The sequence below is a fragment of the Amaricoccus tamworthensis genome (assembly GCF_049800875.1).
Classification (GTDB): Bacteria; Pseudomonadota; Alphaproteobacteria; order Rhodobacterales; family Rhodobacteraceae; genus Amaricoccus; species Amaricoccus tamworthensis.
In genome coordinates this window covers 226,875-283,505 of record NZ_JBNAFV010000004.1, presented here as the reverse complement: position 1 = coordinate 283,505, position 56,631 = coordinate 226,875, and the positions used below count along the sequence as shown (strand labels likewise).

The 56,631-nt window shown below is 62.8% G+C and carries 52 protein-coding genes (2 of these 52 running past the window's edge); 14 read left to right on the top strand and 38 right to left on the bottom strand.

Annotated elements, in window-relative coordinates; translation table 11 throughout:
• Nucleotides 1–897, bottom strand: partial view of a LysR family transcriptional regulator gene (locus ACP15P_RS10305; protein WP_424928367.1) — the 5' portion only. It extends 63 nt beyond the left edge of the window; only the first 897 of its 960 coding nucleotides appear in the window; its start codon is at nucleotides 895–897; its stop codon lies off the left edge, out of view.
• A gap of 143 nt (nucleotides 898–1,040) precedes the next feature.
• Between ACP15P_RS10305 and ACP15P_RS10300 the strand changes: the two genes are divergently transcribed.
• The 8 genes from ACP15P_RS10300 to ACP15P_RS10265 all read left to right on the top strand — a co-directional run bounded on the left by ACP15P_RS10300 (nucleotide 1,041) and on the right by ACP15P_RS10265 (nucleotide 7,838).
• Complete coding sequence (locus ACP15P_RS10300; RefSeq protein ID WP_424928366.1) at nucleotides 1,041–1,814, top strand: transporter substrate-binding domain-containing protein; 774 nt, start codon at nucleotides 1,041–1,043, stop codon at nucleotides 1,812–1,814.
• A gap of 116 nt (nucleotides 1,815–1,930) precedes the next feature.
• Nucleotides 1,931–2,578, top strand: a complete 648-nt coding sequence (locus ACP15P_RS10295) for an amino acid ABC transporter permease (protein ID WP_424928365.1) — start codon at nucleotides 1,931–1,933, stop codon at nucleotides 2,576–2,578.
• Between the two features lie 18 nt (nucleotides 2,579–2,596).
• Nucleotides 2,597–3,253, top strand: a complete 657-nt coding sequence (locus tag ACP15P_RS10290; protein ID WP_424928364.1) for an amino acid ABC transporter permease — start codon at nucleotides 2,597–2,599, stop codon at nucleotides 3,251–3,253.
• Nucleotides 3,254–3,271: 18 nt separating this feature from the next.
• Nucleotides 3,272–4,042: an amino acid ABC transporter ATP-binding protein gene (locus tag ACP15P_RS10285; RefSeq protein ID WP_424928363.1), complete on the top strand. Its 771-nt coding sequence runs from the start codon at nucleotides 3,272–3,274 to the stop codon at nucleotides 4,040–4,042.
• A complete protein-coding gene (locus ACP15P_RS10280; RefSeq protein WP_424928362.1) occupies nucleotides 4,039–5,406 on the top strand; it encodes an aminotransferase family protein in 1,368 nt (455 codons plus the stop codon). Before ACP15P_RS10285 ends, ACP15P_RS10280 begins: the two co-directional genes overlap by 4 nt.
• Nucleotides 5,407–5,415: 9 nt before the next feature.
• Nucleotides 5,416–6,342 carry a 3,5-dioxohexanoate:acetyl-CoA acetone transferase gene (kce, locus tag ACP15P_RS10275; RefSeq protein ID WP_424928361.1) on the top strand — a complete coding sequence of 309 codons (927 nt, stop codon included), beginning with the start codon at nucleotides 5,416–5,418 and terminating at the stop codon, nucleotides 6,340–6,342.
• A gap of 9 nt (nucleotides 6,343–6,351) precedes the next feature.
• A complete protein-coding gene (locus tag ACP15P_RS10270) occupies nucleotides 6,352–6,831 on the top strand; it encodes a GNAT family N-acetyltransferase (protein ID WP_424928360.1) in 480 nt (159 codons plus the stop codon).
• Nucleotides 6,828–7,838 (top strand): histone deacetylase family protein, encoded by a 1,011-nt coding sequence (locus tag ACP15P_RS10265; protein WP_424928359.1) that lies wholly within the window; start codon nucleotides 6,828–6,830, stop codon nucleotides 7,836–7,838. The genes ACP15P_RS10270 and ACP15P_RS10265 overlap by 4 nt, the downstream gene beginning before the upstream one ends.
• 54 nt (nucleotides 7,839–7,892) lie before the next feature.
• Here ACP15P_RS10265 and ACP15P_RS10260 read toward each other — a convergent pair whose 3' ends face one another.
• From ACP15P_RS10260 to ACP15P_RS10215, 10 genes are all read right to left on the bottom strand, one after another.
• Nucleotides 7,893–8,921 carry an extracellular solute-binding protein gene (locus tag ACP15P_RS10260; protein ID WP_424928358.1) on the bottom strand — a complete coding sequence of 343 codons (1,029 nt, stop codon included), beginning with the start codon at nucleotides 8,919–8,921 and terminating at the stop codon, nucleotides 7,893–7,895.
• Nucleotides 8,918–9,748, bottom strand: coding sequence for an ABC transporter permease (locus ACP15P_RS10255; protein ID WP_424928357.1), 831 nt, complete (start codon nucleotides 9,746–9,748; stop codon nucleotides 8,918–8,920). The genes ACP15P_RS10260 and ACP15P_RS10255 overlap by 4 nt, the downstream gene beginning before the upstream one ends.
• Nucleotides 9,748–10,668: an ABC transporter permease gene (locus tag ACP15P_RS10250; RefSeq protein ID WP_424928356.1), complete on the bottom strand. Its 921-nt coding sequence runs from the start codon at nucleotides 10,666–10,668 to the stop codon at nucleotides 9,748–9,750. Before ACP15P_RS10250 ends, ACP15P_RS10255 begins: the two co-directional genes overlap by 1 nt.
• Nucleotides 10,668–11,798 (bottom strand): ABC transporter ATP-binding protein, encoded by a 1,131-nt coding sequence (locus ACP15P_RS10245; RefSeq protein ID WP_424928355.1) that lies wholly within the window; start codon nucleotides 11,796–11,798, stop codon nucleotides 10,668–10,670. Before ACP15P_RS10245 ends, ACP15P_RS10250 begins: the two co-directional genes overlap by 1 nt.
• A gap of 158 nt (nucleotides 11,799–11,956) precedes the next feature.
• A complete protein-coding gene (argE, locus tag ACP15P_RS10240) occupies nucleotides 11,957–13,090 on the bottom strand; it encodes an acetylornithine deacetylase (RefSeq protein ID WP_424928354.1) in 1,134 nt (377 codons plus the stop codon).
• A 10-nt stretch (nucleotides 13,091–13,100) separates the two neighbouring features.
• Nucleotides 13,101–14,438 (bottom strand): pyridoxal phosphate-dependent decarboxylase family protein, encoded by a 1,338-nt coding sequence (locus ACP15P_RS10235; protein WP_424928353.1) that lies wholly within the window; start codon nucleotides 14,436–14,438, stop codon nucleotides 13,101–13,103.
• Complete coding sequence (locus ACP15P_RS10230; protein ID WP_424928352.1) at nucleotides 14,435–16,513, bottom strand: oxidoreductase; 2,079 nt, start codon at nucleotides 16,511–16,513, stop codon at nucleotides 14,435–14,437. The genes ACP15P_RS10235 and ACP15P_RS10230 overlap by 4 nt, the downstream gene beginning before the upstream one ends.
• A gap of 94 nt (nucleotides 16,514–16,607) precedes the next feature.
• Nucleotides 16,608–17,543, bottom strand: a complete 936-nt coding sequence (locus ACP15P_RS10225) for a LysR substrate-binding domain-containing protein (protein WP_424928351.1) — start codon at nucleotides 17,541–17,543, stop codon at nucleotides 16,608–16,610.
• A 95-nt stretch (nucleotides 17,544–17,638) separates the two neighbouring features.
• Complete coding sequence (locus ACP15P_RS10220; RefSeq protein ID WP_424928350.1) at nucleotides 17,639–18,313, bottom strand: DUF1028 domain-containing protein; 675 nt, start codon at nucleotides 18,311–18,313, stop codon at nucleotides 17,639–17,641.
• Nucleotides 18,310–18,741 (bottom strand): RidA family protein, encoded by a 432-nt coding sequence (locus tag ACP15P_RS10215; RefSeq protein WP_424928349.1) that lies wholly within the window; start codon nucleotides 18,739–18,741, stop codon nucleotides 18,310–18,312. The genes ACP15P_RS10220 and ACP15P_RS10215 overlap by 4 nt, the downstream gene beginning before the upstream one ends.
• A gap of 210 nt (nucleotides 18,742–18,951) precedes the next feature.
• On the opposite strand from ACP15P_RS10215, the gene ACP15P_RS10210 reads away from it, so the two are divergent.
• A complete protein-coding gene (locus tag ACP15P_RS10210; protein WP_424928348.1) occupies nucleotides 18,952–20,214 on the top strand; it encodes a flavin-containing monooxygenase in 1,263 nt (420 codons plus the stop codon).
• 132 nt (nucleotides 20,215–20,346) lie between these two features.
• Nucleotides 20,347–21,033, top strand: a complete 687-nt coding sequence (locus ACP15P_RS10205; protein ID WP_424928347.1) for a Crp/Fnr family transcriptional regulator — start codon at nucleotides 20,347–20,349, stop codon at nucleotides 21,031–21,033.
• Nucleotides 21,034–21,042: 9 nt separating this feature from the next.
• On the opposite strand, the gene ACP15P_RS10200 is transcribed toward ACP15P_RS10205, so the two are convergent.
• The 12 genes from ACP15P_RS10200 to ACP15P_RS10145 form a co-directional block, all read right to left on the bottom strand.
• Nucleotides 21,043–21,315, bottom strand: coding sequence for a hypothetical protein (locus ACP15P_RS10200; protein ID WP_424928346.1), 273 nt, complete (start codon nucleotides 21,313–21,315; stop codon nucleotides 21,043–21,045).
• Nucleotides 21,316–21,374: 59 nt separating this feature from the next.
• The gene (locus ACP15P_RS10195; RefSeq protein WP_424928345.1) at nucleotides 21,375–22,076 is read right to left on the bottom strand and encodes a NapC/NirT family cytochrome c; all 702 of its coding nucleotides are present in this window, start codon (nucleotides 22,074–22,076) and stop codon (nucleotides 21,375–21,377) included.
• A 23-nt stretch (nucleotides 22,077–22,099) separates the two neighbouring features.
• Complete coding sequence (locus ACP15P_RS10190) at nucleotides 22,100–22,543, bottom strand: nitrate reductase cytochrome c-type subunit (protein ID WP_424928344.1); 444 nt, start codon at nucleotides 22,541–22,543, stop codon at nucleotides 22,100–22,102.
• Between the two features lies 1 nt (nucleotide 22,544).
• Nucleotides 22,545–23,471, bottom strand: coding sequence for a quinol dehydrogenase ferredoxin subunit NapH (napH, locus tag ACP15P_RS10185; RefSeq protein WP_424928343.1), 927 nt, complete (start codon nucleotides 23,469–23,471; stop codon nucleotides 22,545–22,547).
• Nucleotides 23,468–24,286, bottom strand: a complete 819-nt coding sequence (gene napG, locus ACP15P_RS10180; protein ID WP_424928342.1) for a ferredoxin-type protein NapG — start codon at nucleotides 24,284–24,286, stop codon at nucleotides 23,468–23,470. The genes napH and napG overlap by 4 nt, the downstream gene beginning before the upstream one ends.
• Nucleotides 24,287–24,345: 59 nt before the next feature.
• On the bottom strand, nucleotides 24,346–26,841 hold the full coding sequence (napA, locus tag ACP15P_RS10175; RefSeq protein ID WP_424928341.1) for a nitrate reductase catalytic subunit NapA: 2,496 nt from the start codon (nucleotides 26,839–26,841) through the stop codon (nucleotides 24,346–24,348).
• 3 nt (nucleotides 26,842–26,844) lie between these two features.
• Nucleotides 26,845–27,117: a chaperone NapD gene (locus tag ACP15P_RS10170; protein WP_424928340.1), complete on the bottom strand. Its 273-nt coding sequence runs from the start codon at nucleotides 27,115–27,117 to the stop codon at nucleotides 26,845–26,847.
• Nucleotides 27,114–27,617, bottom strand: a complete 504-nt coding sequence (napF, locus tag ACP15P_RS10165) for a ferredoxin-type protein NapF (RefSeq protein ID WP_424928339.1) — start codon at nucleotides 27,615–27,617, stop codon at nucleotides 27,114–27,116. The genes ACP15P_RS10170 and napF overlap by 4 nt, the downstream gene beginning before the upstream one ends.
• A gap of 493 nt (nucleotides 27,618–28,110) precedes the next feature.
• Entirely contained in the window at nucleotides 28,111–28,827 is a 717-nt protein-coding gene (locus ACP15P_RS10160; protein ID WP_424928338.1) for an ATP-binding cassette domain-containing protein, read from the bottom strand.
• Nucleotides 28,827–30,002, bottom strand: coding sequence for an FtsX-like permease family protein (locus ACP15P_RS10155; RefSeq protein WP_424928337.1), 1,176 nt, complete (start codon nucleotides 30,000–30,002; stop codon nucleotides 28,827–28,829). Before ACP15P_RS10155 ends, ACP15P_RS10160 begins: the two co-directional genes overlap by 1 nt.
• Nucleotides 29,999–31,222: an efflux RND transporter periplasmic adaptor subunit gene (locus tag ACP15P_RS10150; protein WP_424928336.1), complete on the bottom strand. Its 1,224-nt coding sequence runs from the start codon at nucleotides 31,220–31,222 to the stop codon at nucleotides 29,999–30,001. The genes ACP15P_RS10155 and ACP15P_RS10150 overlap by 4 nt, the downstream gene beginning before the upstream one ends.
• 340 nt (nucleotides 31,223–31,562) lie before the next feature.
• Entirely contained in the window at nucleotides 31,563–32,882 is a 1,320-nt protein-coding gene (locus ACP15P_RS10145) for an MFS transporter (RefSeq protein WP_424928335.1), read from the bottom strand.
• 151 nt (nucleotides 32,883–33,033) lie between these two features.
• Here ACP15P_RS10145 and chrA point away from each other — a divergent pair, with 151 nt between their 5' ends.
• Complete coding sequence (gene chrA / locus ACP15P_RS10140; protein WP_424928334.1) at nucleotides 33,034–34,251, top strand: chromate efflux transporter; 1,218 nt, start codon at nucleotides 33,034–33,036, stop codon at nucleotides 34,249–34,251.
• Nucleotides 34,252–34,254: 3 nt separating this feature from the next.
• Here the strand turns inward: chrA and ACP15P_RS10135 are convergent, their stop codons facing one another.
• The 5 genes from ACP15P_RS10135 to iolD (ACP15P_RS10115) all read right to left on the bottom strand — a co-directional run bounded on the left by ACP15P_RS10135 (nucleotide 34,255) and on the right by iolD (ACP15P_RS10115) (nucleotide 41,501).
• On the bottom strand, nucleotides 34,255–36,804 hold the full coding sequence (locus tag ACP15P_RS10135) for a bifunctional diguanylate cyclase/phosphodiesterase (protein ID WP_424928333.1): 2,550 nt from the start codon (nucleotides 36,802–36,804) through the stop codon (nucleotides 34,255–34,257).
• Nucleotides 36,805–36,954: 150 nt separating this feature from the next.
• Nucleotides 36,955–37,785 carry a class II fructose-bisphosphate aldolase gene (locus tag ACP15P_RS10130; protein ID WP_424928332.1) on the bottom strand — a complete coding sequence of 277 codons (831 nt, stop codon included), beginning with the start codon at nucleotides 37,783–37,785 and terminating at the stop codon, nucleotides 36,955–36,957.
• On the bottom strand, nucleotides 37,782–38,639 hold the full coding sequence (locus ACP15P_RS10125; RefSeq protein WP_424928331.1) for a 5-deoxy-glucuronate isomerase: 858 nt from the start codon (nucleotides 38,637–38,639) through the stop codon (nucleotides 37,782–37,784). The genes ACP15P_RS10130 and ACP15P_RS10125 overlap by 4 nt, the downstream gene beginning before the upstream one ends.
• 13 nt (nucleotides 38,640–38,652) lie before the next feature.
• The gene (iolC, locus tag ACP15P_RS10120) at nucleotides 38,653–39,633 is read right to left on the bottom strand and encodes a 5-dehydro-2-deoxygluconokinase (protein ID WP_424928330.1); all 981 of its coding nucleotides are present in this window, start codon (nucleotides 39,631–39,633) and stop codon (nucleotides 38,653–38,655) included.
• Complete coding sequence (gene iolD / locus ACP15P_RS10115) at nucleotides 39,633–41,501, bottom strand: 3D-(3,5/4)-trihydroxycyclohexane-1,2-dione acylhydrolase (decyclizing) (protein WP_424928329.1); 1,869 nt, start codon at nucleotides 41,499–41,501, stop codon at nucleotides 39,633–39,635. The genes iolC and iolD (ACP15P_RS10115) overlap by 1 nt, the downstream gene beginning before the upstream one ends.
• A 124-nt stretch (nucleotides 41,502–41,625) precedes the next feature.
• Between iolD (ACP15P_RS10115) and ACP15P_RS10110 the strand changes: the two genes are divergently transcribed.
• The 3 genes from ACP15P_RS10110 to ACP15P_RS10100 are packed head-to-tail and all read left to right on the top strand — an operon-like array spanning nucleotide 41,626 to nucleotide 44,786.
• Nucleotides 41,626–42,729, top strand: a complete 1,104-nt coding sequence (locus ACP15P_RS10110) for a Gfo/Idh/MocA family protein (RefSeq protein WP_424928328.1) — start codon at nucleotides 41,626–41,628, stop codon at nucleotides 42,727–42,729.
• Nucleotides 42,730–42,747: 18 nt separating this feature from the next.
• Nucleotides 42,748–43,641, top strand: coding sequence for a sugar phosphate isomerase/epimerase family protein (locus ACP15P_RS10105; protein ID WP_424928327.1), 894 nt, complete (start codon nucleotides 42,748–42,750; stop codon nucleotides 43,639–43,641).
• An 11-nt stretch (nucleotides 43,642–43,652) separates the two neighbouring features.
• A complete protein-coding gene (locus tag ACP15P_RS10100; RefSeq protein WP_424928326.1) occupies nucleotides 43,653–44,786 on the top strand; it encodes a Gfo/Idh/MocA family protein in 1,134 nt (377 codons plus the stop codon).
• A 62-nt stretch (nucleotides 44,787–44,848) separates the two neighbouring features.
• Here ACP15P_RS10100 and ACP15P_RS10095 read toward each other — a convergent pair whose 3' ends face one another.
• From ACP15P_RS10095 to iolG, 10 genes are all read right to left on the bottom strand, one after another.
• Nucleotides 44,849–45,844, bottom strand: coding sequence for a LacI family DNA-binding transcriptional regulator (locus ACP15P_RS10095; RefSeq protein WP_424928325.1), 996 nt, complete (start codon nucleotides 45,842–45,844; stop codon nucleotides 44,849–44,851).
• Between the two features lie 160 nt (nucleotides 45,845–46,004).
• The gene (locus tag ACP15P_RS10090) at nucleotides 46,005–46,784 is read right to left on the bottom strand and encodes a TIM barrel protein (protein WP_424928324.1); all 780 of its coding nucleotides are present in this window, start codon (nucleotides 46,782–46,784) and stop codon (nucleotides 46,005–46,007) included.
• 22 nt (nucleotides 46,785–46,806) lie between these two features.
• Nucleotides 46,807–47,601, bottom strand: a complete 795-nt coding sequence (iolB, locus tag ACP15P_RS10085; RefSeq protein WP_424928323.1) for a 5-deoxy-glucuronate isomerase — start codon at nucleotides 47,599–47,601, stop codon at nucleotides 46,807–46,809.
• Nucleotides 47,594–48,517, bottom strand: coding sequence for a myo-inosose-2 dehydratase (gene iolE / locus ACP15P_RS10080; protein ID WP_424928322.1), 924 nt, complete (start codon nucleotides 48,515–48,517; stop codon nucleotides 47,594–47,596). The genes iolB and iolE overlap by 8 nt, the downstream gene beginning before the upstream one ends.
• An 8-nt stretch (nucleotides 48,518–48,525) precedes the next feature.
• A complete protein-coding gene (iolD, locus tag ACP15P_RS10075) occupies nucleotides 48,526–50,352 on the bottom strand; it encodes a 3D-(3,5/4)-trihydroxycyclohexane-1,2-dione acylhydrolase (decyclizing) (protein WP_424928321.1) in 1,827 nt (608 codons plus the stop codon).
• Nucleotides 50,349–52,274: a bifunctional 5-dehydro-2-deoxygluconokinase/5-dehydro-2-deoxyphosphogluconate aldolase gene (locus ACP15P_RS10070; RefSeq protein WP_424928320.1), complete on the bottom strand. Its 1,926-nt coding sequence runs from the start codon at nucleotides 52,272–52,274 to the stop codon at nucleotides 50,349–50,351. The genes iolD (ACP15P_RS10075) and ACP15P_RS10070 overlap by 4 nt, the downstream gene beginning before the upstream one ends.
• 304 nt (nucleotides 52,275–52,578) lie before the next feature.
• Nucleotides 52,579–53,397 (bottom strand): ATP-binding cassette domain-containing protein, encoded by an 819-nt coding sequence (locus tag ACP15P_RS10065; protein WP_424928319.1) that lies wholly within the window; start codon nucleotides 53,395–53,397, stop codon nucleotides 52,579–52,581.
• Nucleotide 53,398: 1 nt separating this feature from the next.
• Entirely contained in the window at nucleotides 53,399–54,505 is a 1,107-nt protein-coding gene (locus ACP15P_RS10060; RefSeq protein ID WP_424928318.1) for an ABC transporter permease, read from the bottom strand.
• Between the two features lie 90 nt (nucleotides 54,506–54,595).
• Entirely contained in the window at nucleotides 54,596–55,522 is a 927-nt protein-coding gene (locus ACP15P_RS10055) for a sugar ABC transporter substrate-binding protein (RefSeq protein WP_424928317.1), read from the bottom strand.
• Between the two features lie 175 nt (nucleotides 55,523–55,697).
• A protein-coding gene (gene iolG / locus ACP15P_RS10050) for an inositol 2-dehydrogenase (protein WP_424928316.1) crosses the window boundary here: on the bottom strand, nucleotides 55,698–56,631 show its 3' portion. The gene runs 59 nt beyond the window's last position; the window shows 934 of its 993 coding nt (coding positions 60–993); the start codon falls outside the window, past its right edge; it ends in the stop codon at nucleotides 55,698–55,700.

Genomic DNA, 56,631 nt, shown 5'->3' with positions numbered 1-56,631 from the left:
GAAGGCGGCTTCGGCTTCGGTCAGGCGGCGGGCGGGGTTGCTGATCAGGTAGATGCTGATGCAGGGAAGGTCGGAATACGGGGGAAGCTGGCGGATGCGGCCGGCGGTGACGTCCTGTTGGGCGACGTGGACCGGAAGGGCGCCGATGCCGATGCCGGCGATGATCATGCGGCGGATTTCGTTCAGGCTGGACGACACGCCGCGCCATTGCGGGGAGAGTTTGAGCCGGTGGCGCAGACGGGAGACCTGCTCAAGCGGGCCGCTGGGTGTTTCGGTCTGGAAGGCCACGAAGGGCTCGCCTTCGAGGTCGGCGGGCGAGACGGTAGCGGCGTTGAACAGCGGGTGGCGCGGGCCGCAGTAGAGGCCAAAGAACTCGCGGTAGAGTTCAACCCGGTTGAGGCTGCCGGGCAGGGTGGAGAGCAGACAGATGCCGAAGCTGGCGCGGTTGCGGGCGATCATGCTCTCGACCTCATCGCTCTCCTGCACGTCAAACGAGTAGGTGACGCCGGGATGGGCCGATGCAAAGCCGTGCAGCATGTCGTCGAAATGGGTGGAACTGACGGAACTGGTGACCACGAAGGACAGGTGGCCGCGCAGTTCCGCGACCTCCTCGCTGAGAACCGTGGGCAGCTGCGAGACGGTGCTGAATATTTCGGTGCATTCCGAGTAGAGACGCTGGCCGGCGCGGGTGACGACGAACTCGTTGGGTTTGCGGATGATGAGCCGTTTGCCCACCGCCGTTTCAAGACGCTTCAGGGCGGCGGAGACTGACGGCTGTTTGAGGCCAAGGACACCGGCGGCTTTGGAGATGCCGCGCTGTTCCACCACGACGATGAAGGTGCGCAGGAGGTTCCAGTCGAGGTTCCAGGGGAAACGGCCGGTATCGGGTGGCTGCATAGACCAGATCTATGATGATGATTTTGATTATTTATTTGCACGATGATTCGGCAAATGCAAGGCTTCCGCTGCAGAGCGGAATCAATCCGCCAACCTTCCCGGGCGTTCGGCCCGCGGACAGATGATCCAACATGGAGACCGAAATGACGTCACGCCGCACCATCCTGAAATCCACCGTTCTTGCCGCCGCCTTTGCCACGGTCGGCTTTGCTGCCGCTGCTGAGGAGCTTAAAACGCTTAAGGAAAACGGCGTGATCCGCATCGCGATGTCGGGGGCCTATCCGCCGTTTAACTTCGTCAATGACCAGAACGAGGTCGTGGGTTTCGACCCGGCCATCGGCACCGAGATCGCCAAACGGATGGGCCTTGAGGCCGAAATCGTGACCACAGCCTGGGACGGGATCATCGGAGGGCTGCTGGCCAACAAATATGATGCGATTGTTGGTTCCATGACCATCACCGAGGAACGTGACGAGGTCGTGGATTTCGTCGGGCCCTACTACTCTGACAAGCGCGCCATTTTCACCCAGCCGGGATCCGGGATCGCCAGCCTTGAGGATCTGGACGGAGTGAAGGTCGGCCTGACGCTGGGCGAAACCCACGAGGCCTGGGCGCGTGAGAAGGGCTACGACATCAACACCTACAAGGGCCTGCCCGAGCTACTGCTGGAGCTGGAGAACGGACGCGTCGACGCGATCGTGAACGACTCCATCGCCGCGATCCTTGCCATGGGCGAGAAGGGTCAGGAGTTCGAGATGTTCGCTGATCCCACCACCGAGCCCTTTGGCGCGGGTATCGCGATCCGTGAGGGCAATCCGGAACTTGCCGCCGCAATGCAGGAGGCACTCGATTCCATGATGGAAGACGGCACCTACCTGGCCATTGCGGAAGAATGGGTCGGCGCGGACATCCGCTGAGCCGGATGAACTGAGGTCACTGCGTCCTTTCGGGCGCGGTGCCACCGGGATGCTGCGCCAATTTCATGCGCCGCTTCCACCACACCTTTCCGCGCCGCTGATCCAAAGGGGGTCTGATGGACACCGACCTGATGCTCCGGGTCTACCCGTTCTTTCTGGAGGCGGCCCTTGTTACCATCCAGCTTTCGGTTCTGACCGCGCTTCTGGGGCTTGCCATGGGTGCACTCGGGGCGGCGGCGCGGCTGTCGCGGTTCAGGGTGCTGCGTTTCATAGGCGCGGCCTATGTCAGCGTTTTTCGCGGGACCCCGGCGCTGATCCAGCTCTTCATCCTCTACTTCGGCGGGCCGCAGGTCGGGATCCAGCTCGAAGCCTTTGAGGCCGGCGTCATCGGGCTGGGCGTAAATGTCGGCGCCTACATGACGGAGACGATCCGCGGGGCGATCATTTCCATCGACAAGGGCCAGCGTGAGGCGGCCCGGACGCTCGGCCTGAGCCAGTTCCAGGGGTTCTACAAGGTGACCCTGCCACAGGCGGCGCGGCTGATGGTGCGGCCACTCGGTGTCAATCTCAACATGCTGATCAAGTCCACCGCACTCGTCGCGGCGATTTCGGTTGTGGAGCTTACCTATACGGCGCAGCGCTATATCGGCTCGACCTACAAGCCCTTTGAAATGTTCCTGCTCGCGGGCATCCTTTACATCATCATCATCTACGCGACGGGACGGGCGGTGGCCTGGCTTGACCGGCGTGTGCAGATCACCTGACCGCGAAGGATGTAACCCATGGGCCTCGATTTCACGGTCATTCCGAAATATCTCGACATCGTTCTGCTAGGCGGTCTGTGGACCATCGGCATCACGGTCGCGGCCGCTCTCTTGAGCTTTTTTGGCGGTATCTTATTTGCGGTAGTGGCGCTCTATGCTCCGGCCGTGATCCGCTGGCCGTTCAAAGTGGTCGAGTTTGTGTTTATGGGTACTCCGCTGCTGCTGCAGCTTTTCCTGATTTATTTTGGACTGGTGCAGATCGGCGTCGATCTGCCCGCCTTCGTGGCCGGTGTGATCGGTTTGGGGTTGCACTTCGCGGTGTACAATTCCGAGCTGATCCAGACCGCGATCCTTTCGGTGGACAAGGGCCAGATGGAGGCCGCCCGGACCGTGGGTCTCAGTCGCGGCCAGGCGCTGCGCAAGGTCGTGGTGCCCCAGGCGGTGCGCGCCGTTATTCCGCCCATTGGCAACAACATGATCGCGCTTCTCAAGGACAGCGCGCTGGTTTCGGTGATTGGTGTGAGCGAGCTGACCCTGTCGGCGCAGCGGGCCATCGGCGCGACCTACCGGCCGTTTGAGTTCTACCTGCTGGCTGCGGCCTTTTACTACGTCATCAACCTTTGCATGGAGTGGGTGCAGCGCCGGATCGAGCGTCGCATCTCGCTTTCACGCTGACAGTCCGCGAGGCATTCCATGAGCGATAATCCCGAATTCGTCCAGATCCGCCACGCCCAGAAGTCTTTCGGCAAACTTGAGGTGCTCAAGGACATCAGCCTCAACGTCGCGCGTGGACAGATTGTCGCGATCATCGGGCCATCCGGGTCCGGCAAATCGACGTTGCTGCGCGCGATCAACGATCTCGATCCACTGACAGGCGGCGAGGTCTGGCTCGACGGGACGCAGGTCAACAAGTCGCTGCCGCACCGCCAGTACGAGAAGCACATCAACGCCATGCGCCAGGACATCGGGATGGTGTTTCAGCACTTCAATCTTTTCCCGCATTTGACCGCGCGGGAGAACGTGACGATGGCGCCGAAATTCCTGAAGGGTCTGTCGGACAGGGAGGCCGATGCGGTGGCGGAGGAACAGCTTGATAAGGTCGGCATGCTGGAGCGGATCGACTATTACCCCTCGCAGCTTTCCGGCGGGCAGAAACAGCGCGTCGCCATCGCGCGGGCGCTGGCAATGAAACCGAAGCTCATGCTCTTTGACGAGGCGACCTCGGCGCTCGATCCCGAACTGGTCGATGAGGTCAATCAGGTCATGAAAAAGCTCGCCGAGGAGCACATGACGATGATCATCGTCACCCACGAGATGGACTTTGCGGCGGCCGTCTGTGACCGGGTGCTTTTCATGGATCAGGGCGTTGTGGTGGAGGAAGGGCCACCAGGGGTGATCTTCAGAAACCCTGAAAAGGAACGGACCCGTGCCTTTCTCCGCAAACATCTGGAGAACGCGCCGTGAACGAGGAAAAAGGCGGTCAGGACGGCGGCCATCTGTTTTACCAGACCCGCAACCCGCGGCCGTTTCTCGACCGTGGCGAGGGGATCTATCTCTTCGATGAGAGCGGCAAGCGCTATATCGACGCCTGTTCCGGCGCGATGGTCTCCAATATCGGCCATTCCAATCCTCGTGTGCTGGCAAAGATGAAGGCGCAGATGGACAGGGCGACCTTCGGCTACCGCCTGCATTTCCGCACCCATCCTTCCGAGGATCTGGCAGCCAAAACCGTGTCGCTCTGCCCGCCGGGTCTCGACCGGGTTTTCTTTGTTTCCGGCGGTTCGGAGGCGGTGGAAAGCGCGGTTAAACTTGCGCGGCAATACGCGATCACGCAGGGCGACGCGCAGCGGTACAAGGTCATCTCGCGCTTCCCGTCCTTTCACGGCTGCACCTTTGGCGCGCTCGACCTGACGGGATACGACCCGCTGCGGGAGCCGTTCGCGCCAATGATGGAGGGCATGCCCAAGATCGACGCGCCGATGACCTATCTCGACCGCGACGATCTGAGCGAGGAGGAGCGCGGTCTGAAATACGCCGAACTTTTGCGTACGCGGATCGAGGCGGAGGGTCGGGAGACCGTGCTGGCCTTTATGATGGAGCCCATCGGTGGAGCCTCGACCGGCGCACTGGTCGCGCCGGACAGTTACTACGGACGCGTCCGCGAGATTTGCGATGAATATGGCGTCCTGCTTATCTTCGACGAGGTTATGTCAGGGGCGGGCCGTACCGGCAGGTTTCTCGCCTCGGAGCATTTCGGCGTCGTGCCGGATATCACCGTGCTCTCAAAGGGATTTGGCGCGGGCTATGCGCCGTTGGGCGCTGTCGTGGCTCCCGCTCGACTGGTGGAGCCGGTGCTCGATGCGGGCGGCTTCCTGCACGGGTTCACCTATGCCGGCAATCCGATGGCCTGTGCGGCGGGGCTTGCGGTGCTTGAGGAGATTGAGGAACAGGATCTGATCGGGAACGCCGCCCGGATGGGGGACCTGCTCAAGGCGGAACTGACCGGTTTGATGGAGCGGTATTCCTTCATCGGCGACGTGCGTGGCAAGGGGCTGCTTCTCGCGTTTGAGCTGGTCGCGGACCGGACCACGATGACGCCTCTGCCGCGTGATCTAAACGCTTACAACCGCTTGGTTGAAATCGCTTATGACCTTGGCCTGATCCTCTATTCCCGGCGCACGAGGGGCGGTCTTGAGGGCGATCATTTCCTTGTCTGCCCACCGCTCATTGTGACGGGGGAACAGATAGGGGAAATCATGGCCCTGCTCGACCAGGCGTTCACCCGATTTGAGGCCGAGCTGTCCGTTGAGATGCGGGAGACCGCCTGAGGCACTGTCATGTCCAAGATCCTGATCACCTGCGCCATCACCGGCTCCATCCACACACCCTCAATGTCGCCTTACCTGCCCATTACGGCTGATGAGATCGCCACGCAGTCCATCGACGCGGCGAAGGCCGGTGCGGCGATCCTGCACCTCCATGCCCGCGACCCTCGGACCGGACGACCCTCGGCGGCGGTCGAGCATTTCATGGGCTTCCTGCCGCGTATCAGGGCCGCGACCGATGCGGTCCTCAATCTTTCCACCGGTGGCAGCGCGGTCATGTCCCTCGATGACCGTCTTGCTGCCGCCCGTGCCGTCGCGCCGGAAATGTGCTCGCTGAACATGGGTACGATGAACTTCGCGCTCTATCCGGCGGTTGCGCGCATTACGGAATGGAAACACGACTGGGAGAAGCCGTTTCTCGAAAACTCCGATGATCTCGTGTTCAAGAACACGCCCCGCGACATCGCGACCATTCTGAACGACCTGGGCCAGGAACGCGGTGCGCGGTTTGAGTTTGAATGCTACGACATGAGCCACCTTACCATGCTGCGTCATTTCGCGGATCGGGGCGTGGTTGAACCGCCGTTCTTCATCCAGTTTGTGTTTGGCGTTCTCGGCGGCATGGGGCCGGACCCGGAAAACCTGACCCACATGGTACACCTCGCGGACAGGCTGTTTGGTTCGGATTACGCGTTTTCCGTGTTGGCGGCCGGGCGGCACCAGATCCCCATGGCCAGCATGGCCGCCGCGATGGGTGGGCATGTGCGCGTGGGGTTGGAGGACAACCTGATGCTATCCAAGGGTGTTCTGGCGAGACGCAACGCGGATCAGGTCGTAAAAATTCGCCGCATCGTTGAGGAGATGGGCCGGACACCGGCCACCCCGGACGAGGCCCGCGCGTTGCTGGGACTCAAGGGCGCGGCGGCGACCGCGATCTGAGCCATGGCGATGGATTTCGACATCAAACTGGCCGAAGAACCGGATCTGGTGGCGCTGGATACCGGCCTGCGGGCGCTCTCGGAGGATCTTGGTGACAACCATCGAGCCGACCGTACCGCACTGGAACATGCGCTTTTTGGCCCTGTGCCATCGGCCTGGGCCTGCGTCGCGACCGAGGGAGAGGCCGTGCTGGGCCTGACGCTGTTCTCGCCGCTTTTCTCGACCGGGCGAGGATCGGCGGGGCTTTTCGTCTCGGATCTCTGGGTCGCGCCGGAAGCCCGTGGCGAGGGTCTTGGTCCGGCGCTTCTGCGGGCCGCATCCGACCATGCCGTGCGTCTCTGGGGTGCGGGGTTCCTGCGCCTTATCGTGCACGATCACAATGCCCGCGCCCGTGCGTTCTATGACCGGGTCGGTTTTGAAACCATACCAGGAGAAACCGCGCTGGTCCTGCCTGGACCGGCCTTTGAGACCTTGCGGAGACAGACATGAAAGCCATTCTCGACACGCGCCAGCAGCGCCACGACCCGCAGAATTTCATGGCCAATGGCGTCGTGAGCCGCAGCCCGGAACAGCCCGCACGCATCGGCGTGCTTAAAGCCGGCGCGGAAGCCGCGGGGTATGCCTTTGAAGCCCCAAAGGACGCCGGAATGGGGCCCATTGCAGCCATACACACCGCGGAATATCTCACCTTCCTTTGCACGATCCACGCCCGCTGGTCCCGTATTGAAGGCGCGGCGCCGGAGGTGATCCCCAACATTCATCCCGCCAGTCGTAGCGACAGCTACCCCAAATCGGCCATAGGCCAGGCCGGGTGGCACCAGGCCGATACGGCCTGTCCGATCTCTGAACATACATGGGAGAGCGCCTACTGGTCGGCGCAGACGGCCATTACCGGTGCGGACCTTCTGGTCGGGGGCGAGAATAATACCTACGCGCTCTGTCGTCCGCCGGGGCACCATGCGTTTGCCGACCTCGCCGGAGGGTTTTGTTTTCTGAACAACTCCGCGATCGCTGCCGAACGGCTGCGCAATAAGGGGTTCAGGCCAGCAATTCTGGACGTGGACGTGCATCACGGCAACGGCACGCAGGGGATTTTCTATCAGAGGGCGGACGTGCTCACCGTCTCCATCCATGCCCATCCGGCGCGGTTTTACCCGTTCTTCTGGGGCCATGCCCATGAGCGTGGCGAGGGCGCGGGACTCGGCGCGAACCTCAATCTGCCGCTCGCCCGCGGCACCGGTGATGATGAATGGCTTGAAACGCTTGAGGTGGCGCTTGCGCGGATTGAGGCATTCGGGGCTGACTGTATTGTTGTCGCCCTGGGTCTCGATGCCTCGATCCATGACCCCTTTCAGGGCCTCGCCGTGACCGAAGAGGGCTTCCGACGAATCCGCCAGCGCCTGTCGGCTCAATCCGCGCCGCTGCTGTTTGTCCAGGAGGGCGGCTACCTTAGCGATGCGCTCGGTGCCAACCTGCAGGCATTTCTGGAAGGCTGATCGGTTGCCGCAAACACCCGCCCCGACACTCAAGCCGGGGCGGGTTGAAGCGTGTCACTTCTTCAGGTTGGTCCAGATCTGGTCGTAGACTTCCTGGGTGGCCTGGTCGCAGACCTCGATGAAAACACCCGCGCCGGCTTCGGCCGGGGGATTGCTTTCGGGCTGTTCGGCCAGGGACGGGTCAAGGAACCCGGCCACTCCGGTGACGCCTGCGTTGTAACGCGCGTAGTTGGTGACTGCCGCGATGTTTTCGGGCTCAAGCAGGAAATCCATGAACAGGAGCGCGTTCTCACGGTTCGGCGCGTCCTTCAGCAGCACCACATTGTCCATCCACACGATATAGCCCTGGGTCGGGAAGGCGTATTCCACATTGGCCCCTTCCGCGCGCGCCTTGGCGGCAAAACCGTCATAGATCTGGCCCGCGGCCGCGTCACCGGAGACAAGCACCTCCTTGGCCGTGTCGGAGTTGAAGGAGGCCCAGTGCGCCTTGGCACTCTGGAGCATGTCATTCAGCGCGCGCAACTGGTCGCGGTCCGACGAGCACTGGGGGATGTCCATGTGAAGGGCGGCCATGGCGAGGACCTCACCCTGGCTGTCGAGCATGTTGATTTTGCCGGACAGTTCCTCGGGTGGATTGAACAGAATGTCGGTGCTGTTGATATCGCCTTCATACACATCGCGATTGACAGCAAAGGAGGTCGATCCCCACTGGTACGGGATGGAGGAGGCGCGGCCCGGATCGAAGGACGGATCGGCCCATTCCGGTGCGATATTGCCCTTGTTGGCAAGTTCGCCGTCGGCAATCGTATCCAGCAGGCCCTCGTTGCCCATGATCTGAACCATGTAGTCACCCGGCACCGCCACGTCATAGGTTCCGATGGCCCCGGCCTTCAGAGACGCGAGCAGGGCCTCGTTGCTGTCGTAGGTGTCCATCACGACCTCGACATCATGCTCCTCGCTGAATTTCTCGAGCAGGTCCTGCGGCATGTATTCAAACCAGTGATAGATCACCAGTTTGCCCTCCGCGCTGGCGGCCCCGGCGATGAGACTGAGTGCGGCGGCTGTTGTCAGCAGTTTTTTCATTTTTTCTTCCTCTGTTGGATCAGGTTTTTTTGGTCCTTGCGGCCGATGAGCCATGACAGTGTTACCATGACGATGGAGACGGCCAGCAGCATGGTCGAAATCGCCATGATATTGGGTTTAATGCCCTGTTTCACGGCACCGAAAATAGCGGTGGGCAGGGTTTCGACACCCGCGCCTTTCACGAAATTCGTGATGATGAAGTCATCTAGCGAGATGATGAAGGCGAGGATGAAGCCGGAAACGATGCCGGGCATCATCAGGGGCAGAAGAATACGCGTAAACGCCTGCCGCCTGGTGGCGTAGAGGTCCATCGCGGCCTGCTCATAGCTGGCCTCAATGCCCTGCATTCGGGCCGAAATCGGCATGTAGGCGAAGGGTATGCAGAAGGCGATATGGGCCAGCAGGATCGTCATCAGCCCGCGCTCGAACGCAATGGCGTTGAAGAAGATCAGGGTTGCCACGGCCGTCACGATCTCCGGCACCATCAGGGGCAGGGAGATGAGTCCGATGGACAGGGTTCGCATTCGGAATTTACCGGCGCGCAGCACGGCCGTCGCCGCGAGGGTGGCGATGGAGGTCGCGATGGTCGCCGCTACGATTGCGATAATGAAGCTGTTCCAGGCGGCCTGTTTGAACTTGGCGCTCTCGGGGCCGGTGAACACGTCCACGTACCAGCGCAGCGAGAAGCCTTCCCAGATGGTGATCGACTGGGACCCGTTGAAACTGTAGACGGCCACGACGCCGAGTGGTGCGTAGAGGATCAGCAGGCAGAGCAACGTGACGCCGAGAAACCCCGGGTAGTGGCGCAGGTCATATGGTTTCGCCATTACCGCACTCCCTTGCGCGAGGGTCGGGCCGAGAGGATCAGGAGGATCAGCACCATTGTCAGCAGGATCATGGAGGCCGCCGCGCCAAAGGGCCAGTTTCCGGCATTGCCCTTGAACTGCTCCTCGATCAGCGATCCGATCATGAACGTCTTCGCACCGCCCAGAAGGTCAGGCGCAAGGAAGGATCCCAGGGACGGCACAAAAACCAGGATGCATCCGGCCACGATCCCGGGCCGTACCGATGGCAGCACGATCCGGCGCAGAATGGTCCAGCGCGGCGCATAGAGATCCGCCGCGGCCTCGGACAGGGCCAGATTGTAGCGTTCCACCGCCGCATAGATCGGCAGGACCATGAAGGGCAGATAGGAGTAGAACAGCCCAAGCTGCACCGCCAGGTTTGTGTTGACGATGCCAAGCGGCTCGGAAATCAGGCCGATGGCCATCAGCCCCTCATTCAGCGGCCCCTCATCGCGCAGCAGGAACTTCATGGACACGGTCCGGATCAGCAGATTGACCCAGTAGGGGATGGTGACAAGGAACACCCACAGGGCGCGTTCCTTTTGCGGCCGCATCGCGATGAAATACGCGGTTGGAAACCCGATCAGCAGGCTCAAAACGGTCGCGGCACCGGCCTGCCAGATGGACCGCCAAAATATGCCAATATATGTCCACTCAATGCGGGGCGGCTCGTCACCGAACAGGCCGCGGTCGAAGAAAAACTGATCGTAGGCCGCGAGACTGAACTCCCAGATCACACCGCCGCGGAATTCCTTGGTCAGAAAGGAATAGACCAGCATGATGGTCAATGGCGCCAGTGTCAGAATACCCAGCGTGACCCAGGCGGGCAGCAGCAGCCACGTGCGCGCCTCCCTGTAGGTTTCGCTCTGGACCGATCCGCCGGTTGCCGCACCACCCGCCATCAGTCGACGAGGAGCCGGCCGGCTCCGTGCTCCATGTTAACCGCGACCTCGGTGCCGGGTTCAAAGGTGCGGGCGTTGCCGCGGGAAGAATTGGACGAGCGCACGGTGAACTGCGGCCCACCATCGAGGTCAACGATGGTGGCGGTATCCGTGCCGATATAGATCATCTCGCGGACCCGCCCGGTCAGGCTCTCGTTCTCGACCGGTTCAACGGACAAAAACAGGCGTTCGGGACGCAGGGACATGTGGACTTTGGCACCAGGTGTTATTCCCTCAACCGCGTCGCAGGTGAGTTTGTGACCGCCGCCGAGGTGACACTGAGCCCGGCCGCCGTTTATGGCATCGACGGTGACCTCCATCAGGTTGGTCTCTCCGATGAAATCGGCCACGAAGACGTTGCGCGGGCGCTCATAGATGTCGCGGGCCTCACCCAGCTGCTGCAGTTCGCCCGCCGACATGACCGCAATGCGGTCGGACATCGTCAGCGCCTCTTCCTGGTCGTGGGTGACGAAGATGAAGGTGATGCCGGTTTCGCGCTGAAGATGCTTGAGCTCGACCTGCATCGCCTTGCGCAGTTTCAGGTCGAGCGCGGAGAGTGGCTCATCGAGTAGCAGCACCTTCGGCCGTGGTGCGAGCGCGCGGGCCAGCGCCACCCTCTGCTGCTGACCACCGGAAAGCTGTGATGGCATCCGGGTGGCGAACTGCGACAACTGCACCATTTCCAGCGCCTCACCGGCGCGGGCACGGGCTTCGGCCTTTGATTTGCCGAGCATCTCCAGCCCGAACCCCACATTTTCCAAGACACTCATATGCGGAAAAAGGGCGTAGTTTTGAAACACCGTGTTGATGGGACGTTTGTGTGGGGGCAGGGCGTCGATACCCTCGCCATAGAGGAAGATCGCGCCCTCCGTGACGTCCTCAAAGCCCGCAATCATCCGCAGAAGCGTTGTCTTGCCGCAGCCGGACGGTCCCAACAGGGTGAAAAACTCGTTGTCGTGGATGGAGAGGGAGATCTTTTTGAGTGCCGTGAATGGTCCATATCGTTTGACCGCGTCGCGCACGTCGATGGCGATTTCGGTATTTCGAGGCAAACAGGTCTCCTGGGCATTGCGCGGCCTTTCAGGCAGCATAGAAATACGCGTGCCCCGGCAGAAGACCAGTATACCTCAGCGCTTGTTAGGCTGGGCCTAATTCGCTGCTCCAAAATGCCCGCAAATTTAGCAGGTCTGCTTCAGGTTTGCCTATTCACGGGCCAGTCGGCGTCCGCACCCGGTTTGCGCGGCCCGTGTCAGGCTTTGAGCGTTTCAAGCAGGCGCCGCAACATCAGATCACACGCCTCAATCTGCGCGATCTCCACATACTCGTCAGCCTTATGGCCCTGTCCCTCCATCGACCCCGGACCACAGACGACGGTGGGAATTCCAAGAGCGTCGAAGAACCCCGCCTCAGTGCCGTAAGCAACCTTCGTTTTCCGGGTCTGCGCAAGCTGGACCATCTGGGAAACCACGGGATGATCCCCTGGCGTTTCGAGCCCGGGATAGGCCGTGATCCGGTGAAGGTCCAATCTGGCCGCCGGGCCATGGCGGGTGCGGACCCGGTCGGCTTCGTCCCTGATGCGCTGTTCAAGCTCGTCCAGATCATCCTGCGCCAGATGACGGATTTCAAACGTCATCTCCGCATGATCCGGCACGATGTTGAGCGCCCGCCCGCCGGAGAGCATGCCGACATGCACGGTGCTGTAGGGGATGTCGTACGCATCATCGCGTAAGCCATTTTGAGCGAGGTCAGTCTGGATCGTTTCAAGCTCCCTCACGAAATCCGCGGCCACATTGAGGGCATTGGTGAACCTCGGCGCGAGCGCCGAATGGCCGGCATCGCCAGTCACATCCGCCCGCCAGGCCCGTTTGCCTTTGTGGCCGGTGGCCACCTGCATTTCCGTGGGCTCGCCTATGATGGCGAGACTCGGTTTGCCGATAAGCGGACCGACCCGGTCGATCATGCGCGCAATCCCGACGCAGCCGATTTCCTCATCATAGGACAGGACCAGTTTCAGCGGCTCGCGCAGGTCCATCTTGCTGGCGGCCCCGGCCGTGGACAGCATCGAGGCCACGAACCCCTTCATGTCAGTGGTTCCGCGCCCATAAAGACGGTCTCCCTCCCGCGTCAGGCGGAATGGGTCGCGGGTCCAGTTTTGGCCGTAGGTGGGTACGACATCCGTATGGCCGGAGAGCAGCACACCGGGGCCTTCCGGACCGATCTCCGCCACCAGACCGGCTTTCGGCATGTCCGGATCATTGATGCGGGTAACCCGTGCGCCAAGATGCCGCAGGAAATCCTCAACATGGTCGATCAGATCGAGGTTTGACCGCTTACTGACCGTGTTGAAAGCAATGAGCCTCTCCAGAATTTCGAGCGTGTTCAAAGCCGTAACCTCATGAACAAAGTGTATTCAGGACACCGAGAACCTGGGCCGGGTTCGTCTGCGGGTTCACGAAGCAGAGCCGGAAAACCATCTCCCCGCGCCAGCGGGTCGGCAGGCAGAGCAGGGCGCCCGACCGCCGATGAACCTCGGCCCACCCGATCATGTCCTCCTCGGACATGCCATCGGGCCGGAACAGGATCACCGTCAGTTGTGGTCCCAGCAGGCGCGTCAGGCCGTCCAGCCCGTCGATACCCTCCGCAACCTCCGCCGCGATTTCACGCGTACGGGCAATGGCGCTGGAATAGGCCCGGCTGCCATGGGTTGCGAGGGAAAACCACAGCGGCAGCCCACGCGCCCGCCGGGTCAGGTGCAGCGCATAGTCGGACGGGTTCCAGTGGGTTTTGTCCACCGTGTCGAGATACACCGCTTTCTGTCCATGCGCGGCCGCGCCGTGACCCGCGTCGCGATAGATCAGCGCGCAGGAGTCGTACGGGGCGAACAGCCATTTGTGCGGATCGACGATCAGGCTGTCGGCCCGCTCGATACCGTCGAACGCCGGGCGCATTTCCGGATCAGCCAGAGCCGCGCCGCCATAGGCCCCGTCCACGTGCAGCCACAGCCCGTGTTCGTCCGCAATTTCGGCAAGCCCTCCGATGTCATCCACCGCGCCGCAGTTGGTGGCGCCGCCATTGGCCACGATTGCAAAGACGTTCCCGGCCAATGCCTCCCTTGCCGCGTCCGCGGACATACGCCCTGTGTCGTCAGCCGGAACGGTGATCAGCTCCGCATCCATGACACGCGCCACGGCGGCGATGGAACTGTGTGCCTCGGACGAGCAGAGTATGGCGCGGCGGGCGTGGGTGTTGTGCTGGCGCGAGTGCCATTCGCGCGCTGCATGAAGCGCGGACAGATTGCCAAGAGTGCCACCCGCCACGAAAACACCACCCGCACTGTCGGGCCAGCCCGCCAGGTCCGCGAGCCAGCGCAGCGCCTGGTTTTCCGCGTGAATGGCTCCGGCACCCCCGTCCCAGTTGCCCGCGAATATCCCCGCAGCCCCAAGCGCCGCATCAAAACTCAGCGCGGCCCGCGATGGTGCGGCGGCCACGAAGGACAGGGAGGTCGGATGCCCGAACGGTCGTGTGGCCGGAACGATTGTGTCAGTGAACAGTTCAAAGGCCCGCTGCGCCCCCAGGCCATCCTCCGTAATCGAGCCACCAAGAACCGTTTCAAGTGCCGCAAAAGCCTGGGCGCCATGCGTGGGGTCCGGGCCGTCCGCGATGCGCATTGCGGTCCAGTCGAGCATCTCCCGCGTTATGTCTTCGGAAAATGGAAACGGATCGCTGCTCATTCCGCCGCCAGATCCGTGATTTCCCGGCGAAATGGCAGGTCGTCACCAATATCCGCACCATCCAGTTCCCGCGCATAGCGGTGCCCGGCATAGGTGGCCCAGGCAATCGGCCCCGGCGCCTCCGCATCGCCAATAATACGAACCGACCGGATCCCGGCATCTGCCCAGTCAGCTTCGCGGGCCATCAGATCGTGATAAATGCGGTTGTTCTCAAGCTTCGACGCGACGACCACTACGGCGTCACAGTCGATGCGCCGGGTCTGATCGGTGTAGATGCAGTTCGACACCACGTGACCCGCCGCGATTTTGACCACACCCCGGTTCAGCACAATCTCCACACCCATCTCCGCAAGACGCCGGTGGATCGTGTGCTGTTCCAGCGTGTTGATCGTCCAGTCCGAGAGATATGCCGAGGGCGTTACAATCGTCACCTCACACCCCTGGCCGCGGAGCAGTTCCGCGAGAACTCCGCCCATGTAGTAGTGGTCGTCGTCATAAATGACCACGTGACCCGTCGGGCGTTTGCCGTCCATGATGTCGTCCGGCGTGAAAACCGGCATGGCCCCGTCCATTGGGAACGGCACCACATGCTGGCGGCTGACGCCATCGGCACGCCATTTCGCGCCGGTGGCGATGCAGATGTTTTGAAAGCCAAACTCCAGGATCGCCTCCGCATCGAGGACGCTGTCGAAATATGTCTCGACATTGGGCTTTTGGCTGATCTGGTATTCGCGGTAATCCGCGACACGGCCCCAGGCTGAGAGGCCAGGCAGGTGCCGCTCCCGCGCTACCCGACCGCCCAGCACCGTACCGGCCTCCGCCAGGGCCACGTCGTATCCACGCTCCGCCAGGGCCCGTGTGGCCTCCAGTCCGGCGGGTCCGGCACCAACCACGAGTACGTTTTCGCTGTCGCCTTTGGCATTCATGTGTTCGGGATGCCAGCCCTTGCGCCATTCCTCCATAAACGTCGGGTTCTGGGTGCAGCGGCTGATCGACATGGTCATGTCACCGGTGATGCAGATATTGCAGCCGATGCACTCGCGGATGTCCTCGATCCTGCCTTCCGCGATCTTGTTCGGCAGGAACGGATCGGCAATGGATGGCCGCGCGCAGCCAATCGCATCAAGCACGCCGGATTTGACCATACGGGCCATGACATCGGGCGAGGTGAAACGGCCGACACCAACCACGGGTTTCGAAGACAGCTCGCGAATGCCGCGCACCAGGGCCTCCTGCGCCGCCTCCTCCTTGAAGCGCGACGGGCCGGAGCAGTCCTCCCATGTGCCATGTGCGAGGTCCCAGAGATCCGGCAGGTCTTTGTTCATCTCAATGAACTCACGCACCTCCGCGTTGGAAAATCCCAGATCACCAATGGTTTCGTCGAGCGACACCCGCAGGGTCAAACCCATCGTGTCGCCTACGGCGTCGCGAATATCGGCGATGACTTCCCGCGCGAAACGGGAGCGGTTTTCCAGACTGCCGCCATATTTGTCGTCGCGCATGTTGGTGGCGCGGCTCAGGAAGTGCTGAAAAATCCCGAAGCCATGGGCACCGTAGAGGCAGATCAGGTCAAAGCCGCAGGATCTCGCACGCTTGGCCGCATTGACGAACCACCGCCGCAGGTCGCCAATTTCAGCCTTCGTCAGGGCGCGCGCCTGCATCGGATCGTTGGTGAAGGTCCGGATGGGTCCGGGTGATACCGCCCGCGGCACCTCTTTGGTATAGAGGTTCGGTCCGTTGATCCCGGAATAGGCCAGCTGAATACCCGCGAGCGCGCCGTGTTCCTTCATCCGGTCGGCCATTTTGGCCAGCATCGGCATGTCCCGGTCTTCCCACAGGCGCAGTTCGATGAAAGGCGTGATCTCGGACGTGTGGTGCATCTCGCACTGTTCGGTGAAGATCACGCCCCAGCCGCCTTCGGACTTGATCCCGCGCATGGCGGCGGCGGCGGATGGGTCGCGATAGCCGCCGCCGTTACAGTGCGGCACCTGGTAGAACCGGTTTTTGGCCGTGACCGGACCAATGGTCAGCGGTTCAAAAAGCACCTTGTAACGGGAATCGGGTCCGTCCAGCATATGTCCTCACTCCTGTCGGCTTGGCGGCAGATTACAGGCTGCGTTCCGACACAAAAGTCCTGGTGGCGAAAGCATGGCTTAGTCTCTGTCTAAGTCACAAAAGGGCGGTCCCGCCGATCCGGCTCAACCGACCTGCATGCACCATCCCGGCCACGAACTCGATGAAGGCCCGCACCGCGTTGGACCGGTCCGCGTCCTGCGCCGTCAGCAGCCCCATACGCAGTGGGCGAACCTTGCCAGCAATGGGAAGTACCCGAACCGGGTTTCCATCGGGTGAAGTGTCGCTGAGCGGCCGCACATTGGCGATGGAATAGCCAAATCCGTTGCCCACCATCGAGCGCATCACCGCCATGTCGCGGGTGCGTTCCGTGATGACCGGCTTGCCGTCCAGACCGTCGAAAAGGGACAGGAAATAGTCGGAACTCAGCGGCAGATCGAGCAGAACCATGGGATGGCCGCTCAGGTCCTCCATGGTCACACCGTCCCTATCTGCGAGAGTATGATCGACGCCCATCAGCGCAATTGGAGGCAGTTGCATCAGCCCGGTGAACTGCAGATCCGCGGGAAGATCCAGATCATAGGTCAGGGCCAGATCGATCTCCGACCGGCGAAGGGCGCTGAAAATCTCCACCTGGTTCATTTCATGCTGGCGCAGCCGGACCTCCGAATATTTTTCCTCGAACCCGCGGCGCACGGCGGGCAGGACAAGTTGCGCGAATGTCAGCAGACACCCGACACTAAGTGGCCCCCGGACCGATCCGGAAATGTCGCCCGCAATGTCCATCATCGCACCGGCCTCGCGCAGCACAATCTGGGCCTGCGCCAGAAGCTGCCGCCCAGCCTGGGTCAGCGACAGGCCCTGGGCGTGTTGTCGCACAAAGAGGCGAATGCCGAACTCGGCCTCAAGCTGCGATATTGCCGAGGAAATCGACGGCGACGACACGTTGATGCGCTCGGACGCCCGCGCAATGCTGCCGGTTTCCCCCACGGCCACAAAATATTCCAGTTGCCGGAAGGTGTAACGCAGCATGGGCGGTCCCTGAACAGTTGATCCGCTCAAATCCTGACCCCGAACCGTGCGACCTTCAAGCCCAGGAATTTACCCGAGCTGCTCCCTCGCGCGTCTTACTCGTCGCCTGGTACGCCATAGGAGGGCGCGGCGGACGGGTCGAGCGCGCGCTGGACATAGGCCTCAAGCTGCGGTTTGTAGACCTCCCAGGCGGTCGCGACCGCCTCGATCGGGCAGTCCTCCGTCCAGTCGCAACGTAAATCGGCTACGGGCCAGCTGACCTGATCCACCAGCATCATCCCTGCGGAATGCACCGGCCCGGCCTCGCCACCCGCGGCCAGGCCCGCCCGCATTGCCGCGATCAGCCGGTCGCCCAGGTGACCGGTTGACTGCTCGAAGCCCTCCACTATGGCCTGCGGCACGCCATTATTGGCCAGAAGATTGCCGCCCGACGCCACGTCGCGGCCTTCGGCCTGCGTCCAGATCCCCAGCGAGTTCGGCCCCGAATGAATTGCGGTGCGCCCCTGTTTGTCGATGGCCAGAACCTGGCGGTATTCGACAAAGCGTCCCTGATCCCGCACACCCGCAATGGCCTCGACCGCCGACATGCCGCCCTGCATCAGATCGAGCGCAAACGGACCAAGCGTGGGGTCGGTGACGTTCTGGCTTGCCACGGCGCCCACGCCTGCCCGCGCGTAGGAGCAGCGCGCGGCAACGGCGGGCGAGGACGACGAGATTGCCAAGCCGAACATGCCGGTCCGCGAACAACGGGCTACGAGTGAAAAGGTCATCGTTGGTATCCCTCCGGAATGACGGCCGTGCCGTCAATTTCCACCAGCCATTCCGGACGGGCAAGGGCCTGCACCACCAGGCCGGTAGAGACCGGATACACCCCTTTGATATACTCACCCATGGTCCGGTAAACGGCCTCGCGATGGCGCACATCGGTGATGTAGACCACCACCTTGACCAGGTGCGACATCTCACCGCCCGCTTCCTCGATCAGCTGACGGATGTTCTGCATGACCTTGTGGGTCTGCTCCACCGGGTCATGGCTCCCGATGTTTTTGGCGTCGTCCAGGTTCTGCGGACACTGACCCCGCAGCCAGACGGTTTTTCCGCCCTGGGTGACCACCGCCTGGCAGAGGTCGTTGTCGAGGTTCTGTTCGGGATAGGTATCGCGCGTGTTGAATGTGCGGATACGGGTGTGGCTGCTCATCTGCGTCTCCGTCCAGGGGCGGGTTTCGGGCACCGTGGCAGCATGACGAAGGCCGCGCGGATTGAAAAGTGCCGGCAGCCCTTACCGCTGGTTAGCGCGGGCCTAAGCGGCGTTAGCCTGAATGGAAGCAAGGCTTCACGATTGACTTGTTTCGAAAACCGCGAGCGCCCCCATAGGTTTGCAGCCGAGCGGATCATGAGGAGTTACGCCATGGAAAAAATCGACACGGTCGTGGTTGGCGCGGGCCAGGCGGGTGTTGCCATGAGCGAACACCTGACGGGGCATGGCATCCCGCATGTGGTACTGGAACGCGACCGGATCGCCGAACGCTGGCGCACGGGGCGTTGGGACTCGCTCGTCGCAAATGGTCCTGCCTGGCATGACCGCTTTCCCAATATGGAATTCGACTGCGACGGTGACGCCTTTGCCGACAAGGAAAGCGTCGCCGCCTATTTCGAGGCCTATGCCAAACGGCTCGACGCTCCCATCCGCACAGGCGTTGAGGTGAAGTCCGTGACGCCGAGGGACGGTGGTTTCCTGCTGGAGACATCCGGCGGCCGAATTGAAGCCCACAACGTGGTCGCGGCGACCGGACCCTTCCAGAAACCGGCCATCCCGCCCGTCATTCCGGCCGACGCGCCACCGGTTCAGATGCACTCCAACGCCTACCGCAACCCCGACCAGCTGCCTGATGGCGCGGTTCTGGTCGTGGGTGGTGGGTCCTCCGGCGTCCAGATCGCTGAGGAACTGATGAAGGCGGGACGCAGGGTCTACCTGTCCATCGGACCCCATGACCGGCCACCCCGCCGCTACCGGCAGAGGGACAACGTCTGGTGGCTTGGCGTCCTCGGCAAATGGGCGGCAAACACACCCGGACCGGGCGCCGAACACGTGACAATCGCCGTTAGCGGGGCGGAAGGTGGAAAGACCATTGATTTCCGCAGGCTGGCGCAGCAGGGCATGACACTGCTCGGCATGACCGCGGGCTATGACGAAGGGAAGGTCACCTTCGCCGATGACCTGCGCACGAACCTCATCGCCGGCGATCAAAACTATCTCTCGGTTCTCGACGAGGCGGATGCCTATATCGCCAAGCATGGGCTTGATCTGCCGCCCGAACCGGAGGCGCGGTATATCCCGGAGGATCCCGACTGCGTAACGAACCCCATCCTGGAACTCGATCTGGTAGAGGCCGGGATTGGCACCGTTCTCTGGGCCACCGGATATCAGTTTGATTTCGGTTGGATCAGGGCGGACACGTTTGACGACAGGGGACGACCGGTCCATGAACGCGGCGTGTCGCGGGAACCGGGCATCTACTTCGTTGGCCTGCCATGGCAGAGCCATCGCGGCTCATCCTTCATCTGGGGCGTATGGCACGACGCGAAATTCATCGCGGACCAGATTGCCATCCAGAACGGCTACCGCGCCTATGAGGGGCAGGCCGCGATCCGGATGCCGCAGGCGGTTTGAACCGGGTCCCTTACAGCCGTCCTCAATCCGGACCAAACGCGTGCTGCGCCTGAGCCCCGTAATGCCCTTGTAAATCCCCCGCACATGCGAAACTAAAACGGGGTGAACCCACGCGGGTAAGGGGCAGGGAATTTGAAAGACGAGCACATCAGTGTCGCGCGCAATACGCTATTGATCGGCAACTGTCCGCAGGATGTCGCCGACGAAATCCTCGCACGAGCCACGGTCCGGTCCTGGGATCGCGGCGAGCGGATTTTTGCGGCCGGTGATGATGCCCAGACCATATACATCGTGCTCGACGGCTGGGTGAAGCTATTCCGCATGACGGCAAGCGGTGCGGAGGCTGTCGTGGGCGTGTTTACCCGGGAGCAGTCGATTGGCGATGCTGCGGCGCTCCGGGCCGATGTCTATCCGGTTTCGGCAGAGGCGGTAACCTCCTGTCACCTCATGCAGATTTCCGCGAGCCATATCATCGACATCATGCTGCGCCGTCCGGAGGCCTGCCTCGCCATTCTGTCGAGTACGCTCGTCCACCTGCGCTCACTGGTGAACCAGGTTGAATCACTGAAAACCCGCAACGCGCCACAACGGGTGGCCCAGTTCCTGATCACTCTGACAGCGGGTGAGACCTCCGGGCCATGCGAGGTCGAACTGCCCCATGACAAGGTGCTGATTGCCGGGCGGCTTGGCATGAACCCCGAGAGCCTGTCGCGGGCTTTTGGCAGGCTGAAATCTCACGGTGTGACCGTGACCGGCAATGCCGTGCGGATTGCCGACCTGTCGGAACTGATCGCCTTTGCCGAGGTCGACCTGCCGTAGATCCGGCCGCTAGACGGTCGCGCCCTTGTGCCGGATCGCACAGCCTGTGAGGCCCGCCAGAACCCCGATCAGCAGCGAAATGCCGTATTCGGTCATCGTGATCGGCACATGGGTCGAATGCGAACCACCCAGTAGAAACGGCGCGAGCAGCCCCACCAGACCGCCCATCCCGGCAGCGATGGGCCAACGCCGGGTCGTCATTCCAAGCGCAACGCCCAAAATGCCGGGCAGACCGAGAATGGCCCCGCCAATTGTGCCGAGCAGGTCGAGAAAACTGAGCATGTCAAAGCCCTCCGTAGTCCTGTTGTTACGGCCCCGACAGGTGCGGGGCCGCTGCCGGTTCAGTTGCCGGTGCTGTCGAGATAGGTCCTGACCGAGGCCAGATCGGTTTCATCCTGGGACAGCGCGCCTGCGCCGGCCAGTTCGTCCACCACGTGCTGGTACTCCTCCAGGTAGCCCGGGGCCAGGTCATGAGCGATGCCCTGGTGGCAGTCGATGCAGGTCATGTTTTCGTCCAGCGCCCGCTGGTGGTTCTCGGCCGCGCGGGTTTCCTGAATGGTGAAGTCCATGTACTCAAAGGCATGACAGTTGCGGCATTCCCGGCTGTCGCTGGCCTTCATTTTCTTCCAGACCGCGGCCGCCATCTCCAGACGGCGCTCCTCGTATTTCTCAGGCGTCGAAATGGTGCCCAAGACCTCGTGATAGACGTCCTTCACGGCCATGATCTTGGCCTTCATCTTGTACTGCCACTCATGCGGCACGTGACAGTCTGAACAGATCGCGCGCACGCCCGAGTGGTTGTTGTAGTGGATCGTCTCGCGGTACTCGGCGAGGTTCGTTTCCATGGTGTGACAGGAGGTGCAGAACTCCTCCGTATTGGTCAGTTCCAGGGACCAGTGAAACCCGCCCCAGAAAACGATCCCGCCAAGGAAACCCGCAATCAGAAGGAAACCCGCACTGATGACGCCCGTCGGGCTCCAGAACCAGTCCCAGATGCGCAGGGGCCATATTCGGCGGCGTGGTGTTGGGTCTTTGTCCGGCATGGTGTTACTCCCGGTGCATTGCGTCAGTGCGCTGAGCTTGAGGCTTCAAAATCGTTGCCCACGAGAGCGGGCGCGTCGGCCTGTGGCACGTGACACTGGTTGCAGAACCAGCGCGTTCCCGCGACAGTGTCGAGCTGGTTGCCATTGCGGTCGAGGTAATGGGTCATCGACAGGGTCGGCGCACCACGCTCGCCCGCATTGCTCCAGTCGTGACAGCTCAGGCACTGGTTGGTGCGCCGGTCGATCTGGTACTGGTCCATTGAATGCGGAATTGTCGGCGGCTGCTGACGGTAGTTGCGCACCTCGCGGCCCTCCTGCTGCTGGTAGACCTCAACAGCGGGCAGGGTGGCGTCAACCTCCGCACCCCGCAGTGACTGGACGGAGCCGCCCGACTGGGCAAGGACGAGCCCCGAAACAAGCAGGCTTGATACAAGTGCGGAAAATCCCGCAATGATCGACAGTTTCATTTCATCCCTCCGGTATCGGCCCTGCGGCCGGTTTGTTGGCGACGGGTTCGGGCCGTGGCGGCGCTTCGATATGGCTGTCAAACCGGTGCGTAAACGAGAACACATCGACCGAACACACATCGATGCAGCGCCCGCAATTCGTGCAGTCGGGTGACAGGATCAGGGGTGTTGCCGCGCCCTTCCCACGCAGGGCGGGGGCGATGACATGGTTTTCGGGGCAGACCGCGAAACAGTCCATGCAGTCGTCGCAGGCCGCCCGCCTGGACGCTGACACGCGCAGAAGGCTGCCGGTGCCAAGCAGGCCATAGAACGCCCCCACGGGGCAGAGATGCCCACACCAGCCGCGCCGCGACACGAACAGGTCAAACAGGAACACCATCAGCACCAGCGCCCAGGCAAAGCCGATCCCGAAAACCAGCCCCCGGTGCAGCATGGTGATGGGGTTGACGATCTCCCCGGCGACAACGCCGGTCAGGGCCGACACCACAAGAACGGCCCCCATCAGCCACAGCCGTGTGTGACGTTTGGGCTGCCAGCCCTTTTGCAGTCCAAGCCGTTCGTGCAACCAGTGTGCCGCGTCGGTGACCGGATTGATCGGGCAGACCCACGAACAGTACAGGCGCCCGCCGATCAGCGCATAGACGGCCAGAACAATCACGGCGCCCATCAGTGCGGTCATCTCCGGCCAGTGTCCCGCCACCATACCCTGCAGCAGCACAAACGGATCGGTCAGGGGCAGCACGCCAAAGGTGCGCGAGCCCGCGAGCGTCCCTTCCACCCACCAGATGCCAAACCACGGCCCCAGCAGGAACAGTGCCAGGAAAAACGCCTGGGACAGACGGCGCAGGATCAGAAACCGGTGGGCCAGCCACCAGCCCTTGTCCTGGATCGCCTCATACCCGACCGGGAGTGCGGTTTTTGCCTTCATTGCTCCGCTCCCGGCACCGTGAAGGCGGGCTCAAATCCGCCCGGTGCGGCCAGATTGTCCGTGCCAGGCCCTGGCAGGCGGTCGGGCAGGTCAATAAGCCCGTCCACCAGCGGCGCGCCGTGGTTATCCTGCTCCTCCCAGCCCTTGCGGTAATGCTCGGCGGAAGAGCCCCGGGCGAGGCGCACCGGCAGCACCTTGATCGCGGCTTCCGGCAGGACGCAGCTCTTCTCGCAGACGCCACAGCCGGTACAGTGATCCGCATGGACGGTCGGCGCGAAAATCGCATGGTGGCCGGAGCGGTCATTGTGCGACATTTCCAGCGTGATCGCCTCGTCAATCACCGGACAGACCCGGTAGCAGACGTCGCAACGAAGCCCGAGGAAATTCAGGCAGTTCTCCTGATCCACCAGGACGGCGGTGCCCATGCGGGCGTCGTCAATGTTCCGCAGGTCCGGATCAAGCGCACCGGTGGGACAGGCGGCGACGCAGGGAATGTCATCGCACATCTCGCAAGGCACCTCACGGGCGGTGAAATAGGGCGTGCCGGTCGCCGGGCCATCGGATCCCAGTTCAGCCAGGCTCAGCGTGTCATAGGGACAGTCCCGCACGCAAAGGCCGCAGCGGATGCAGGCCGCGAGAAAATCCTCCTCCGGCAACGCCCCGGGCGGGCGCAGCGCCTCGGCGGGCAGGGCGCGGGAGTCCGTGGCAAGCCAGGCAAGCCCAGACCCCGCAACTGCACAACCCGCACCCATCCGCGCGGTATCCGTAAGGAACCGGCGGCGCTGGGGGGACATTGGTGCGTTCGCGGCAGACATTTCAGGCTTCCGTGGCGGTCAGGGCGGCGCGCGCAATTCACGCGCCGCGTTTTACTCAATCAGGCGCGTTCGACCTTGCAGGCGCACTTCTTGAAGTCCGTCTCCTTGGACAGGGGACAGGTTGCGTCGAGGGTGAGCTTGTTGATCAACTGGCCCTCATCGAACCACGGCACGAAGACGAGCCCCCTGGGCGGCTTGTTGCGGCCACGGGTTTCCACACGGCTCAGCATCTCGCCACGGCGGGTGGAGATCATGATCTCCTGGCCACGGCGCAGCCCACGGGCCTCGGCGTCCTCGGGATGCATGAACACAAGCGCGCTGGGGAAGGCCCGGTGGAGTTCCGGCACGCGGCGGGTCATCGATCCGGAATGCCAGTGCTCCAGAACCCGGCCGGTGGCGAGCCACAGATCGTATTCCTCATCCGGCTCCTCGGCCGCGGGTTCATAGGGCGAGAAGATGATCTTCGCCTTGCTGTCCTTATGGCCGTAGAAGGCAACCTCGGTGCCTTCGGGCACGTAAGGATCATAGCCCTCGCGGAAGCGGTAGAGCGTTTCCTCACCATCAACCACGGGCCAGCGCAGGCCGCGGGCCTGGTGATAGACGTCGAAATCCGCAAGGTCGTGACCGTGACCGCGACCAAATGTGGCGTATTCCTCAAACAGACCCTTCTGGACGTAGAAACCAAAATGCTCCGCCTCGACATTGTCGAAGCCTTCGGCGGTATCGCTGAGCGGGAAGCGGTTCACGTTGCCGTTCTCGTACAGCACCTCATAGAGCGTTTTGCCGGCAAGTTCCGGTTTCTTCGCGATCAGCTCCTCGCCCCAGGCTTCCTCGACCGTGAAGCGTTTGGAGAATTCCATGAGCTGCCACAGGTCCGATTTGGCCTCGCCCGGAGCCATGACCTGCTGCCGCCAGAACTGCGTCCGGCGCTCGGCGTTACCATAGGCGCCCTCCTTCTCAACCCACATGGCGGTGGGCAGGATGAGGTCCGCGGCCATGGCGGTCACTGTCGGATAAGGATCTGAAACCGTAATGAAATTTTCCGGATTGCGATAGCCGGGGTAACCTTCCTCATTGATGTTGGCCGCGGCCTGCATGTTGTTGTTGCACTGGACCCAGTAGGCGTTAAGCGTGCCGTCCTTCAGCGCCCGGTTCTGGGCGACCGCGTGCAGGCCTGGTTTGTCGGGAATGGTGCCTTCGGGCAGCTTCCAGATTTCCTCGGAATGGGCACGGTGCTCCGGGTTCGTGACCACCATGTCGGCGGGCAGGCGGTGCGCGAAGGTACCCACCTCGCGGGCCGTGCCGCAGGCCGAGGGCTGGCCGGTGAGCGAGAAGGGCGAGTTGCCCGGCTCGGAGATTTTTCCGGTCAGAAGGTGGATGTTGTAGCACGACCCGTTGGCCCAGGAGCCGCGTGTGTGCTGGTTGAAACCCATGGTCCAGAGCGACATGACCTTGCGGTTCGGGTCGGCATACTGCTGCGCCAGGGCCTCCAGCTGATGCACGGGAACGCCGGACAGTTCAGAGACCATTTCCGCCGTGTAGTCGGCAACCGAAGCGGCGTATTCCTCGAAATCGATCGGTGTAAGCTCGCCCGAGTTCGGGTTTTGTGCCGCCTCTTGGAGCGGGTTGGTATCCCGGAGGCCATAGCCGATATCGGTCGCGGTCTTTGTGATATTAACATGTTTTTCAAGGAAATCCCAATTCACCGCGTCGTTCTGGATGATGTAGTTGGCGATGTAGTTGAGGATCGCCAGGTCGGTCTGTGGCTTGAAAACCAGAGCGTTATCAGCGAGTTCAAACGACCGGTGTTCAAAGGTCGACAGGACATGAACCTGGGCCCCCGGTTTGGTCAGGCGGGTGTCGGTCAGGCGGGACCACAGGATCGGGTGCATCTCCGCCATGTTGGAGCCCCAGAGCACAAAGGTGTCCGCGTGCTCGAAATCGTCGTAGCAGCCCATGGGCTCGTCGATGCCGAAGGCGCGCATGAAGCCGACCACGGCCGAGGCCATGCAGTGGCGGGCGTTGGGGTCGATATTGTTGGAGCGGAAACCGGCTTTCATCAGCTTGGCGGCGGCGTAGCCTTCCCAGACCGTCCACTGGCCGGAGCCGAACATGCCAACGGAGGTCGGGCCCTTGGCGGCCAGGGCCTCCTTCCATTTTTCCGCCATGACATCAAAGGCTTCATCCCAGCTCACCGGTTCGAAATCGCCGTTTTTGTCGTAAACGCCGTTCGATTTGCGCAGAAGCGGCGTGGTCAGGCGGTCGGTCCCGTACATGATCTTGGACAGGAAATAGCCCTTGATGCAGTTCAGGCCGCGGTTCACCGGAGCCTCCGGGTCGCCCTGCGTTGCGACCACGCGGCCTTCCTTGGTGCCGACCAGCACGGAGCAGCCGGTGCCGCAGAAACGGCATGGGGCCTTGTCCCAGCGAATGTCAGTGTTTCCAGGGGTTTGTGCGATGGCGCCGTTGGGAGCGAGGTTGATGCCGGCCGCCGCCGCGGTGCTGGCCGCTGCGGTGGCTTTGAGGAAGGTGCGGCGGGATTCCGAGATGGTCATGCGTCAGGTCTCCGGCTGAAATGCGGCGAGCGGGGCCCGCAGCGGGATGTCTTCGAAATGATGGTAGTTGAGCGTCAGGGTGATCACGCCCGGGATCTGGTGGAGCGCCATGATGGTGTCGGAGGCGAGCGTGTCTTCCGTGTCTTCGACCACGACGACGAGGCGTCCGTCCTCCGTCTGGGCATGGACCTCAACGCCCTGAATTTGCTCGATTTCCTCGCGCGTGGCGACGATGGTGTTGCGGTTCACGTGAACGAGACATCCGCAGATGTTCATGCCAGGGCCTCCTGGGCGGGTTCGGGGATGGTGAAGGTGATGGCGCCGGCGGGGCAGACGAAGGCGCATTCCCCGCAGCCCGTGCAGGCGTCCTGGTCGATCAGCGGCACGGAGCGGCCGCCGGTCTGAAGCCGGAACCGGATGGCCCGCTCGCCGCATCCGTCCTCGCAGGCGCGGCAGGCGATGCCGCCGAGGGAGAAGCAGTTGTCCTGAACCTCCGCCCGCCAATCCCAGCCGGGAGTCACGCTCTCAGCGAGGGCTCCGGTGGGGCAGGCCTGGGCGCATTCCTGACAGAAGGTGCAGGCGCCGTTTGAAAAATCGATCCGCGGGCCGTCGGAAGGAGTTTTAATAATTATACTTTCAGGACAGGCACTTACGCAATCACCACACCGGGTACACAGGTCCATGAAATCCGGCCCGGCACCGGGGGGACGCATGTGTCTCTCGGTTTCCCGGGCGAAATGACCCCGGAGAAAACTGCGGCGGCTCGGTGTGGACATACTGTCTTTCCTGGCTCTTTTGCGCTTCTCGATACTGTCGGTTTGCGGTTCAAAGTCAAGCTTTGTGCTGCTTTTGGTTGTGCGGCATGCACCCAGAAAAATCCTCGTGGGTGTGACACTAAACAGTGACCTCCGGGCCGGCCTTGATTTCGGTCAAGTTGGGTAACAGTAATTTCAGGTACGCTCACTGCCCGGATTTTTCGGGTCGAAACTGTGCAGAAATTGCGCTGGAAATGGCACAAACGTGTGTCAAAGTGGCACAGATGTGCATGGATTTGGCACAGATTGTGAGTCAAATGGCACAGATTGCACGGGGTTTTCCCGAAAACGGCTGGTCTGGGAACAAGCTGGAGGTTTGCGGGAGAGCAGCCATTCTCATTTTAAAGCGACCCTGCAAACTTCCCGAATTCAAACCCCGGTAGCCCGGGCAGGAGCCTCTTCCGGTTTTTTGCGATGCGCGATCCGTTGTTCACTGCTGCGTATCCGGCGGAATTCATGGTGTCGGTTTGCCTGTCGGGGAAGACCGGGTATCACCAACGATCCTGCCTTCCTCCATACTGATTATCCGGTCGGCCAGTTCCAGGATGCGATTGTCATGTGTCACCATGACTGTTGTTGTCCGGCGCGTCCGCCCCATGGCCTTGAGCATTTTAACGACATTCAAACCCGCTTCCCTGTCCAGAGCGGCAGTCGGCTCGTCCGCAAAGATGACTTCAGGGTTCGAGACCAGTGCACGGGCAACGGCAACGCGCTGCTTTTGTCCGCCTGACAGGTTTCCGGGCAGGTAATCGACGCGGTCGGCAAGACCGAGGATGTCCAGCATATGAATTGTTGCGCTCAACTGTTTGGCCGCATTCCCAGGTCCGTGCACCTGCAATCCCATCAGGACATTTTGTGCGGCGGTGAGGCTCTCATGCAGGTTGTGCGCCTGAAAGATAAAACCCAGTCGTCGTCTGAGCATTACCATTTGGGCTTCGTGGGCTCCATGCAGTTCCTGGCCCAGAAGTTTGATACTTCCATCCTGCACCTCACGCAGGCAGCCCATCAGCGTCAGCAGAGTTGTTTTGCCTGATCCGGAGGGCCCCATCAGGATTGTCAGGCTGCCCCTCTCGATACTGAGGTCAATGTCTCCAAGCGCCTGCTTGCGCGCTTCGCCAACGCCAAAGAAATGGTTGAGGCCCGCCACGTTGATCGGGTTGTCTTCCACCATCAGAACAGATCCGCCGGATCGGCGCCCGCCAGCCGTCGTGTCGCGATTGCGCCTGACAGTGTACATGCCGAAAGGGTACCCAAAAAGACAAGGATGGCGCGGCCTGCATCCATGGCAACAGGGAGGCTGGTCACTGAACTGAGGCCCGCATAAAGAAAGAGAGAGACTATAAAGCCGGGAATAAACCCAAAGATCGCAAGTACGACCGCCTCCTCAAATACAATGCCAAGGAAAAAGGGCTGGCCGTACCCCATCGCCTTGAACGTCGCGTATTCCCGCAGATGATCGGCCACATCGGTCGACAGCACCTGATAGACAATGACAATGCCGACAATAACCCCGATCAGCACGCCAAACCCGAATATGATACCTGTCGGACGTTCGGTCGACATGAACGCCAAATCGGCTGCCGCCGCGCCCTCGAGGGATTGAACCTTCACGCCTTCGGCCGGCAAAACCATTTCAATCCGCTTAACGATACGCTCGACGGACAGGTTATCATCGACCTTGACAAGTATGTGACTGGGTGTCCCGCTGGAACGCTGTTCAAAAAACCGCAGGAATGTCTGGTCCGACAGAACCACCGTGCCATCCGCCAGAAAACCGCCGCCGACTTCGATGGTTCCAATGGCTGTCATGGTTTGGCCCTTGACCTCAAATGCAAACGGTTGACCCGCCAAAAGCCCTGTAAAGGCGGATTGGGGAACCCCGCGTGTTTGCGTATCGAGAAGGGCGGTGTTCTCGATATCCAGTTTCCTGAGAGAGGCCGCGACGGGTGCGGAAAAAAAGGACGGGCTGGACGTATCCATACCAAAGGCCAGCAGCGACACCGAAGTGCCATCCTGCAAGGTGAAGGGAAGGGAGCCAATGAACAGGGGCGTGGCGGCGGCGACGCCCGGCACGCCCAGAACCTGAAACATCCGCACCCGGGCGATATTGCCGCTATCGGTGAGCGTGTTGCCATCCGCGGACGAAATGATGATGTCGGCGTCGAGCATCGAGTACGGCGCGACAGTTGACCCGTTCAGAGCGCCCAGTATACCCAGTTGCATGAACACGAGCAGGTTGGCAAAGGCCACACCGGCGATCGCCGCGGCCAGCCGCGCCCTGTTATGGGAGAGCTGCAACCAGCCTATGGGAAGACGGCCAAAAAGGCGGGTGAGAACCCTGCTCATTCAATACGGCCCGCATCAATCCGTACGATCGTTTCGAGGTTGGTGAAGCGCCGGGCCTGAACCGACGCGTCCTGATCGAGCATGACAATGACATCAACCACCCGCGCATCCGTGTTGGCTGCGGGGTCATCGGACGTGATGGATTGACGACCAATCTCAAGCCCAATGGCCGAAACAACGCCATTCAGATCCTTAGACAGCGCCGCGGCGGTGACGGTGACGGGATCGCCGATGGCGACACGGCCAATCATGGTTTGGTAAACCTCCGCCTCAACCGTCATTTGGGAGGTGTCCCCCAGGTGGATGATGCCGGAACTGGCCGGGCGCTCGCCGACGCGAGCATTGATATCAAGGACGGTACCGTTTTCAGGTGCGCGTACATATGCGCGCTCGAGGTCCTGCCGGGCACGGGCAAGATCGGCGCGGGCCGCTTCCAGATTGGCCTCGGCCACAGCGATGTCGGCCTGAACGGTCTCTGACCCGGTATCATAGCGTGACAGGGTTGCGATACTGCGTTCGACGTCACGGCCGGCCTCGGTGGCCCGCGCGACCAGCCGATCGAATTCCGCGCGCGTAACGATACCGCGCTCAAAAAGGGAAGTGGCCCGATCCAGATCCGCCTGCGCGACACTGGCCGTGGCCTCGGCCCGTTCAAGGGCCGCATTGGCCTCGTCAATGCTTGCACGAATTGCGGCGCGTGTTTGCAGCAGGGTGGCTTCTCGCACGGCAACAATGGCCTGAGATGAGGCGACGCTGGTTTCCAGTTGAGGCAGGTTGTCAAGAACCGCGAGCACGTCGCCCTTCTTCACACTGTCCCCTTCGGCGACAGGAATTTCAGCAATCCGCGCATCTCCCGCACCTGACGGGGTCGCCACGCGGATCACATCCCCACGCGGAATAATCCGTCCCAGGGCGACAACGTCACCTTCGCTGACAACAGCGATTTCTTCCTGTGACGTCACTTTCTGGATCGCCACGGCGATTGGCGTTTCGGTCCCCGCACCGGGCTCAAGTCCCGTTGCCTTAAAAAACATACGCAATCCGGGCGGCTGGAAATACATTCCGATCACGGCGCCGCTAAAAAGTGTGAGCATGAACAGCGGGATCAAAAACAGCCTTGACCGGCCCGTGACTTTTGAAGCGGGCACGGATGCGGACGTGTCCAGCCCGCTGTCTGCAAGTGGCATCGGAGTTGCACTGTCGGTCGTTCCGGTACTCATCAGCACCCCCTGGCTCCCACCAGTGTCCTCCGGCAAGCGCCCGTACAGTTGAAAGTATGGGACACGCGACGGGCAACACCGACGGGCTGAAAGCGTAACGTTACCCCTGTATTTGATTCCTGGAGTGTGGTGAACCCTTTAACCAGGATCTGATTTTGCCCGATTGTACCGTTCTTCCCGCGCACGTCGCTGAGATCCGTGACAGGTGTTGCCGGCCCGGATTGGAAAGCGCAGCCTGTACCGGTTGGCGCCTGTCGTGGACTGACCCCTTTCTGACATTTGGGAAGAGATCGGGGCCAGGGCGCACCTGGCGTGCCGATCCGCGCCGACGGTTGTGACCTCAAAAATGAGTGCCCCAGCGGGGGTGCGTATCATCAATGATCAGGGCATGAGTGTGAGTCCGGTGACCCTGGAGGTGGGGGTGGTCGAGCGGCAGGTTGTCATGTCGGTGTTCGACTTCGGGGAGGTCGTCGGACGGCCATAGAAGGAGCGCCGCGAAGAGACCGAACACCGATATCAGGCAAAGACCGGTCAATGCGGATACGCTGCCGTATGCGGTCAGGAGCCAGCCGGAGAGCGGGTAGACGACCAGCCAGCAGGCATGGCTGAGCGCGAACTGGGCGGCGAAGATGGCGGGTCGATCCTCCGCATGGGCCGACCGTTTGAGAAGTCTGCCGGATGGGGTGAGTACGGCGGAATATCCCAGACCGACGAGCAGCCAGGCTCCGAGCAGCATTGGCCAGGTGAGGCCGAAGAACGCCACTTCGATTGCGAGTGCCATGAGTGTCAAAACCATCAGCGCCGCACCACCAAGCATTACGGTCCGGTCGGGCACGGGAACGAGAAGCCGGGGAAGGAACAGGGCGGTGAGCATTGAACCCGCACCGAAGGCAAACATGGTCCAGGCCAGGGCGCTTTCGGGAAGCCCGAGTGTCCCGCGCACGAGGACGACCGAGTTGACAAGTACCATTGCGCCGGACGCCGCTGCGGCGAGGTTCAGCGCCAAAAGCCCCCGCAGGCGCGGGGTGGCGAGGTAGATGCGGATGCCCCGTGTCATGCGGTCGAGGATGCCACGCGGTGCGGTCGGCTCCGGGCCTGGCAACAAAACGGACATGACCAGAAGGGCCGACGCGGCAAACCCGGCGACCGTGCCGATGAACAGCGCGCTGTACCCCAATACGGCGAGGAGCAGTGCGGCAAGCATGGGGCTCACGACGTTTTCGAGGTCGTAGGCGAGGCGTGAGAGTGAGAGGGCGCGGGTGTAGCGTTCCTCATCGGGCAGTACGTCGGGGATGGTCGCCTGGAACACGGGTGTGAAACCGGCCGACGCGGATTGCAGCAGGAAAATCAGGAGATAGACCTGCCAAACCTCGGTGACGAATGGCAGGCAGAGGGCGGCGGCGGCCCTCACCAGATCGAGTGCCACCAGCAACGAGCGGCGGTTTATGCGGTCGGCGAAAGCGCCCGCAACCGGCGCGACGCCAACATAGGCCACCATCTTGATGGTAAAAACCGTACCAAGAACCATCGCGGCTCCCTCGCCCGCCAGATCGTATGCGAGCAGGCCGAGGGCGACCGTAGCGAGACCGGTCCCCAAAAGGGCGACCACCTGTGCAAGGAACAGGTGGCGGTAGGTCCGGTCGGTGAGGATATTCAGCATGGGGCGAGGCTATTCCTGTCGAGGACGTGAAACAAGCGGGACGGGCCTGGTGGGCCGTCACAAAAATTACACATGAAAACGGCTCTGGCCACCTGGAACCTTTTGGAAATTGAGAGTACGGGAAACGGATTGCAGGTGAGGCTGGAGAGACATGACCGAGACGCCCGTTGATGCAGGACCGCAGAGCCAGGGCGGGACGCCCGGGGAAGTGTTTGGCGCTTTTTTGAAACTTGGGCTGACCTCGTTTGGGGGGCCGATTGCGCATCTTGGGTATTTTCGCGATGAGCTGGTATCGCGGCGCGGGTGGCTGTCGGATCAGGCCTATGCCGATCTGGTGGCGCTGTGCCAGTTTTTGCCGGGTCCGGCGTCGAGCCAGGTGGGGTTTGCGCTTGGCATGATGCGGGCGGGCTGGCTTGGGGCGCTGGCGGCGTTTACGGCGTTCACGCTGCCCTCCGCGCTGATCCTGCTGGTGTTTGCCATGACGGCGGCGCAGATTTCCGGGCCGGTGGGGACCGGCGCGCTGCACGGGCTGAAGGTGGTTGCGGTGGCGATTGTGGCGCAGGCGGTCTGGGGGATGGCGCGCAACCTCTGCCCGGACCGGGAGCGTGCCGGTATCGCGGTGGCGGCGGTGGCGATCCTCGCGTTTTTGCCTGGGGCCTTTGGCATGGTGGGGGCGATTGCCTTTGGTGCGCTGGCAGGCCTGGCGCTGGGGCGCGGCACCACGCAGCAGGTGAGCGGGCATGTGACCATGCCGGTGACGCGGTTGCAGGCGGGCGTGTGCCTAAGCCTGTTTGCGGGGCTGCTGGTTTTGCTGCCGGTCATCGCGGGAGGGTCGCAGGGGTTGCAGGTGTTTGACAGTTTTTACCGGGCCGGGGCGCTGGTGTTTGGCGGCGGGCATGTGGTTTTGCCGCTGTTGCAGGCGGAAACGGTGGCCACGGGCTGGGTTGGCGCGGATGCTTTCCTGGCGGGCTATGGCGCGGCGCAGGCGGTGCCGGGGCCGCTCTTTACCTTCGCGGCCTATCTGGGGGCCGTTTTGGGGCCGGAGCCAAATGGCGTGGCCGGGTCGGTGATTGCCCTGGTGGCGGTGTTTTTGCCCGGGTTTCTGGTGCTGGTAGGTGTTTTGCCGTTCTGGGACAGGTTCCGGTCCATGGCCGCGGCGCAGTCGTTGATGCAGGGTGCGAATGCGGCCGTGGTGGGTATTCTGGGGGCCGCGCTTTATGCGCCGGTGTTTACCGGTGCGATTGGCGACATGCGGGATTTTGCGCTGGCGCTTTTGTGTTTTGTGCTGCTGATGATGTGGAAGACGCCGCCCTGGGCGGTCGTGATTGTCGCGGCCCTGGGTGGTGCGGCGCTTGGGGTGTGGGGCTGAGCCCTAATCCGACAACTCCAGGTCGGACTGGCGCGAGGGGCTGGCGGCGGGTTTGATCCGCTCAAGGAGTTCCGCGACGGACAGGGGCCGGTCGAGGTGGAAGCCCTGACCGACGCGGCAGGAGATGGATTTGAGGAACGCGACCTCGGATGCGGTTTCCATGCCCTCGGCCAGCACGTCCACGCCGAGGTTTTCGCCAAGTTCCACGATTGAGTGAATGATCGACTTGCGGCGCGTGTCCTGGTCGACGCCCGCGACGAGGCTGCCCGCGATTTTGATGCGGGAGATGGGGAAGTTCAGGACGCTGGAAATGGCGGTGTGGCCGGTGCCGAAATCATCGAGTTCGATGCGGAAGCCGCGTGCGGCGAGTTCGCGGATGTTCTCGATGACGACGGGGCTGGCGTCTTCGAGGAGTGTGGTTTCGAGGATTTCCAGGTGCAGGCGGGCGGGGTCGGCCCCGGCCTGACGGACGATTTCGCCCAGTTTGCGGGCGATGTCGGCTTCGCTGAGCTGTTCGGCTGAGATGTTGACGCTGACGGTGATGTCGCCGCGTCCGGCTTCCGCCAGCATTGGAAGGAGGCGGCAGGCCTGGCGAAGGATTGCGCGGTCCAGTTTGATGGCGAGGCTGGAGCTGTTGATATGGGAGATGAACTCGCCTGCGGAGAGGATGCCGCGGTCGGGGTGATCCCATCTGGCGAGCGCCTCGAAGCCGATGATCCGCCCGGTTTCCATGTCGACCTGCGGCTGGAAATGGGCGATGAACTCGTTCCGTTGGAGGCCGAGTGTGATGTCGTGCTGCATCCGGGCGCGGCGAACGGCCTCCTGGCGCATGGCATGGGTGAAGAAGCGGCAGCGGCCGCGGCCTTCGTCTTTTGCGTGGATAAGGGCGATGTCGGCGTTTTCGAGGGTGTCACGGATGTCACCGCCACTTCCGCCCTGGGCGAAGGCGACGCCGACACTGGCGCCGAGGCGGATCTGTTTGCCGCCGGCGCTGAAGGGATCGGCGATGCGCTGCATGATTTTGGAGGCGATGGCACGAATTTCGTCGTCGGTGTCGCTACCTGCACGCACGAGGACGAACTCGTCGCCGCCAACGCGGGCGATGATGTCGAAGTCCGTGTCGAGGGCGCGGAGGCGGCGGGCCACCTCGCAGAGGGCCGCGTCACCAACCTGGTGGCCGTCAGTGTCGTTGATCGCCTTGAAGCGGTCGAGATCGAGGTGGAAGACGCAGAGGCGGTCGCGTTTGTGAAGGTTGTAAAAAATGGTGGTGAGGTCACGGCGTAATTCGCGGCGGTTGCGCAGGCCGGTGAGGTGGTCGGTGCGGGTGGCCTCCTTCAGGGCGCGTTCGCGGACGCGGTCCTCGGTGAGGTCAATATTGGTGCCGACGAGGCGGGTTGCCCGGCCGTTTTTGAAGACCATGAAAGCGCGGGAGAGAATCGTTCTCCAGCTGCCATCGCTGTGGCGCATGCGCATTTCGTGCTCAAAATGTGGTTCTCCGGCTTTCATGAGCCTGTCGATTTCGTTTACGAGTTTCGGCCAGTCGTCGGGATGGATGAGCTGCTCCGCAGTATCCATGCCGTGGGGAAACTCGTCGGGTTCGTAACCCAGCATTCGAAACCACTGGGGGGAATAATATACCTCATTGGTGCGCAGGTCGCGGTCGTAAAGGCCGTCACTTGCGCCCTGCATGGCCAGTGAAAAGCGTTCCTCGCTGTCGCGGATGGCGTCCTGGGTGCGGCCTGAACAGACCACGAGCATTGAGGCGAGCAGGGACATCAGCGCACCACCGGCGAGGACCAGCTCGTCCAGCAGGGTGAGGTTCTCCTTCAGGGTGGCTTCGGTCGGTGCGATGGCGAGATCCCAGATGCGGCCCGCCACGGTTACCCGGGAGGAGCCCGCGTGTTCGGCGCCGGAGAGAAGCGGCAGGTTGCCGTAGACCAGACCGTCCCCGTCGGCGACGGCGACGATGAAGCCCTGACCCTGCCAGGGGCCGATGACGCTGTTGATCAGGGGACCGGCGCGGAACACGAACTGGATGAAGCCGCTGATTTCGCCACGCTGAAAGACCGGTACGAAGCCCTCAAAACCGATCCCGCCCTGTGCAAGTTGGAAGGGCGCGGACAGGCGTGGTTCGCGGGAGGTGCGGGCCTGATACAGGGCGACAAGGGTATCCTCGCGTTGGCCGAGTTTTTGGCTGAGGATTTTGTTTGCGGTGGTTGCCGGATACGCGACCTCCACGATGCCGTCGGTGTTGACCCAGTTTACGGCCTCGAGGTCAGGGAGCAGGGGGAAGATGGCCCCGACATTGATTTTGAACCTTTCGGCCAGTGGCATGCGGGTGTTTTCAAGCTGATCGCTGAAGAGGTTGGCCACCATGAGTTGTTCGCGCATGCGCGACTCGAGCTTGACCGAGAACAGTCGGATATTGGTTTGGGTGAGCGTTTCGATATGGGTGTGCTGCGCGCTCCTGATCATGAGGAACGCCACGATGGTCAGCGATATGAGGGCGGCCCCGACCAGGAGGGCCACGCTCCTGTAGCCGATTTTGGGCAAGGACTTGATTTCCAATCAGGGACCACGATGCGAGCGACTTAACGTTGATTAAATCTTTATTAACATATCGTTAAAGTTGTATCAAGAAGTGCCTGTCACGCAACTCTCACGCTATCGTGACAATTGCGCCAGACCATTTGGTCGGCTGTTTCAGCCTGGTTTCAACCCGCGCAGCACGGTGCGGGCGGCATCGGTCAGGGGGGGCTCGATCTCCTTCATGATTTCGACGCGGTCGAAACGGTCGGGATCGCGGGCGACGGCGGCGCGGAGGGCGGAGCCGAACTGCTGGCGGAGTTCCGTGCCGATGTTGAATTTGCAGATATGCGAGCCGCGCGCGAGGCGGGTGCGCTGGTCGTTGGGAACGCCGGAGCCGCCGTGGATGACGAGGGGGACGTCCGTTTTGGCCTCGATGGCGCGGATGCGGTCCTCGTCAAGACCACCGGCCGCGTCGGTTTGCAGATGGACGTTACCTACGGAGATCGCCATGGCGTCGATGCCGGTCTCTTTGGCGAAGCGGGCGGCCTCATCCGGGTCGGTGCCTTTGGACTGCTCGCCGCCGGAATAGCCGACGAAACCGATCTCGCCCTCGCAGGAGACACCGGCGGCGTGGGCGGCCTCGGCAATGGCGGCGGTCTCGTCGATGTTTTGGGCCAGCGGTTTGCGGGAGCCGTCATACATCACGGAGGTGAAGCCGCAGTCGATGGCGGTGCGGCAGTCCTCAGCGCTGTAGCCGTGGTCGAGATGGGCGACGACCGGGACGGAGGCGGCCTCGGCGAGGTTGCGAAACATGGAACCCAGAACCGGGAGCGGTGTGTGGGCGCGGCAGCCGGGACCGGCCTGGAGGATGACGGGCACGCCCTCGGCCTCGGCGGCGCGGACATAGGCACGCATGTCCTCCCAACCGAGGGTAACGAGACCGGCCACGGCGTAACCGTTTTTCAGGGCCGGCTGGAGAACGTCCGCAAGGGTTGCGAGGGTCATTTGAACTTCGCCACCATGTCCATGATGCCCGGAATGGTATGCAGCTGCGCCTCATGGGTGGGCTGGAAATACTGCTTCAGGGACCGCTGGGACAGGCCGCCCAGGATGGTGAAGTAGTACATCTCGTAGCCCGGCAGGGTGCAGCAGGGGTGATAACCTTTGTCGATCAGGATCGTGGAGTTGTTCATGATGTGGTAGGCGTCGCCAGGCTCGTTGTCCTCGCGCTGGAGCATCTGAAGGCCGGAGCCGTAATCGGGACGGAAGCGGAAGTTGTAGGTCTCGTCGTGGCGGGTCTCAATAAGTTCGCCATTTTCGTCGTGACGGTCCGTGTCGTGCTTGTGGGACGGGAAGCCGGACCAGCCGCCCGCACCGACGGTGTAGAGCTCGCTGACCAGCAGGCGGCCGACTTTGTCATGCTGATTGGCGCCAAGGATGTGTTTGATCTTGCGGTGGGTTTTGGTGTCATCGGAGCCGTACTGCACGAGGTCGATTTCCGGCACTCGCACGTCGAAAGGCTCCAGCACCTGGTCGAATTTGGCGCCGGCGATGAAGACCTCGGCCGTGTCGCTGACGCAGGTCATGCGGGTTTTGGCGCCGACGGGCACGTAGACGCCCTCAGGCTCGCCGTCCCAGACATCGACGCCGCGGTTACCGAGTTTGGCGAAGGCGGCGCCGTCCACATCCACGTCCACGGTGCCGGTGGCGGGGACGATGCAGGTCTCGTAGCCGGGAACGGCGTAGTCGAAGCTCTCACCCTTTTTGAGATTGACGATGTTGAAGTAGTTCAGCGGAACCAGATCGTGATCGACGTCGACGATGGGTCTGTTTTGGTTGTCATGGGGCGCGATATGCATCGGGTTTCCTTTTTCAGACGTCGGTCGGGCCGGAGCGTTCGGCCAGGAAGGCGTCAAGCTCGGCGGTTGTGGGCATGGCGGGGGCGCAGCCGGGCTGGCTGACCACGATGGAGGCGCAGGCGGACCCGCGCAGGACGGCTTCCTCAAGCGGGCGGTCCTCGGCGATGGCGGCGAGGAGGCCCGCCATAAAGCTGTCGCCCGCGCCGTTGGGTTTGACGGCGGTGACAGGGTAAATGCCGGTGCGGATCTCCTGGCCGTCGGCGAGCGTCAACGCGCCCTGGTGGCCCATTTTGTAGATAACCATGCGGCCCCCGGCGGCAAGCTCGCGGGCCTTGTCGAGGCCCTTTTCTATGCCGCCGGCCATGAAGCCGAATTCCTCGTCATTGCCGACGATGAGGTCGCTTTCCTCGCCTGCGCGGGTCAAAACCTCGGCCGCGACCTCGGGGGATGGCCAGGAATAGGGGCGGTAGTCGATGTCGAAGATTATGGGCAGTCCTGCCTTGCGGGCGTTTTCAAACGCGCGGAAGGTAGAGCCGCGTGAGGGTTCCGCCGCGAACACTGTTCCCGCCGTGATAAGCGCACCGAAGTCCGAATAGTCGACGCGGTCGACATCCTCGTCCGTCACCTGAAAATCCACGGCGTTGTTGCGGTAGATCACCAGCTGGAAATCCTCGATGCGGCTTTCATAGACCGCGAGCGAGATACGGTATTCGCCGCCCAGAACCTTCAGGTACTGCGTATCGACGCCGTAGTGTTTGAGACGGTTGGTGCAGAAGCGGCCAACCGCGTCGTCGGAGACGGAGGTGATAAGGGCGGAGTGCATTCCGAGTTTGCACAGGCCCGCGCAGATGTTGGCCGACGAGCCGCCGAGGTCGGAGCGGAAGCTTTCGGCCTCCTCGACCGCGGTGCCGGGCGGGTCGGCGAACATGTCCATTCCGGCGCGGCCGAACACGGCGAAGCGGCCCTTGCGGATGCCGTCGATCAGTTTGCTCATCACACGCCCCTCCGCTGGCGTTCGCGGGTGGATTCCCAGTCGATATGGGCCTCGCGGACGCGGTCGCTCTCAGTAATGTGGGGCGTGCCGACCTCCCACCAGGCGTGGCCCCCGGTCGTCCAGCCTTTGTAGGCGTCCACATCCATGACAATGACGGTCGTGCGGTCGGCGGCCTTGGCGCGTTTGAAGGCCTCGCCCAGTTCCGCCGGGTTTTCGACCTTTTCCGCGATGGCGCCCATGGCCCGGGCGTGGGCCACGAAATCAACACCGAAGGGTTCGGGGATGGTGGGGCAGTCTGAGAGCAGGTTGTTGAAGCTCTCGTTGCCGGTGTTGTTCTGAAGCTTGTTGATGACCGCGAAGCCGCCATTGTCGAGCAGAAGAACAATCAGTTTTTTCCGGCTGAGGACGGAGGAATAGATGTCGGAGTTCAGCATCAGCCAGGAGCCGTCGCCGCAGAAGGTGATGGTGTCCTGGTCGGGTTCGCGTTCGGACTGTGCGATGCGGGCACCCCAGGCGCCGGCGATCTCGTAGCCCATGCAGGAGAAGCCGAATTCGACATCCACCGTACCGATGTCCAGCGTGCGCCAGTTGGCGGTGACTTCGGCTGGAAGGCCCCCGGCGGCGGCGACCACGCGGTCGCGGGAGTCGCAGAGGTCGTTCACGACGCCGATGGCCTGGGCGTAGGAGTTGTATTCGTTGCCGGGTTTGACGTTTGAGGCGACGTAGTCGTCCCATTTGGCGCGTTCGGCCTTGGCGAAGTCGACCCAGGAGACTGGTGCGGTGTAGTCGAGCGCGTCCGTCAGGGCGTTGAGCGAGAGTTTGGCGTCGCCAACGACGGTGAGGGACATGTGTTTGGCGGCGTCGTGGCGGGCGGCGTTGACGCCGATGATCCGGGCGTCCTTCGCGAAGGCGGTCCAGGATCCGGTGGTGAAGTCCTGGAGACGGGTGCCGACGGCCAGGATCACATCGGCCTTTTCCGCGATGGCGTTGGCGCTGTCGGAGCCGGTGACGCCGATGGGGCCGATGTTGAGCGGGTGGGTGGAGAGCATGTTGGCGCGGCCCGCGATGGTCTCAACAACCGGCACGTTGTGCTTTTCCGCGAAGGCGGTGAGGTCGCTGACGGCGCGGGAATACTGCACGCCACCGCCTGCGATGATCATGGGGCGCTCGGCGGTTTTCAGGAGCGCAACGGCGTCCGCGATCTCGGCCACGTCCGGGGACTGGCGGCGGATGCGGTGGACGCGTTTTTGGAAGAAGCTCTCGGGGTAGTCGTATGTCCAGCCCTGCACGTCCTGGGGCAGACCGATGAAGGCGGGGCCGCAGTCGGCCGGGTCGAGCATGGTTGCGAGGGCCGCGGGCAGGGACTGGATGACCTGCGCGGGATGGCAGATGCGGTCCCAGTAACGGCTGACCGGCTTGAAGGCGTCGTTTACGCCCAACGTCGGGTCATAATAATTTTCCATCTGCTGCAGCACGGGATCGGGCAGCCGGGTTATGAAGGCGTCGCCGCAGAGCAGCAGCATTGGCAGACGGTTGGAATGGGCAAGGCCCGCGGCGGTGAGCAGGTTCGCGGTGCCCGGACCGGCGGAAGCGGTGCAGAACATGAAACGCTGGCGCAGCCACTGTTTCGCGTAGCCCGCGGCGGCGAAGCCCATGCTCTGTTCGTTCTGGCCGCGATAGAGGGGCAGTTCCTCATGCACGGTGTTCAGCGCCTCGCCGAGGCAGGTGACGTTGCCGTGGCCGAAGATGCCGAAGCCGCCCCCGCAGACGCGCATCTGTTCGCCGTCGATTTCGATATACTGGTTGACCAGCCAGCGGATGATGGCCTGTGCGGTGGTCAGCCGAATGGTGCCGTCTGGTGATGACATGAGCGCGATCCCTCCCTGAAAACCGGATCAATGGTGATTTGCGGCTTGCGGGATGTGTAGCTTCAGGTTAGGAGGTTTGCAACCGGTTGCAATGAGTGAATCGGAGAAAAAGGGGGAGGACGCGATGACGGATATCGGCGTGGGCATTCTTGGTGGCGGCTACATGGGCAAGGCCCATGCGGTGGCCATGTCCTCGGTGGGTGCCATTTTCAATACCGGCCTGCGACCGCGCCTTGAGATGGTCTGTGCGACCACACCGGAAAGTGCGGAACGCTATCGCGCGGCCTACGGCTTTGCGCGGGCAACCGATGACTGGCGGGTACTGGTGGAGGATCCGGGCGTGGGGGCGGTAGTGATCGCCTCGCCGCAGGAGACGCACCGGGAGATCGCAGAGGCCGCATTCAAACTCGGCAAGCCGGTGTTCTGCGAGAAGCCGCTTGGGGCGTCGCTCGCGGACAGTTCCGCGATGGTGGCCGCGGCGGAGGCGTCGGGCGTGGTGAACATGGTTGGTTTCAACTATATCCGCACGCCCGCGAGCCAGTTTGCGAGGAAGCTGATCGCGGATGGTGAAATTGGCGACATTACATGGTTTCGGGGGGAGCACACGGAGGATTTTCTGGCCGATCCGCAGGCGCCCGCGACGTGGCGGACGACCGGAATGGCCAACGGCACGATGGGGGACCTGGCGCCGCATATGATCAACGGCGCGCTGGCGTTGATGGGGCCGATCGAACGTGTCATGGGGGAATATGAGACGGTTCACGCCACGCGACCGGGTGGCGAGGTGAACAATGATGACCACGCGCAGATGATGTGCCGGTTTGAGAACGGGGCGATGGGACAGATGTATTTCAGCCGTGTCTCGACCGGGCGCAAGATGGGCTATGCCTATGAGATTGCAGGCACAAAGGGCGCGATCCGGTTCGATCAGGAGGATCAGAACGCGCTTTGGCTCTATCGGATGGAGGGGCCGAAGGCGACGCGCGGGTTCACGAAGATCCTGACTGGACCGGCGCATCCCGATTATGAGCCGTTCTGCCAGGGGCCGGGGCATGGCACGGGATACCAGGACCAGATCATCATTGAGGCCAAGGATTTCCTGACAGCGATTGAGAGCGGTGAGGCGACCTGGCCAACCTTCCGTGACGGGCATGAGGTCAACCGGGTCATTGCGGCGACGCTGGCCTCGGCCGACGCAAAAGCCTGGCAGAACATCAGCGATTTTTGACCCCGGGGAGTACGGGACATGACGATTAGAATTGGCAATGCGCCCTGTTCATGGGGTGTGGAATTCGCAAACGACCCGCGCAATCCGGACTGGCGGGAGGTTTTGCGCCAGTGTGCGGCGGCGGGATATAAGGGCATTGAGCTTGGGCCCGTTGGATACATGCCGGAGGACCCGGTGGAACTGGGGGATGCCCTGGCGGAGCATGACCTGGAACTGATCGGTGGGGTTGTGTTTCGGCCCTATCACGACCCGGACGCCTGGGATGACGTGCTGGATGCCACGCACCGGACGGCGAAGGCGCTCAAGGCACATGGGGCGCGGCATCTGGTGCTGATCGATTCGATTTCGCCGCGGCGGGCACCGACGGCGGGACGTGCGACTGAAGCCGAGCAGATGGACGCGGCGGAATGGTCCGCCTATCGTGACAGGATCGCCGAGAGCGCACGCATTGGAGCGGAGGAATATGGCCTGACCGTGGGTATTCATGCCCATGCGGCGGGGTTCATGGATTTTGAGCCGGAGCTTGAGCGGCTGCTCTCGGAAGTGGATGAGGGCATTCTGAAAATCTGTTTCGATACCGGGCATCATTCCTATGCCGGGTTCGATCCGGTGGCGTTTATGCGCAAGCATATCGGCCGTATTTCCTATATGCATTTCAAGGATATAGACCCGAAGGTAAAGGCGGATGTCATTGCGAACCGGACCGGGTTCTATGACGCCTGCGGCCAGGGGATTTTCTGTAACCTTGGCGAGGGGGATGTGGATTTCCCGGCGGTGCGGCAGGTACTGCTGGATGCGGGGTTTGAGGGCTGGTGTACGGTGGAGCAGGACTGCGACCCGACCCTGGATCCGGACACGCTGCGCGATGCCAGGGTGAACCGCGAATATCTTGAATCAATCGGCTTTAAGTAGAGGGCTGCAACATGGCTAAACTCAGGTGGGGCATGATCGGTGGTGGCGAAGGCAGCCAGATCGGCCCGGCGCACAGGCTTGGTGCGCTGGCGGATGGGCGTTTTGAGTTTGCGGCGGGGGCGCTCGACCACCGCCCGGACGCGGGACGCGACTATGCACAGCGGCTGGGGATTGCGGCGGACCGGGCCTATGGCGACTGGTCCGAGATGCTTGCGGGTGAAAAAGACCGCGACGACCGCATTGACCTGGTGACGGTTGCCACGCCCAACGCGACGCATTTTGAGATCACGAAGGCCTATCTTGAGGCCGGGTTCAACGTGCTTTGCGAAAAGCCCATGACCATGACGGTCGAGGAGGGTGAGGAGATCGTGCGCGTGGCGGAGAAATCCGGCAAAATCTGCGCGGTGAACTACTGCTATTCGGCCTATCCAATGGTCCGCCAGGCCCGTGCGATGGTGCGCAATGGTGAAATTGGCAAGGTGCGGCTGGTGGTGACCAGTTTCGCCCATGGGCATCACGGGGACGCCACGGATGCGGACAACCCACGGGTGCGCTGGCGCTATGATCCGAAGATGGCGGGCGTGTCCGGGCAGTTTGCGGATTGCGGCATTCACGCGCTGCACATGGCCGGGTTTATCTGTGACGATGAGGTTGAGACCCTGTCGGCGGATTTCGCCTCGACGATTGCCAGCCGGGAGCTGGAGGATGACGCGATGGTCAATTTCCGCACCACCGGTGGCACGGTCGGGCGGCTCTGGACCTCGTCGGTGGCGATCGGGCGGCAGCACGGGTTTGACATCCAGGTTTTCGGCGAGACCGGGGGGCTGCGTTGGGCCTCGGAACAGCCGAACCAGCTCTACTACACGCCGGTTGGCGGGCGCACGCAGATCATCGAGAAGGGTGAGGCGGGGCTGCACGAGGATGCGCGGCGGCTGAGCCGGGTGGCGATTGCCCATCCTGAAGGCTTCCCGCTGGCCGTGGCCAATATCTACTGCGATCTGGCGGATGCGATTGCGGGTGAGACCCGTGACGGGCTGCCGGGTGCGGAGGCCGGGGTGCGGTCGATGGCGGCGGTGCATCAGGCGGTTGCCTCGGCGCGGGACAATGGTGCCTGGGTGGACGCGCGGCCGCCGATGTTTCGGTAAGCCTTCGGTTTGACGCAATAAAATCGGATCCGGCCTGCGTTGGGCCGGATTACAACGGGCGGTTATTTCGGCCGCAGGGTGCCGCGCTCGATTACTTCGCAGGAGAAGACGCGGGCTTCGGGGAAGCGGTCAGGGTTCTCAAGTGTGGCGAGCATCAGTTCGATGGATGAGCTCACGATCTGCTCAATGGGCTGGCGGATGGTCGTGAGATTGATGTTGTTCCAGCCCGCCATTTCCATGTCATTCAGGCCAATGAGGCCGATATCCGCGGGGCAGTTGTAGGCGCTGTCCTGGATTGCGGAGAGCGCGCCGATGGAGACCACGTCATCGCCGCAGAAATAGGCCTCGGCCGGCGGATGTTGCAGCAACTCTGCCATCGCGGCACGGCCGGCCTCGAAGGAATAGGCGGTGGCGAAGGTCGTCGAGACGCGGATGTCGGAATATTTCGCGGTTTCCTCCCGAAAGCCCGCGAGGCGGTCCTGTGTGGATGTGGCGGATTCCGGGCCGCCAAGGAAGGCGATGTTGCGGTAGCCGCGGTCGATGAGCGTGGAGGCCGCGAGACGACCGGCGGCGACGTTGTCGATCCCGACGACATGGACCCCGGCACCGCCGCCGGTGCGGCCGAAGGCGTGGACCACGGGGATGCTGGCGTCGCGGAAGGCAAGGGAGAAATCGGGCGGCAGCGTGGAGGAGGCGACGATGACGCCGTCCACGGAATACTGGCGGAGCATGCTCACCGAGGCCTCCGGTCCGGCCTCCTCGGAGAGGTTGACGAGCAGGGGGCGCAGGCCGCGATCCTGCAACCCGCGGGTGAAACGGTCGAACACCTCGAGAAAAATCGGGTTATGGAAGTTGTTGGACACCATGCCGATCAGTTTGGTGCGGCCGGTGGTGAGGCTGGAGGCCAGCGCGTTGGGGCTGTAGCCAAGCTCCTGAGCGGCTTTTTCCACGCGGCGGCGCATGGTGGCGGAGACGGAGGCGCCCTCGGTGAAGGTGCGCGAGACGGCGGAGCGGGATACGCCCGCCTTTAATGCCACGTCCTTGAGTGTCACCGCCATGTTTGCAGACTCCGTTGCCCAATAATCCGAACGGTGTAGCGGAAGAAGGCGGGGTACCCAAACAAAAAGAGCAGCCTTTTTTGCAATCGGTTGCAAAAAAATTTTCAGGGAGTGTTAGGTGCGACGGCCCCAGGTGGGGCGGTCGCGCTTTTTTGTGGGTCTAGAGAGTGAAGGCCGCGACGAAGGCGTCGACGGCGGCGTCGCTGTCACCCTCGGCCCAGGCTTCCATTCCGATGGGGCCGGTGTAGCCGAGTTTGGCGAGGCCCTGCGCGATGCCGGGGTAATTGATCTCACCGGTGCCGGGCTCAAAACGGCCGGGGTTGTCAGCGACCTGGATCTCGCCGATCCAGGGCAGGCATTTCTCGCACCAGCGGAGCAGGTCGCCCTCACCGATCTGGGTGTGGTAGAGGTCCAGATTGATGCGCAGCTGCGGCCGGTCGATGGAGGAGACCAGCGCCAGAACGTCGGCGGTGGAGCCGAAGGGGCAGCCGGGGTGGTCCATCAGGTTGAGGTTTTCGAGAGTGAAGACCACGCCTTCCTCCTCGGCCATGTCGCAGATCCGGGAGAGCGTGTCGCGGGCCTTGAGCCACATGGGACCGGTGACGACCTCGTGCTGCCAAATGGGAATGCCGCCGTCGCCAAGCCCGGTACCGTGCAGGTTCAGGCGGTCGACGCCGAGGCGTTTGCCGATCTGCGCGGTTTCGCGGGCGGATTTCAGGAGCATGTCCGCGCCCTCATCATCCGCGAGACGGCCCTCAAGGTAGCCATTCATGATGGTGAAGTTCGCACCGGTGGCCTTAAGTTTGTCGAGGTCGTGGTCCGGGTAGTTCCACAGACCAACGCCAAGACCACGCTCGGTCAGGCGGGCGGCACGCCACTCAATCGGTTTGTCCTGCCACAGCATTTCCGCGCAGACGGCAAGTGGAGATTTATTTGTCATTTTTTGTCTTCCGCAGAAGGGTTTACATCATGTGCTCGACGGGCGGCGCGGCGACGAAGCGCCATTTGCGCAGCGGTCCGGCCATCACGTTGAGGTAGTACATCTCGAAGCCGTAGGGCGCGCCACAGGGGTGATGGCCGCGGGGCACGCAGACCACGTCGCCGTCATGGACCGCCATGGTCTCGTTGAGCTGGAGGTCGTCGGTATAGACGCGCTGAACCCCGAACCCGTCGGCCGGGTTCAGACGGTGGTAGTAAGTTTCCTCAAGGTAGGTGATGCGCGGATAGTCGTCCTCGTCATGGCGGTGCGAGGGATAGGACGACCAGTTGCCGGCGGGGGTGAAGACCTCCGTGACCAGCAGGCTGTCGCAGTAGTCCTCGTTTTCCATGGCGATGTTGTTGATGTGGCGGGTGTTGGCGCCCTCGCCACGCTGCGTCAGGGAAATGCCGTCGGGGCCGATGCGCCGGGCCTCGTGCCCGCCCATGCCGGGGGCGGAGCAGACGGCGAGCACGCAGTCGGTTTCCGCCGTGGCGTTCCAGTCGGTGCCGTTGGGCAGGTAGAGGCAGTGGGGCGGGGATTTCTCGAACACGTTCATGCGCTCGCCCAGCGTGCCCCAGTCCTGGCCCGCGCCGGTGATGGCGGCCTTGCCCTCAACCATGACGAGGATGACCTCGCGGTCGCCGGTGGCCTCGGCGGCGGTCTCGCCGGGTCGCAGGCGGTAGAGGGAGAAGCCGACAAAGCGCCAGCCGGCGGATTGCGGGGTGATCTCGTGAACCTTGCCGTGGTTGCCGAAGGGACGGTGGAGAAGATCAGGCATGGTTGGGCTCCCTTGTGTCAACGGTCAGGCCCGCGCGGTCACAGAGCGCGCGGATGTGGTCGTATCCGATTTTGGAATACTCGTAAGGTGCGGCTTTTGCAGGGTCCTGCTCGGCCTCGACGACGATCCAGCCGGAATAGTCCATGGCCTTGAGCAGGTCCGTGACGGCGGCAAAGTCGATGGAGCCGTCCGGGTCGCCAGGCACGGTGAAGGCGCCGGCGATGACGGCGTCGAGGAAACTGCGGTTGTTTTCGCGCACGTCGCGGACAACGCCGGGGCGGATGTCCTTGTAGTGGACGTGACGGATGCGGTCGCCCCAGCGGTCAAGCACGCGCAGAACGTCGCCGCCGCCGAAATCGAGGTGGCCGGTGTCAAAGAGGAGCGTGACCTCGGGTCCGGAGAAGTCCATCAGGTGGTTGATGTCCTCCTCGCTCTCGATCATCGAGCCCATGTGGTGGTGGTAGGCCAGGGTCATGCCCTGGTCGGCCATCCATTTTGCGAGCTCGGTCAGCCTGCCCGCATAGCTGCGGATGCCGTCGCGGTCCACCTTGGGCCGGTTGTTGACCGGGGTGTTGATGTCGCCCTGCACGGTGTTGGAGCATTCGGCGTAGACGATGCAGGGGGCGTTGAGGGCCACGAACTGCTCGACCTGCTCGCGGACGGCGTCCTTCTCGGTGGCCACGTCGCTGACCATGAGGCTGCCGGAGCACCAGCCGCCGCATAGGTCGAGGGCGTTGGCGGCGAGATAGCTGCGCAGGCCTTCGGTGTCCTGGGGCATGCGGCGACCGCGTTCGACGCCGGTATAGCCGATTTTGCGTGCCTCGCGGAGGCACTGTTCCATGGTGTAGTCCGCGGTCAGGTCCGGCAGGTCGTCGTTCTGCCAGGCGATCGGGGAGATGCCGATTTTGATTGCCATGATAAGCCTCAGTTCACGTGCTGGAGTTGGCGTTTGTTCTCATAGTTGGCGCGCGCCTTGCGCACCTCCTCGCGGTCGGAGACTTCCGGCACGGCCACGTCCCACCAGGCACCGCCTGCGCCGGTGCCGGTGACGGCCTCGGTGTCGATGACGATGACGGACGGGATGTCGCGGGTGCGGGCCTCGCCGATTTTGGCCTCAAGGTCAGCGATGTCCGTGGCCTTGACCGCGTGGGCGCCCATGGATGCGGCGTGTGCGACGAAGTCAATCTCCGGCTGCGCCTCCACATTGGAGTCCTTGTACATGTTGTTGAACTCCGCGCCGCCCGTGCCCTGCTGGAGCCGGTTGATGCAGCCGTAGCCACGGTTGTCGGTCAGGACGATGGTGAAGGGGATGCGGCGCATGACGGCGGTGGCGAGTTCGGAATTGGCCATCATGTAGGAGCCGTCGCCTACGAAGCAGATCACGTCACGCTCCGGCTCGGCCAGCTTGATGCCCATGGCGCCGGCGATCTCGTAGCCCATGCAGGAGAAACCGTATTCCATGTGGTAGCCGCCCACGGAGGAGCGCCACAGAGTATGCAGAGCACCGGGCATTGTGCCAGCGGCGCACATGGCGATGGTGTCCGGACGGGCCTGGCGCTGAACGGCGCCGATGACCTGGGCGTCGGAGGGCAGGCCGTCGGAGTTTGGCATGGCCATGACAGCGTCGGTTTCCTCATACCATTTGGCGCGGCGTCCCTTGTCCTGGTCGGCGTAGCGGGTGTCGCCCAGGGCATCACCGAGGGCCTCAAGTGTGACCTTCGCGTCGGCAACCAGTGGCAACGCGCCGTGTTTGGCGGCATCGTAGCCGGTGAGATTGATCGACACCAGTTTGCGGCCTGGGTTGGCGAAAGCGGTCCAGGAGGCGGTGGTGAAATCCTGGAAGCGGGTGCCCACGCCAAGGATCAGGTCGGCCTCGGCGAGAGCCGCATTGGCCGCGTCGCCGCCGGTTACTCCGGGTGCGCCGAAGTTCAGCTCGTTTTCCCAATCCACGGCACCCTTGCCCGCCTGGGTTTCGGTGAGCGGGATGTTGTGGGTTGCGGCGAATTCGGCCAGCGTTTCCTCCGCGCCGGAGTAGAGCACGCCACCGCCGGCCACGATGACCGGGTGTTTGGCGGCTTTGAGGGCTTCCGTGACGGCGGCGAGTTCTCGGCGGTCGGCCTCGGGGCGGCGGATGTACCAGGTGGTCGGCTCGAAGAAGGTTTCCGGGTAGTCGTACGCCTCGGCCTGGGTGTCCTGACAGAAGGACAGCGTTACCGGTCCGGCATTGGCCGGGTCCGTCATGGTGCGCAGGGCGCGCGGCAAAGCCGTCAGCAGGTGTTCGGGCCGGGAGATCCGGTCGAAATAGCGGCTGACGGGGCGGAAGCAGTCATTGGCCGAGACGGTGCCGTCGTCGAAATCCTCGATCTGCTGCAGCACCGGGTCGGGGCGGCGGTTGGCGAAGACGTCGCCAGGAATGAGGAGAACCGGCACGCGGTTGACATGCGCCAGGGCCGCGGCGGTGACCATGTTGGTGGCACCGGGGCCGATGGAGGAGGTCACGGCCATGGCGCGGCGGCGGCGTTTGGTTTTGGCATAGGCGATGGCGGCGTGGGCCATTGTCTGTTCGTTCTGGCCGCGCCAGGTTGGCAGCGCGTCGCCAATGCCGTGTAGTGCTTCGCCAAGGCCCGCCACGTTGCCGTGGCCGAAGATGGCCCAGACGCCGTCGATGAAACGCTCGCCGTCCTCCGTCATCTGCACCGAAAGCCATTTTACCATGGCCTGTGCAGCGGTCAGTCTGATGGTTCCGCTCATGCCACTTTCTCCATTGCGTTCTGTTTTGCCGTGTCCCAGATCCCGCAGAGGCGCAGGAACCGGTCGGTCATCTGTTCAACGGCCTCGCCGTCGCTGATTGCGCCGGTCATCCAGGCTCGGGCCGGGTCGCCGAAAATCGTGCGGCCTACGGCGAAGCCTTTCACGAGCGGCTGGCGGGCCGCAAGCTCAAAGCTGGCGGCAAGTTCGGCTTCCGGGGCGTCAAGGCCCAGGATGACGATGCCGCGCGTACGGGGGTCATTGCGCTCGATGGCCTCGACGGCCTTTTCCCAGGCGCCGTCGGTTTTGAAGGGTTCGAGTTTCCACCAGTCTGGGTAGACGCCCGCGTCGTAGAAGCGCTGGATGACTTTGGGTGTGGTGTCGTCGTCGACCGGGCCGACTTTTGACGGGATCACCTCCAGCAGGAATTCCAGCCGGTTGCGGCGCGCCGCGGTGAAAAGGCGGGTGACGGTGGCGATATGGTCGTCCCAGATCTCCGCGCTGTCATCGGGGTGGCAGAAGACCAGCACCTTCACGACGTTTTCGCGGGCCCATTCGGCGAGTTTGCCGCAGTCCGGGCCGAGTTCGGGCTCGAGCGTCAGCGGGCGGGAGCCGGGCCATTCGGTCGGACGGCCGATCCAGAGGCCGGTGCCGCTGGCGCGGTGCAGGGCGCTGCGGCCGATGCGGCTGTCGCAGAGGATGCCGTAGCCGGGTTGGCCGTCGGACACGCTCAGAGCCGCGTCGAGGCAGAGTTCCTTGAAGGCCGCGCCTTTTTCCGGGGTGTATCCGGGCATTTCTTCGAACTGGAGGCGGTGGTCGAAGGCGAAGGTACGCACGGTGGAGAAGTCGCCACCATGTTCGTGGTGGCGGTTCGTGGCCCAGTGGACCTGTTCCAGTTCCGCGTCGTGGCGCAGGTCGGGGCGCTGGATGCCGCGGTCGAAGAAATACTGAAGCTCGTCCCAGCTTGGGTAGGCCGGCGTGCAGCCGTGGCGGCTAACGGCGAAGGCGCCACAGGCGTTGGCGTATTTGAGTGCGGTGGGCCAGTTTTCTCCGTCGAGCCAGCCTTTGAGGAGGCCGGACATGAAGCCGTCGCCGGCGCCCAGGACGTTGAAGACCTCGATGGGGAAGCCGGGACCGGCCTCGCCATCGTCGAGGCTGGCGGGGATGTCGCCGGTGATGGCGACGGCGCCCATGGGGCCGCGTTTGCAGACCAGCGTTGCATTGGACACGGCGCGGACGGCGCGGAGGGCCTCCAGTGTGTCGGTGGAGCCGCCCGCGATGTGGAATTCCTCCTCGGTGCCGACGATGAGGTCGAAGAGTTGCAGGTGGCTTTGCAGCTTGGCGGTGACGGCCTCGCTCTCGACAAAGCGGCTTTCGCCGTCGCCGTGGCCCGCGACACCCCAGAGGTTGGGGCGGTAGTCGATGTCGAGCGCGGTCTGGCAGCCGTGTTTGCGGGCGAGGTGCAGGGCCTTGAGTACCGCGGCCTCGGTGCGCGGGTGGCTGAGATGGGTTCCGGTGGCGACGACGGCGCGGGCGGAGGCGATGAAGTCCTCGTCCACGTCATCCTCGCACAGCGCCATGTCGGCGCAGTTTTCGCGGTAGAAGATCAACGGGAAGCGTTCCTGGTCGCGAATGCCGAGGATCACGAGGGCGGTCAGGCGGTCGGGGTCGGTTTTCACGCCCTGGGTGTCGACGCCGTGCCGGGCGAGTTCCTCCAGGATGAAGCGGCCCATGTGCTCATCGCCGACGCGGCTGAGAAGGGCGGAGCGCATGCCGAGGCGGGCGGTGCCGCAGGCCATGTTGGTGGGGCTGCCACCGATGTATTTGTCGAAGGAGCCCATGTCCTCCAGGCGTCCACCGATCTGGGCCCCGTAAAGGTCCACACCGGCGCGGCCTATGGTGATTACGTCAAGCGTCCTCGTCATCGTTTTGCCTCTCGTCCTGTTGCGGAGCGGCCAGCGGAGGTCGCCACTTCGCAGGCTTTGCGTTGTGTCGGTTGGTCTCCGTTGTGGAAACCGGACGGGTGCGGTGCACCCTGATCTCTGCGGTGTGACTCACGGAACGACAGCTGCGTTCGCCGTTAGTCCCAGGGCCGTCAGTCCCGTGAGCCGTCCGCCAGGATCCACGGGAGTAATGGACTGGCGGAATGCGTGCCCTTGGCCAAAAGTCAGCAAACATCGTTCGGGCCGGGCTGGTGCACGGGGCGGGTTTGCGCCCCGTGCGGGCAGGTCAGACGGTGCCGCCGAGCGAGCCTTCGAGCTGGGCCATTTCCTGGCCACCGGCCATGAGGTCCTGAAGCTCCTCGGGGCTGATTTCGCCGCGTGTGGCGGTGCCGAGGGTCCGGCCACGGTTAAGCACCGTGAAGCGGTCACCCACGGCAAGCGCGTGGCGCACGTTGTGGCTGATGAAGACCACGCCGATGCCCTGTTTACGGACCCGGTCGATGGTGGCCAGAACGTTGGAGGTCTGGCGCACGCCGAGAGCCGAGGTGGGCTCGTCGAGGATCAGCACCTTGGCACCGAAATGGACGGCGCGGGCGATGGCGACGGTCTGACGCTCACCTCCTGAGAGGGTGCCGACGGCCTGGTCGGGGCCGCGCAGGTTGATGCCCATCTGGCGCATCTCATCAACGGCGATCCGGTTGGCGGTGTCGGTGTCGAACCGCTTGAAGATGCCTTTGCCCTTGGTTGGCTCGCGGCCCATGAAGAAGTTGCGGGTCACGCTCATCAGCGGGATCATCGCAAGGTCCTGGAACACGGTGGCGATGCCGGCTTCCATGGCGTCGCGGGGGCTGTCGAAGTTCATCGGCTTGCCCTCAAAGAGGATCTCGCCCTTGGTCGGCTTGTGAACGCCCGACATGGTTTTGATGAAGGTCGACTTGCCCGCGCCGTTGTCCCCGAGGAGGCAGTGACATTCGCCTGGGCGGACATCGAAGCTGACACCGGCGAGTGCGATGATGTTGCCGAAGTGCTTCTCGATGTTGCGCATCTCGACGATGGGTGAGCCGCCGGGAGCGTCGCCGTGGTGGAATTTGGTATCCTCAGTCATATCAACGTTCCCCCGTTACGCGCTTGCGGATGGCGTTGTTGAACAGAACCGCGATCAGGAGCATGCCGCCGAGGAAGACTTGGAACCAGTCCTGGTCGAAATCGGTGTAGGTCAGTCCAATGACCACCATGCCGAAGATGATCGCGCCGAAGAAGGCACCGATGGCCGAACCGTAACCGCCCGTCAGGAGACAGCCGCCGATCACCGCTGCGATGATGGCCTCAAACTCCTTCTGGAAGCCGCGGCGGGCGTCGGTGGAGCCCGCGTCCATCACGGTGATGATGGCAACCATGGCCGCGCAGCATGCGGTGAGGACGAAGAGCGCGATTTTCACGCGGTTCACCGGAACACCGGAGTTGGCGGCGGCGTTTTTGTCACCGCCCGCGGCGAAGACCCAGTTTCCGACCGGCGTGCGGAGCAGGATATAGGTGGCCAGGAGGGCGATAATCACGAACCAGATGATCTCGATCGGGATGCCGGGAACCTTGGGGGTGCCGTTGTTAAAGGTTTCAACGATACCGGCTGCGGCAAGGGAAGCGAACAGACCCTGGAATGCGTCTCCAGAGAAGAAGGGGGCGAGCCAGTCGCCCTCGACGGCCTCACGGACGCCGCGCAGCTGGGTGGAGCCGCCGGTGGCCATTTTCAGTCCCACCAGCGACAGGCCACGCAGGATGAAGAGAAACGCGAGGGTCACGATGAAGGATGGCAGGCCGGAGCGGATCACGATGTTGCCGTTGATTGCACCCACCAGGCCCGCAAACACAAAGGTGGCCGGTATGCCGATGATGAGCGGCAAGCCCCAGTTCACGGTGCAGACGCCGAAGAAGAGACCGGCAAAGGCAACCATCGAGCCGATGGAGAGGTCAAATTCGCCGCCGATCATAAGCATTGCCGCGCCGATGGCGAGGATGCCCAGCTGGGCGGCGGGGGTCATAAAGTTCATAAGGCCGGAAAGCGTGAACATTGTGCTGTCGGCGGTGACGAGGAAAAAGATTGTCACCAGGATCACACCGGCGATGGCGCCGAGTTCCGGACGTTTTAACATTCTTGCGCCGAACGATTCCGCCTTCAGGCGTTCGTCGACTGCTACATTGGCTGTGTCGGTCATTCTGTCCTCCCGTATTCTGCCCGAAATTGGGTCCGTGAAGTCGGAGCGGCCCCGTGTTGGGCCGCCCCATGTTCGTGAGGCGTCGGAGGTTTAGCGGATGCCCTGGGCGGACAGCTCAACCACCTGGCCGGCCTTGTCGGCGGTGATCAGGTTCGGACCGGACGGCACGTTACCGCCAGGCACGAGGCCGTAGTCGGCGTTCAGAGCCAGAAAGGCGACGGGCAGGTAGCCCTGGAGGTACTGCTGCTGGTCGATGGCGAAGGCGGCCTTGCCGTCAACGATGTGCTGCAGGAACGGAGCCGAAAGGTCGAACGTCGCGACCATGACCTCACCGGAGCGGCCGATGGCCTCAACAGCGGCAACTGCGGGCTCACCCACGGTAGAGGCGCCGAGGCCCATTACGGTATCAACGTCCGGGTTGGATTCCAGCGCGGCCTTGACCTTTGCTTCCACCTGGGCCGGGTCGTTTTCGGTCGGGACGACCTCAACGGTTCCACCGAAGCCTTCCTCAAATCCGGCGCAGCGCTGGTCGAGGGAGACGTTGCCGACTTCCTGGTTGACGCAGATGGCGTTGGTGCCACCCATTTCAGCCAGTGCCTCACCTGCGGCCAGACCGGCGGTGAACTCGTCCTGTCCGACGTGGAGCAGCGCACCGAGTTCCTTGGATGCGTCCGAACCGGAGTTCATGGAGATCACCGGGATACCGGCGGAAACGGCGCGCTCAATAGCCGGGGCGAGAGCGTCGGCGTCAGGAATGGAGACGACAAGTCCGTCGGGCTCCTGGTTTACGGCCGCGTCGATCAGCTGGCTCATCTGAACCATGTCGAAGGTTTCCGGGGAGCGGTAGTCGACGTTTGCGCCGGTGTGCTCGGCGGCTTTCTCAACGCCGTTTTTGACAACCGACCAGAACGGGTCGTTTGCCTGGCCGTGGGACACGACGATGATGTCGGCGGCGAAGGCCGGAGCGGCGACCGCGATCGTGGCGGCGGTTGCGACGGTGGAAAGTAGTTTCTTCATGTGATCCTCCCATAGGATATCAGTCAGACGGTGGCTTTAAAGGCCACCAGTGGCCGACCCTGGACGGGTCGGAGGTCTTTGCGTTGGCAGGCAATGAGGCGAACCGTCAGCCTGCCATCACAGTATTGCACATTTTCAGTGCAATTTCCGCCCGTTTTCACGGGCAAGTTCAAATTTAGAGGGCGATCTCAACCGGCTGGCCGGTGGATGCGGATTCCGTTGCGGCCTCCGCCAGGGCGAGAGCGGCAATACCGTCTTCGAGCGACACCGGCATGGGTGTTCCGCCGGATACCGCGTCGAGGAATGCCTGCCACTCGATGGCGTAGGCTCGCATGTAGCGTTCAAGGAAGAAAAATTCCGGTTTGGCGGCGGTGACGCCGGCCACGGTGGATTTCGAGACGGTGTTTTCGAGAATGTTGTCGGCGGACAGGAGGCCGTCCGAGCCCAGAAGTTCCACCCGCTGGTCGTAGCCGTAGACGGCACGGCGGCTGTTGCGGATGACGGCAAGGCGGCCATCGGCATAGCGCAGGGTGACGATGGCGGTGTCGACATCACCGGCCGCGCCGATTTCGGGATCAACGATGGAGGTGCCAACCGCCTGAACGCTGACCGGCAGGCTGCCCATGATGAAGTTTGCCATGTCGAAGTCATGGATCATCATGTCGCGGAACAGGCCGCCGGAGACCTTGATGTAGCTGACGGGCGGCGGGGCCGGGTCGAAGGAGGTGACGGACAGCATTTCGCTTTTACCGATCTCTCCAGCCTCGGCCGCGGCTTTGACAGCGGCGAAATTGGGGTCGAAGCGGCGGTTGAAGCCGATCATCACCGGAGCGCCGGTGGGAGCGGATTTTGCGAGGCAGGCCTTTGCGCGCTCAAGCGACAGGTCAACGGGTTTCTCGCAAAGGACGGCCTTGCCGGCGGCGGTTGCGGCCTCGATCAGGTCGGAATGCGTGTCGGTGGACGTTGCCACCAGAACCGCGTCGATGCTGTCATCGGCAAGAATGTCGGCCGTGTCACGTGCGGCGGCGCCATATTTGGCGGCCAGTGTTGCAGCGGCTTCCGTGTTGAAATCTGAAACTGCGGCCAATGTGCTGCCAGCGTTTCCTGCG

Coding starts and splice junctions, on each gene's coding strand:
- ACP15P_RS10300 (WP_424928366.1), top strand. CDS start 1,041: ATGACGTCACGCCGCACCATCCTGAAATCCACCGTTCTTGCCGCCGCC.
- ACP15P_RS10295 (WP_424928365.1), top strand. CDS start 1,931: ATGGACACCGACCTGATGCTCCGGGTCTACCCGTTCTTTCTGGAGGCG.
- ACP15P_RS10290 (WP_424928364.1), top strand. CDS start 2,597: ATGGGCCTCGATTTCACGGTCATTCCGAAATATCTCGACATCGTTCTG.
- ACP15P_RS10285 (WP_424928363.1), top strand. CDS start 3,272: ATGAGCGATAATCCCGAATTCGTCCAGATCCGCCACGCCCAGAAGTCT.
- kce (WP_424928361.1), top strand. CDS start 5,416: ATGTCCAAGATCCTGATCACCTGCGCCATCACCGGCTCCATCCACACA.
- ACP15P_RS10270 (WP_424928360.1), top strand. CDS start 6,352: ATGGATTTCGACATCAAACTGGCCGAAGAACCGGATCTGGTGGCGCTG.
- ACP15P_RS10265 (WP_424928359.1), top strand. CDS start 6,828: ATGAAAGCCATTCTCGACACGCGCCAGCAGCGCCACGACCCGCAGAAT.
- ACP15P_RS10260 (WP_424928358.1), bottom strand. CDS start 8,921: ATGAAAAAACTGCTGACAACAGCCGCCGCACTCAGTCTCATCGCCGGG.
- ACP15P_RS10255 (WP_424928357.1), bottom strand. CDS start 9,748: ATGGCGAAACCATATGACCTGCGCCACTACCCGGGGTTTCTCGGCGTC.
- ACP15P_RS10250 (WP_424928356.1), bottom strand. CDS start 10,668: ATGGCGGGTGGTGCGGCAACCGGCGGATCGGTCCAGAGCGAAACCTAC.
- ACP15P_RS10245 (WP_424928355.1), bottom strand. CDS start 11,798: ATGCTGCCTGAAAGGCCGCGCAATGCCCAGGAGACCTGTTTGCCTCGA.
- ACP15P_RS10235 (WP_424928353.1), bottom strand. CDS start 14,438: ATGAGCAGCGATCCGTTTCCATTTTCCGAAGACATAACGCGGGAGATG.
- ACP15P_RS10230 (WP_424928352.1), bottom strand. CDS start 16,513: ATGCTGGACGGACCCGATTCCCGTTACAAGGTGCTTTTTGAACCGCTG.
- ACP15P_RS10225 (WP_424928351.1), bottom strand. CDS start 17,543: ATGCTGCGTTACACCTTCCGGCAACTGGAATATTTTGTGGCCGTGGGG.
- ACP15P_RS10220 (WP_424928350.1), bottom strand. CDS start 18,313: ATGACCTTTTCACTCGTAGCCCGTTGTTCGCGGACCGGCATGTTCGGC.
- ACP15P_RS10215 (WP_424928349.1), bottom strand. CDS start 18,741: ATGAGCAGCCACACCCGTATCCGCACATTCAACACGCGCGATACCTAT.
- ACP15P_RS10210 (WP_424928348.1), top strand. CDS start 18,952: ATGGAAAAAATCGACACGGTCGTGGTTGGCGCGGGCCAGGCGGGTGTT.
- ACP15P_RS10200 (WP_424928346.1), bottom strand. CDS start 21,315: ATGCTCAGTTTTCTCGACCTGCTCGGCACAATTGGCGGGGCCATTCTC.
- ACP15P_RS10195 (WP_424928345.1), bottom strand. CDS start 22,076: ATGCCGGACAAAGACCCAACACCACGCCGCCGAATATGGCCCCTGCGC.
- ACP15P_RS10190 (WP_424928344.1), bottom strand. CDS start 22,543: ATGAAACTGTCGATCATTGCGGGATTTTCCGCACTTGTATCAAGCCTG.
- napH (WP_424928343.1), bottom strand. CDS start 23,471: ATGAAGGCAAAAACCGCACTCCCGGTCGGGTATGAGGCGATCCAGGAC.
- napG (WP_424928342.1), bottom strand. CDS start 24,286: ATGTCTGCCGCGAACGCACCAATGTCCCCCCAGCGCCGCCGGTTCCTT.
- napA (WP_424928341.1), bottom strand. CDS start 26,841: ATGACCATCTCGGAATCCCGCCGCACCTTCCTCAAAGCCACCGCAGCG.
- ACP15P_RS10170 (WP_424928340.1), bottom strand. CDS start 27,117: ATGAACATCTGCGGATGTCTCGTTCACGTGAACCGCAACACCATCGTC.
- napF (WP_424928339.1), bottom strand. CDS start 27,617: ATGTCCACACCGAGCCGCCGCAGTTTTCTCCGGGGTCATTTCGCCCGG.
- ACP15P_RS10160 (WP_424928338.1), bottom strand. CDS start 28,827: ATGGTGGAAGACAACCCGATCAACGTGGCGGGCCTCAACCATTTCTTT.
- ACP15P_RS10155 (WP_424928337.1), bottom strand. CDS start 30,002: ATGAGCAGGGTTCTCACCCGCCTTTTTGGCCGTCTTCCCATAGGCTGG.
- ACP15P_RS10150 (WP_424928336.1), bottom strand. CDS start 31,222: ATGAGTACCGGAACGACCGACAGTGCAACTCCGATGCCACTTGCAGAC.
- ACP15P_RS10145 (WP_424928335.1), bottom strand. CDS start 32,882: ATGCTGAATATCCTCACCGACCGGACCTACCGCCACCTGTTCCTTGCA.
- chrA (WP_424928334.1), top strand. CDS start 33,034: ATGACCGAGACGCCCGTTGATGCAGGACCGCAGAGCCAGGGCGGGACG.
- ACP15P_RS10130 (WP_424928332.1), bottom strand. CDS start 37,785: ATGACCCTCGCAACCCTTGCGGACGTTCTCCAGCCGGCCCTGAAAAAC.
- ACP15P_RS10125 (WP_424928331.1), bottom strand. CDS start 38,639: ATGCATATCGCGCCCCATGACAACCAAAACAGACCCATCGTCGACGTC.
- iolC (WP_424928330.1), bottom strand. CDS start 39,633: ATGAGCAAACTGATCGACGGCATCCGCAAGGGCCGCTTCGCCGTGTTC.
- iolD (WP_424928329.1), bottom strand. CDS start 41,501: ATGTCATCACCAGACGGCACCATTCGGCTGACCACCGCACAGGCCATC.
- ACP15P_RS10110 (WP_424928328.1), top strand. CDS start 41,626: ATGACGGATATCGGCGTGGGCATTCTTGGTGGCGGCTACATGGGCAAG.
- ACP15P_RS10105 (WP_424928327.1), top strand. CDS start 42,748: ATGACGATTAGAATTGGCAATGCGCCCTGTTCATGGGGTGTGGAATTC.
- ACP15P_RS10100 (WP_424928326.1), top strand. CDS start 43,653: ATGGCTAAACTCAGGTGGGGCATGATCGGTGGTGGCGAAGGCAGCCAG.
- ACP15P_RS10095 (WP_424928325.1), bottom strand. CDS start 45,844: ATGGCGGTGACACTCAAGGACGTGGCATTAAAGGCGGGCGTATCCCGC.
- ACP15P_RS10090 (WP_424928324.1), bottom strand. CDS start 46,784: ATGACAAATAAATCTCCACTTGCCGTCTGCGCGGAAATGCTGTGGCAG.
- iolB (WP_424928323.1), bottom strand. CDS start 47,601: ATGCCTGATCTTCTCCACCGTCCCTTCGGCAACCACGGCAAGGTTCAC.
- iolE (WP_424928322.1), bottom strand. CDS start 48,517: ATGGCAATCAAAATCGGCATCTCCCCGATCGCCTGGCAGAACGACGAC.
- iolD (WP_424928321.1), bottom strand. CDS start 50,352: ATGAGCGGAACCATCAGACTGACCGCTGCACAGGCCATGGTAAAATGG.
- ACP15P_RS10070 (WP_424928320.1), bottom strand. CDS start 52,274: ATGACGAGGACGCTTGACGTAATCACCATAGGCCGCGCCGGTGTGGAC.
- ACP15P_RS10065 (WP_424928319.1), bottom strand. CDS start 53,397: ATGACTGAGGATACCAAATTCCACCACGGCGACGCTCCCGGCGGCTCA.
- ACP15P_RS10060 (WP_424928318.1), bottom strand. CDS start 54,505: ATGACCGACACAGCCAATGTAGCAGTCGACGAACGCCTGAAGGCGGAA.
- ACP15P_RS10055 (WP_424928317.1), bottom strand. CDS start 55,522: ATGAAGAAACTACTTTCCACCGTCGCAACCGCCGCCACGATCGCGGTC.